58 protein-coding genes, 2 tRNA genes, 1 other RNA gene and 1 other annotated feature (1 of these 62 running past the window's edge) are annotated in these 57,671 nt (G+C 34.0%); of the genes, 48 read left to right on the forward strand and 13 right to left on the reverse strand.

Annotated features, from left to right (window positions below; translation table 11 throughout):
• The 8 genes from ABWU86_RS00025 to ABWU86_RS00060 form a co-directional block, all read left to right on the forward strand.
• Nucleotides 1-548 (forward strand): chloride channel protein (locus ABWU86_RS00025; RefSeq protein ID WP_353320807.1); only part of this gene is annotated, 548 nt, incomplete at its 5' end.
• Nucleotides 549-651: 103 nt separating this feature from the next.
• On the forward strand, nt 652-891 hold the full coding sequence (secG, locus tag ABWU86_RS00030; RefSeq protein WP_053949774.1) for a preprotein translocase subunit SecG: 240 nt from the start codon (nt 652-654) through the stop codon (nt 889-891).
• Nucleotides 892-1,043: 152 nt separating this feature from the next.
• Nucleotides 1,044-3,392 (forward strand): ribonuclease R, encoded by a 2,349-nt coding sequence (gene rnr / locus ABWU86_RS00035; protein WP_293793027.1) that lies wholly within the window; start codon nt 1,044-1,046, stop codon nt 3,390-3,392.
• Nucleotides 3,393-3,413: 21 nt separating this feature from the next.
• Nucleotides 3,414-3,887 (forward strand): SsrA-binding protein SmpB, encoded by a 474-nt coding sequence (smpB, locus tag ABWU86_RS00040; RefSeq protein WP_053949776.1) that lies wholly within the window; start codon nt 3,414-3,416, stop codon nt 3,885-3,887.
• A gap of 83 nt (nt 3,888-3,970) precedes the next feature.
• Complete coding sequence (locus tag ABWU86_RS00045) at nt 3,971-4,660, forward strand: uracil-DNA glycosylase (protein ID WP_293793025.1); 690 nt, start codon at nt 3,971-3,973, stop codon at nt 4,658-4,660.
• A gap of 11 nt (nt 4,661-4,671) precedes the next feature.
• Complete coding sequence (gene pta / locus ABWU86_RS00050) at nt 4,672-5,637, forward strand: phosphate acetyltransferase (protein ID WP_293793024.1); 966 nt, start codon at nt 4,672-4,674, stop codon at nt 5,635-5,637.
• A 15-nt stretch (nt 5,638-5,652) separates the two neighbouring features.
• Nucleotides 5,653-6,126 carry a tRNA (adenosine(37)-N6)-threonylcarbamoyltransferase complex ATPase subunit type 1 TsaE gene (gene tsaE / locus ABWU86_RS00055; RefSeq protein ID WP_293793023.1) on the forward strand — a complete coding sequence of 158 codons (474 nt, stop codon included), beginning with the start codon at nt 5,653-5,655 and terminating at the stop codon, nt 6,124-6,126.
• 1 nt (nt 6,127) lies between these two features.
• Nucleotides 6,128-6,628 (forward strand): GNAT family N-acetyltransferase, encoded by a 501-nt coding sequence (locus tag ABWU86_RS00060; protein WP_293793021.1) that lies wholly within the window; start codon nt 6,128-6,130, stop codon nt 6,626-6,628.
• Between the two features lie 16 nt (nt 6,629-6,644).
• On the opposite strand, the gene ABWU86_RS00065 is transcribed toward ABWU86_RS00060, so the two are convergent.
• A complete protein-coding gene (locus tag ABWU86_RS00065; RefSeq protein ID WP_293793020.1) occupies nt 6,645-7,181 on the reverse strand; it encodes a 3'-5' exonuclease in 537 nt (178 codons plus the stop codon).
• A 101-nt stretch (nt 7,182-7,282) separates the two neighbouring features.
• Here ABWU86_RS00065 and murB point away from each other — a divergent pair, with 101 nt between their 5' ends.
• Nucleotides 7,283-8,167 (forward strand): UDP-N-acetylmuramate dehydrogenase, encoded by an 885-nt coding sequence (gene murB, locus ABWU86_RS00070; RefSeq protein ID WP_293793019.1) that lies wholly within the window; start codon nt 7,283-7,285, stop codon nt 8,165-8,167.
• A gap of 11 nt (nt 8,168-8,178) precedes the next feature.
• Complete coding sequence (locus tag ABWU86_RS00075; RefSeq protein ID WP_353320812.1) at nt 8,179-10,143, forward strand: Na+/H+ antiporter; 1,965 nt, start codon at nt 8,179-8,181, stop codon at nt 10,141-10,143.
• Nucleotides 10,144-10,172: 29 nt separating this feature from the next.
• Here the strand turns inward: ABWU86_RS00075 and ABWU86_RS00080 are convergent, their stop codons facing one another.
• Nucleotides 10,173-10,835 carry a DUF1361 domain-containing protein gene (locus ABWU86_RS00080; protein ID WP_293793016.1) on the reverse strand — a complete coding sequence of 221 codons (663 nt, stop codon included), beginning with the start codon at nt 10,833-10,835 and terminating at the stop codon, nt 10,173-10,175.
• Nucleotides 10,836-10,991: 156 nt separating this feature from the next.
• Between ABWU86_RS00080 and cdaA the strand changes: the two genes are divergently transcribed.
• From cdaA to ABWU86_RS00130, 10 genes are all read left to right on the forward strand, one after another.
• Nucleotides 10,992-11,837, forward strand: coding sequence for a diadenylate cyclase CdaA (gene cdaA / locus ABWU86_RS00085; RefSeq protein WP_293793014.1), 846 nt, complete (start codon nt 10,992-10,994; stop codon nt 11,835-11,837).
• On the forward strand, nt 11,837-12,793 hold the full coding sequence (locus tag ABWU86_RS00090) for a CdaR family protein (protein WP_293793012.1): 957 nt from the start codon (nt 11,837-11,839) through the stop codon (nt 12,791-12,793). The genes cdaA and ABWU86_RS00090 overlap by 1 nt, the downstream gene beginning before the upstream one ends.
• Nucleotides 12,794-12,829: 36 nt before the next feature.
• Nucleotides 12,830-14,179 carry a phosphoglucosamine mutase gene (gene glmM, locus ABWU86_RS00095; RefSeq protein ID WP_293793010.1) on the forward strand — a complete coding sequence of 450 codons (1,350 nt, stop codon included), beginning with the start codon at nt 12,830-12,832 and terminating at the stop codon, nt 14,177-14,179.
• Between the two features lie 267 nt (nt 14,180-14,446).
• Nucleotides 14,447-16,270: a glutamine--fructose-6-phosphate transaminase (isomerizing) gene (glmS, locus tag ABWU86_RS00100; protein WP_293793008.1), complete on the forward strand. Its 1,824-nt coding sequence runs from the start codon at nt 14,447-14,449 to the stop codon at nt 16,268-16,270.
• Nucleotides 16,271-16,362: 92 nt separating this feature from the next.
• On the forward strand, nt 16,363-16,485 hold the full coding sequence (locus tag ABWU86_RS00105) for a hypothetical protein (protein ID WP_293793006.1): 123 nt from the start codon (nt 16,363-16,365) through the stop codon (nt 16,483-16,485).
• 27 nt (nt 16,486-16,512) lie between these two features.
• Complete coding sequence (locus ABWU86_RS00110) at nt 16,513-18,183, forward strand: glycoside hydrolase family 73 protein (protein ID WP_293793004.1); 1,671 nt, start codon at nt 16,513-16,515, stop codon at nt 18,181-18,183.
• 67 nt (nt 18,184-18,250) lie between these two features.
• Nucleotides 18,251-19,390 (forward strand): ABC transporter ATP-binding protein, encoded by a 1,140-nt coding sequence (locus ABWU86_RS00115; protein ID WP_293793003.1) that lies wholly within the window; start codon nt 18,251-18,253, stop codon nt 19,388-19,390.
• 47 nt (nt 19,391-19,437) lie between these two features.
• Entirely contained in the window at nt 19,438-19,758 is a 321-nt protein-coding gene (locus ABWU86_RS00120) for a hypothetical protein (protein ID WP_293793002.1), read from the forward strand.
• Nucleotides 19,759-20,031: 273 nt separating this feature from the next.
• Nucleotides 20,032-20,292, forward strand: a complete 261-nt coding sequence (locus ABWU86_RS00125) for a hypothetical protein (RefSeq protein ID WP_293793001.1) — start codon at nt 20,032-20,034, stop codon at nt 20,290-20,292.
• Between the two features lie 93 nt (nt 20,293-20,385).
• Nucleotides 20,386-21,570 (forward strand): aminotransferase-like domain-containing protein, encoded by a 1,185-nt coding sequence (locus ABWU86_RS00130; protein WP_293793000.1) that lies wholly within the window; start codon nt 20,386-20,388, stop codon nt 21,568-21,570.
• 39 nt (nt 21,571-21,609) lie between these two features.
• Here ABWU86_RS00130 and ABWU86_RS00135 read toward each other — a convergent pair whose 3' ends face one another.
• Nucleotides 21,610-23,646 (reverse strand): KUP/HAK/KT family potassium transporter, encoded by a 2,037-nt coding sequence (locus ABWU86_RS00135; protein ID WP_293792998.1) that lies wholly within the window; start codon nt 23,644-23,646, stop codon nt 21,610-21,612.
• A gap of 158 nt (nt 23,647-23,804) precedes the next feature.
• Here ABWU86_RS00135 and ABWU86_RS00140 point away from each other — a divergent pair, with 158 nt between their 5' ends.
• Together ABWU86_RS00140 and ABWU86_RS00145 are read left to right on the forward strand one after the other, a co-directional pair.
• Nucleotides 23,805-24,905 carry an SLC13 family permease gene (locus tag ABWU86_RS00140; RefSeq protein WP_293792997.1) on the forward strand — a complete coding sequence of 367 codons (1,101 nt, stop codon included), beginning with the start codon at nt 23,805-23,807 and terminating at the stop codon, nt 24,903-24,905.
• 75 nt (nt 24,906-24,980) lie between these two features.
• Nucleotides 24,981-25,766 (forward strand): glucose-1-dehydrogenase, encoded by a 786-nt coding sequence (locus ABWU86_RS00145; protein ID WP_293792996.1) that lies wholly within the window; start codon nt 24,981-24,983, stop codon nt 25,764-25,766.
• A gap of 42 nt (nt 25,767-25,808) precedes the next feature.
• Here ABWU86_RS00145 and ABWU86_RS00150 read toward each other — a convergent pair whose 3' ends face one another.
• Entirely contained in the window at nt 25,809-27,140 is a 1,332-nt protein-coding gene (locus ABWU86_RS00150; protein ID WP_353320820.1) for an MFS transporter, read from the reverse strand.
• Nucleotides 27,141-27,289: 149 nt separating this feature from the next.
• Here ABWU86_RS00150 and ABWU86_RS00155 point away from each other — a divergent pair, with 149 nt between their 5' ends.
• Both ABWU86_RS00155 and ABWU86_RS00160 read left to right on the forward strand, forming a co-directional pair.
• A complete protein-coding gene (locus ABWU86_RS00155) occupies nt 27,290-28,180 on the forward strand; it encodes a magnesium transporter CorA family protein (RefSeq protein ID WP_293792994.1) in 891 nt (296 codons plus the stop codon).
• A gap of 205 nt (nt 28,181-28,385) precedes the next feature.
• The gene (locus tag ABWU86_RS00160) at nt 28,386-29,255 is read left to right on the forward strand and encodes a GRP family sugar transporter (RefSeq protein WP_293792993.1); all 870 of its coding nucleotides are present in this window, start codon (nt 28,386-28,388) and stop codon (nt 29,253-29,255) included.
• A gap of 38 nt (nt 29,256-29,293) precedes the next feature.
• Here ABWU86_RS00160 and ABWU86_RS00165 read toward each other — a convergent pair whose 3' ends face one another.
• A complete protein-coding gene (locus ABWU86_RS00165) occupies nt 29,294-29,800 on the reverse strand; it encodes an HdeD family acid-resistance protein (protein WP_293792991.1) in 507 nt (168 codons plus the stop codon).
• 178 nt (nt 29,801-29,978) lie between these two features.
• Between ABWU86_RS00165 and ABWU86_RS00170 the strand changes: the two genes are divergently transcribed.
• Nucleotides 29,979-30,305, forward strand: a complete 327-nt coding sequence (locus ABWU86_RS00170; protein ID WP_293792989.1) for a hypothetical protein — start codon at nt 29,979-29,981, stop codon at nt 30,303-30,305.
• 17 nt (nt 30,306-30,322) lie between these two features.
• On the opposite strand, the gene ABWU86_RS00175 is transcribed toward ABWU86_RS00170, so the two are convergent.
• Nucleotides 30,323-30,853: an NADPH-dependent FMN reductase gene (locus ABWU86_RS00175; RefSeq protein ID WP_353320923.1), complete on the reverse strand. Its 531-nt coding sequence runs from the start codon at nt 30,851-30,853 to the stop codon at nt 30,323-30,325.
• 58 nt (nt 30,854-30,911) lie between these two features.
• Nucleotides 30,912-32,300 carry an asparagine--tRNA ligase gene (asnS, locus tag ABWU86_RS00180; protein ID WP_293792987.1) on the reverse strand — a complete coding sequence of 463 codons (1,389 nt, stop codon included), beginning with the start codon at nt 32,298-32,300 and terminating at the stop codon, nt 30,912-30,914.
• Nucleotides 32,301-32,359: 59 nt separating this feature from the next.
• Nucleotides 32,360-32,567 (reverse strand) — a binding site (T-box leader).
• Nucleotides 32,568-32,708: 141 nt separating this feature from the next.
• Between asnS and ABWU86_RS00185 the strand changes: the two genes are divergently transcribed.
• From ABWU86_RS00185 to ABWU86_RS00205, 5 genes are all read left to right on the forward strand, one after another.
• On the forward strand, nt 32,709-33,101 hold the full coding sequence (locus tag ABWU86_RS00185; RefSeq protein ID WP_293792984.1) for a tautomerase family protein: 393 nt from the start codon (nt 32,709-32,711) through the stop codon (nt 33,099-33,101).
• A gap of 8 nt (nt 33,102-33,109) precedes the next feature.
• Entirely contained in the window at nt 33,110-34,072 is a 963-nt protein-coding gene (locus tag ABWU86_RS00190) for an NAD(P)H-quinone oxidoreductase (protein WP_293792982.1), read from the forward strand.
• 80 nt (nt 34,073-34,152) lie between these two features.
• Nucleotides 34,153-34,809: a hypothetical protein gene (locus ABWU86_RS00195; protein WP_293792981.1), complete on the forward strand. Its 657-nt coding sequence runs from the start codon at nt 34,153-34,155 to the stop codon at nt 34,807-34,809.
• 170 nt (nt 34,810-34,979) lie between these two features.
• Nucleotides 34,980-36,158, forward strand: coding sequence for a GH25 family lysozyme (locus ABWU86_RS00200; RefSeq protein ID WP_353320825.1), 1,179 nt, complete (start codon nt 34,980-34,982; stop codon nt 36,156-36,158).
• A 299-nt stretch (nt 36,159-36,457) separates the two neighbouring features.
• Nucleotides 36,458-37,402, forward strand: coding sequence for a hypothetical protein (locus tag ABWU86_RS00205; RefSeq protein WP_353320827.1), 945 nt, complete (start codon nt 36,458-36,460; stop codon nt 37,400-37,402).
• A gap of 38 nt (nt 37,403-37,440) precedes the next feature.
• Here ABWU86_RS00205 and ssrA read toward each other — a convergent pair.
• Nucleotides 37,441-37,811, reverse strand: a transfer-messenger RNA (tmRNA) gene (gene ssrA, locus ABWU86_RS00210).
• A gap of 135 nt (nt 37,812-37,946) precedes the next feature.
• Between ssrA and ABWU86_RS00215 the strand changes: the two genes are divergently transcribed.
• On the forward strand, nt 37,947-38,606 hold the full coding sequence (locus ABWU86_RS00215; protein ID WP_293792975.1) for a cysteine peptidase family C39 domain-containing protein: 660 nt from the start codon (nt 37,947-37,949) through the stop codon (nt 38,604-38,606).
• A 35-nt stretch (nt 38,607-38,641) separates the two neighbouring features.
• Here the strand turns inward: ABWU86_RS00215 and ABWU86_RS00220 are convergent.
• Nucleotides 38,642-38,715, reverse strand: a tRNA-Glu gene (locus ABWU86_RS00220).
• 108 nt (nt 38,716-38,823) lie between these two features.
• On the opposite strand from ABWU86_RS00220, the gene ABWU86_RS00225 reads away from it, so the two are divergent.
• Nucleotides 38,824-38,896, forward strand: a tRNA-Gln gene (locus ABWU86_RS00225).
• A 240-nt stretch (nt 38,897-39,136) separates the two neighbouring features.
• Here the strand turns inward: ABWU86_RS00225 and ABWU86_RS00230 are convergent.
• Both ABWU86_RS00230 and ABWU86_RS00235 read right to left on the reverse strand, forming a co-directional pair.
• Nucleotides 39,137-39,688 (reverse strand): cysteine hydrolase family protein, encoded by a 552-nt coding sequence (locus ABWU86_RS00230; RefSeq protein ID WP_353320829.1) that lies wholly within the window; start codon nt 39,686-39,688, stop codon nt 39,137-39,139.
• A 99-nt stretch (nt 39,689-39,787) separates the two neighbouring features.
• A complete protein-coding gene (locus ABWU86_RS00235; RefSeq protein ID WP_293793871.1) occupies nt 39,788-40,144 on the reverse strand; it encodes a hypothetical protein in 357 nt (118 codons plus the stop codon).
• A gap of 345 nt (nt 40,145-40,489) precedes the next feature.
• Here ABWU86_RS00235 and ABWU86_RS00240 point away from each other — a divergent pair, with 345 nt between their 5' ends.
• From ABWU86_RS00240 to ABWU86_RS00250, 3 genes are read left to right on the forward strand one after another with little or no spacing between them, the layout of a single operon-like run.
• The gene (locus tag ABWU86_RS00240; RefSeq protein ID WP_293793868.1) at nt 40,490-42,223 is read left to right on the forward strand and encodes an ABC transporter ATP-binding protein; all 1,734 of its coding nucleotides are present in this window, start codon (nt 40,490-40,492) and stop codon (nt 42,221-42,223) included.
• Nucleotides 42,216-44,042, forward strand: a complete 1,827-nt coding sequence (locus tag ABWU86_RS00245) for an ABC transporter ATP-binding protein (protein ID WP_293793866.1) — start codon at nt 42,216-42,218, stop codon at nt 44,040-44,042. The genes ABWU86_RS00240 and ABWU86_RS00245 overlap by 8 nt, the downstream gene beginning before the upstream one ends.
• Nucleotides 44,043-44,059: 17 nt before the next feature.
• Nucleotides 44,060-45,070, forward strand: coding sequence for a serine hydrolase domain-containing protein (locus ABWU86_RS00250; RefSeq protein ID WP_293793862.1), 1,011 nt, complete (start codon nt 44,060-44,062; stop codon nt 45,068-45,070).
• 13 nt (nt 45,071-45,083) lie between these two features.
• Here ABWU86_RS00250 and ABWU86_RS00255 read toward each other — a convergent pair whose 3' ends face one another.
• Both ABWU86_RS00255 and ABWU86_RS00260 read right to left on the reverse strand, forming a co-directional pair.
• Nucleotides 45,084-45,794: a type 1 glutamine amidotransferase gene (locus ABWU86_RS00255; RefSeq protein ID WP_293793860.1), complete on the reverse strand. Its 711-nt coding sequence runs from the start codon at nt 45,792-45,794 to the stop codon at nt 45,084-45,086.
• Nucleotides 45,794-47,143 carry a Mur ligase family protein gene (locus ABWU86_RS00260; RefSeq protein ID WP_293793858.1) on the reverse strand — a complete coding sequence of 450 codons (1,350 nt, stop codon included), beginning with the start codon at nt 47,141-47,143 and terminating at the stop codon, nt 45,794-45,796. The genes ABWU86_RS00255 and ABWU86_RS00260 overlap by 1 nt, the downstream gene beginning before the upstream one ends.
• Nucleotides 47,144-47,313: 170 nt before the next feature.
• Here ABWU86_RS00260 and ABWU86_RS00265 point away from each other — a divergent pair, with 170 nt between their 5' ends.
• From ABWU86_RS00265 to atpD, 13 genes are all read left to right on the forward strand, one after another.
• Nucleotides 47,314-47,898: a thymidine kinase gene (locus tag ABWU86_RS00265; RefSeq protein WP_293793855.1), complete on the forward strand. Its 585-nt coding sequence runs from the start codon at nt 47,314-47,316 to the stop codon at nt 47,896-47,898.
• Nucleotides 47,899-47,909: 11 nt separating this feature from the next.
• Nucleotides 47,910-48,992 carry a peptide chain release factor 1 gene (prfA, locus tag ABWU86_RS00270; protein WP_293793852.1) on the forward strand — a complete coding sequence of 361 codons (1,083 nt, stop codon included), beginning with the start codon at nt 47,910-47,912 and terminating at the stop codon, nt 48,990-48,992.
• On the forward strand, nt 48,985-49,827 hold the full coding sequence (gene prmC, locus ABWU86_RS00275; protein ID WP_353320833.1) for a peptide chain release factor N(5)-glutamine methyltransferase: 843 nt from the start codon (nt 48,985-48,987) through the stop codon (nt 49,825-49,827). Before prfA ends, prmC begins: the two co-directional genes overlap by 8 nt.
• A gap of 17 nt (nt 49,828-49,844) precedes the next feature.
• Entirely contained in the window at nt 49,845-50,864 is a 1,020-nt protein-coding gene (locus ABWU86_RS00280) for an L-threonylcarbamoyladenylate synthase (RefSeq protein WP_353320835.1), read from the forward strand.
• 30 nt (nt 50,865-50,894) lie between these two features.
• Nucleotides 50,895-52,136: a serine hydroxymethyltransferase gene (gene glyA / locus ABWU86_RS00285; RefSeq protein WP_353320837.1), complete on the forward strand. Its 1,242-nt coding sequence runs from the start codon at nt 50,895-50,897 to the stop codon at nt 52,134-52,136.
• Nucleotides 52,137-52,150: 14 nt separating this feature from the next.
• Nucleotides 52,151-52,783, forward strand: a complete 633-nt coding sequence (gene upp, locus ABWU86_RS00290; protein WP_293793843.1) for a uracil phosphoribosyltransferase — start codon at nt 52,151-52,153, stop codon at nt 52,781-52,783.
• 267 nt (nt 52,784-53,050) lie between these two features.
• Nucleotides 53,051-53,767, forward strand: coding sequence for a F0F1 ATP synthase subunit A (atpB, locus tag ABWU86_RS00295; RefSeq protein WP_293793841.1), 717 nt, complete (start codon nt 53,051-53,053; stop codon nt 53,765-53,767).
• A gap of 37 nt (nt 53,768-53,804) precedes the next feature.
• A complete protein-coding gene (gene atpE / locus ABWU86_RS00300; protein ID WP_053949825.1) occupies nt 53,805-54,017 on the forward strand; it encodes a F0F1 ATP synthase subunit C in 213 nt (70 codons plus the stop codon).
• Between the two features lie 52 nt (nt 54,018-54,069).
• Nucleotides 54,070-54,606: a F0F1 ATP synthase subunit B gene (atpF, locus tag ABWU86_RS00305; RefSeq protein WP_293793837.1), complete on the forward strand. Its 537-nt coding sequence runs from the start codon at nt 54,070-54,072 to the stop codon at nt 54,604-54,606.
• Nucleotides 54,596-55,138, forward strand: a complete 543-nt coding sequence (gene atpH / locus ABWU86_RS00310) for an ATP synthase F1 subunit delta (RefSeq protein ID WP_293793835.1) — start codon at nt 54,596-54,598, stop codon at nt 55,136-55,138. The genes atpF and atpH overlap by 11 nt, the downstream gene beginning before the upstream one ends.
• Before the next feature lie 31 nt (nt 55,139-55,169).
• Nucleotides 55,170-56,699 carry a F0F1 ATP synthase subunit alpha gene (gene atpA / locus ABWU86_RS00315; RefSeq protein ID WP_353320840.1) on the forward strand — a complete coding sequence of 510 codons (1,530 nt, stop codon included), beginning with the start codon at nt 55,170-55,172 and terminating at the stop codon, nt 56,697-56,699.
• Nucleotides 56,700-56,720: 21 nt separating this feature from the next.
• Complete coding sequence (locus ABWU86_RS00320) at nt 56,721-57,623, forward strand: F0F1 ATP synthase subunit gamma (protein WP_053949829.1); 903 nt, start codon at nt 56,721-56,723, stop codon at nt 57,621-57,623.
• 23 nt (nt 57,624-57,646) lie between these two features.
• A protein-coding gene (gene atpD, locus ABWU86_RS00325) for a F0F1 ATP synthase subunit beta (RefSeq protein ID WP_353320842.1) crosses the window boundary here: on the forward strand, nt 57,647-57,671 show its beginning. Its footprint extends 1,388 nt past the window's final position; 25 of the gene's 1,413 nt are visible here — the first part of the coding sequence; it begins with the start codon at nt 57,647-57,649; its stop codon lies off the right edge, out of view.

The following is a 57,671-nucleotide window of genomic DNA, read 5'->3' on the forward strand; positions in this document are numbered from 1 at the left end:
CAATGTTATCATTAGGAGCACTAATAGGGGCGATTTATGCCCAAATATTGATATCATACGGAGTCTTACCACAGATTTATTTTGTTAACTTCATTATCATATCAATGAGTGGATTCTTTGCTTGTGTAGGGAAAGCACCATTTACAGCTATTTTGTTAATTACTGAAATGGTTGGATCACTACAAAACTTGATGTCATTAGCTTTTGTGACCTTAGTTGCTTATGAAGTAACTGATTTATTGGGTGGAAGTCCAATTTATAATGAAATGCTACAAAAAATGTTAAGTCCGCAAAAGTTATTAACAAGTGGAAAACTAACAAACCTATATTTCTCTATTCAAGTAGGGTCTGTAATGGATCAAGCGGCAGTAAAGGATATCAATTGGCCTGATGGTTGTATCATTAGATCAATTAAACGAAATGAACAGTATATTGTTCCGGATGGGGATACTATCTTAAAGGCTGGGGATAACATCGAGTTATCAACAAACTATGATAATCGTGGATATGTTTATTCTCATGTGGAAAAATTAACGCTGGACGATTAAAAAATCTGGTTTAATTGGCATGTTTATCATTTCTATGATAAACTAGGCTGTAAAGATAAAGTTAAAGATGAAACCTATTTACATTTAGGTAGGAGGCAACGAATTGTATAATTTCTTAATGGATATAATTTGGATTGACAGTGTATTAATTATTATTGCTGTCTTAATGCAACCAGCAAAGACTAATAATGACGCAATGTCTTCTTTAACCGGTGGTGCAGATGATTTATTCGCTAACGCTAAGCCACGTGGTTTTGAAGCATTTATGCAAAAAGTAACAGTTGTGCTATTAATTATTTTCTTTGCAGCTGCACTTGGACTAGTTTGGTTCTCTTCACACTAGTTAATTAACTCCTGTACGAATATGTTACAGGAGCTTTTTTTATGCAAAAAATAAACAATCATATGCTTATTGTAGTTATAAAAATGTTAAAATATAAATTAATAAATAACGAATTTGATTAAGGTCAAAAATATAGATTTAAGGAGTCAATTTTGGAAGATAATAGTTTAAAACAAGAAATTCATGATGTGTTAAAGAAGTTTTCCGGAAAAGAATTCTCTGTAGAACAACTCGCAGATGAATTAGGATATCACGGAGCAAACGCATTTAAATTAATCGTACAATCTCTTGCAGTATTAGAACGCGAAAAAACTGTTGTTGTCACTGAAAGCGGCAATTTCAAGTTAAACGCGCAAGGAGAAAAAATCGAAGGGACATTCCATGCTAATCCTAAGGGATTTGGATTCGTTAACTATGACGAAAACTTGGAAGATGCATTTATTGCACCTGACAATACCCTTCAAGCCATGAATGGTGATACCGTTGAAATTGAAATCGTTAAAAAGGCTGAACAAAACGCAGGCAAGGGCCCTGAAGGAAAAGTTGTTAACATCGTTGAAAGACATTACGAACAAGTTGTTGGTGAATTCTTCAAGTCTGATGATGACAATGGATACTACGGTCAAATTAAGCTTAAAGAAAAGAAATTAATGAACTACAAGTTCTACATTACTGGAGTTGGATTAAAGCCAACAGCTGGGGAAGTAATTACTGCTGAAATTACAGAATACCCAAGTCCAGATCATCCTGACTACATGGTCGGAATTGCCAAAGAAGTAATTGGTAGTGTTGATGACCCAGGAATTGATATTTTACAAATCGTGTACGCACATGAAATTCCTGCACAATTCCCAGAAGATGTTTTACAAGAAGCCGATGCAATTCCTGAAGAAATTTCTGAAGAAGAAAAAGAAGGAAGAGAAGACATTACTGATCAAACATTGGTTACTATTGATGGAGAATCATCAAAGGATTTAGATGATGCGGTTACTGTATGGAAATTACCAAATGGAAACTATCATCTAGGTGTTCACATTGCCGATGTTTCTCACTATGTAAAACCTGGTAGTCTTTTAGATGAAGAAGCATACAAACGTGGAACTTCTGTTTACCTAACAGATAGAGTTATTCCAATGTTACCAAGAAGATTATCAAACGGAATTTGTTCATTGAATGAAGGTCAACTTCGTTTATGTATGAGTTGTGACATGGAAATTAACCCTGCTGGTCAAGTTGTTAACCACAGCATTCACCCAAGTGTTATGAAGTCTAAAGCTCGTATGACTTACAAGGCCGTAAACGATATTTTAGAAGCTCATGATGAAAGCACTATGGATCGTTACAAAGACTTAGTTCCTATGTTTGAAGAAATGGGCGAATTACACAAAATCTTGTACAAACAACGTCGCCGTCGTGGTGCAATTGATTTCGATGATAATGAAGCAGAAATCATTGTTGACGAAAATGGTCACCCAATTGACATTAAGCTAAGAGTTCGTGGTACTGCCGAAAGAATGATTGAATCATTCATGTTGGCAGCTAACGAAACTGTTGCTGAACACTATTGTAAAGCACATGCACCATTTATTTATCGTGTGCATGAAACTCCAGATGGAGAAAGAGTTAAGACATTCTTCGAATTCTTAACTGCTTTTGGGGTAGAAGTTAAGGGTGATCCAGATCACTTAAAACCTAAGGTATTACAAAACGTTCTTCGTAAGGTTGCTGGTAAACCAGAAGAACCTGCGGTATCAGTTATGATGCTTAGAAGTTTAAAACAAGCTAGATATACTGATCAACCACTTGGTCACTTTGGTTTGGGAGCTGAGTTCTACACTCATTTCACTTCTCCAATTCGTAGATATCCAGATACTACTGTTCACCGTTTAATTCACCATTACGATGAAAACGGTATTAACAAGGAATCTAAAGCTAAATATGCTGGATTACTTGAAGAAATTTCAGACCATTCTTCAAAGGCAGAACGTCGATCAATCGATGCTGAACGTGATACTGACGCAATGAAGAAAGCTGAATTTATGGCTGATCACATCGGTGAAGAATTCGAAGCAACAGTTAGTTCAGTATTGAAGTTTGGTATGTTTATCGAACTTCCAAATACAGTTGAAGGTTTAGTTCATATTAGTAGAATGAAAGATGACTACTATGAATACATTGAACAATACCTAGCCCTTGTAGGTAGAAACACTCATAGAACTTACAAGATTGGACAACCAATCAAAGTTAAAGTTGTAAATGTTGATGTTGATCAAAGTGCAGTTGATTTTGATATTGTTAATCCGGAAGAAACACCAATGTCTAACATCAAGGCACCAAGTAGTTCAAATGGTGCTCATGGTAGAAACAACCGTAATGGTGGTGGTCGTCGTAACAATAATCGTCGCAATGACAACAAGAATGGTAAGTTCAATCATAACCGTTCAAGAAACAACAACCGCAACGGTAGAAATAACAAAAACAACTCTAATTCAAGACATTAATTGCTTGAGAGGTGATTGATAATGGTTAAAAAGAAATCAACTAATAAAGATGATAACTTAATGGCTCAAAACCGAAAGGCACGACATGATTATCGAATTACCCAAACTTATGAAGCTGGAATTGCTTTAACTGGGACTGAAATCAAGTCTGTCCGAGCACGCCGAGTTAATTTAAAAGATGGCTTTGCTCAAATTAGGGATGGTCAAGCTACCTTGATGAATATTCATATTAGTGAATACGAACAAGGTAATCAATTTAACCATGATCCACTAAGAAATCGAAAGTTGTTACTTCACAAACAAGAAATTAAAAGATTAGCGAAAGAAACAGATAAAAAGGGTGTAACAATTGTTCCTCTTAAGATGTACCTAAAAAAGGGTTTTGCTAAGGTTTTAATTGGTGTGGCTGAAGGTAAACATGAATACGATAAGCGTGAGACAATGAAGAAACGTGATCAAGAACGTGAAATTTCTCGTGTTTTAAAACATTACTAAAAGCGTCCTGCTATTGCAGAGACGCTTTTTTTGCAATGTTAAATTAGCCTAAATATGATAAAATTAATATTGAGGTGGTTATCGTGAAACCGTTTATTCATAATGACTGGTGGGAAGTATTACAACCAGAATTTGAAAAAGAATATTATCAAGACTTACGTAAATTTCTATTAAATGAATATGAACACGAAACAATTCATCCTAATGCGACGCAAATTTTTGAAGCATTTGAATGGACACCTTTTTCGAAGGTGAAAGTAGTGATATTAGGTCAAGATCCGTATCATGAACCCCATCAAGCACATGGATTAAGTTTTTCAGTCTTGCCATGGGTGAAGATTCCGCCTTCACTAAGAAACATTTATAAAGAATTACAATCAGATTTAGGGGTAACACCAGTTAATCATGGTTATTTAGAAAAGTGGGCGAAACAAGGTGTATTATTGTTGAACTCTGTTTTAACTGTAAGGGATGGTGTCGCATACTCACATAAATCCAAAGGTTGGGAACAATTAACAGATACAGCAATTGCTAAGTTATCTGAAAGGCCTGAACCGGTGGTGTTTATATTGTGGGGAAGAGCTGCCCGAGACAAGATTAAGTTGATTGATACAGAAACCAATATTGTAATTGAATCTGCTCACCCAAGTCCTTTATCAGCGCATCGTGGATTTTTTGGTTCGAAGCCATTTTCCAAGACTAATGAAGCGCTAAAAGCTATGGGAGAACAACCAATCGATTGGCAATTGCCAGAACATGTTAACAACCAATAGGAGGAAGTAAGATGAGTTTATTAGATGAATTAAAAGCAAAAATTAGTGGATTGGACAAACGAATTGTTTTTCCAGAAGGTGAAGATATTAGAATTATCGAAGCAGCAAGTCGTTTAGCGAATGAAGGAATTATCAAACCAGTTTTATTAGGTAATCCACAAGCAATTAAAGATAATGCGGATAACTTTGATATTTCAAAAATCGAAATTATCGACATTGAAAATTATCCACAAGCTGATTTCGAAGAAATGTTGGATGCGCTAGAAGAACGCCGTAACGGTAAAAATACTCGTGAAGATTTAGCTGGATGGTTAAAGGATCCTAACTACTTCGGTACTATGTTAGTTTACATGGATAAAGCTGATGGAATGGTTTCAGGTGCAGCTCACGCTACTGGAGACACTGTTAGACCAGCACTACAAATTATTAAGACTCAAGAAGGCATGCGCCGTATTTCAGGTTCATTCTTAATGCAAAAGGGTGATACTAGATACATTTTTGCTGACTGTGCAATTAACATTGAATTAGATGCTCAAGGTATGCTAGAAGTCGCTAAGCAAAGTGTAATTACTGCTAAACAATTTAACATTGATCCAAAGGTGGCATTCTTAAGTTTCTCAACTAAGGGATCAGCTAAAGGTGAAATGGTATCTAAAGTACAAGAAGCGGCTGAAATGGCTAAGACTGAATTGGATGTTCCATCAGATGGGGAACTTCAATTTGATGCTGCATTAGTTCCCGAAGTTGCCAACAAAAAGGCACCAGGTTCAAATGTTGCGGGTCAAGCTAACGTATTTGTCTTCCCCGAATTACAATCTGGAAATATTGGATACAAGATTGCTCAACGTTTAGGTGGATTCGAAGCATTTGGTCCATTACTACAAGGTTTAGCTAAACCAGTTTCTGACTTATCACGTGGTTGTGTTGCTGAAGATGTATACAACGTCGCAATTATTAACGCAATTCAATCTCTATAATTGGAGGTGGTTTCTTTGATTACAATTAATGTTGAATCACCAGAAGAAACTCAATCTTATGGTGAAAAGATTGCTGAATTTTTAGAACCCAAAGATGTAATCTTATTGGATGGAGACTTAGGTGCAGGTAAAACTACATTCACCAAGGGTCTCGCAAAGGGATTAGGTATCAAAAGAAACATTAAAAGCCCAACTTTTACGATTATTCGTGAATATCAAGGTGGTCGTCTACCGCTATATCATATGGATATTTATCGTTTAGATGATGGTAGTGGGGATGAATTAGGTTTAGAAGAATATTTTAACGGTGATGGTGTAAACGTGATTGAATGGTCTGAATTTATTTCTGATCAATTACCAAGCAATTACTTAAAAATCATTTTTAGAAGAGATGATGAAAAAGGCACTGATTTTAGAACGATTCAGTTTGAACCTAATGGTAGCCGTTTTGAAAAAATTGTGGATAAAGTTTGTCCACAAGGAAATTAATATGACTAATTTAGTCATTAGAAGGGCAATGCCTGAGGATGCGAAAAAATTTATTAATTTATTGGTTCAATTGAAGAAAGAATCAGACGCTTTTACAATCGATCCGAGTTTAGGAACGATGCCACTTAAAGAACAGGAAAGAGAGATCATGTTAGTCAACCAGACTAGAAGTTTTTTAATTGGTTTAGCTGAACTGGATGGAGAAGTTGTCGGGATGATTCAAGTTCAAGAAATCAATGATTCCGGAATCGGAGAAATCGGTATCGCGGTCTTAAATAAATACAGTCATAAGGGAATTGGAACGCAGTTGATGGATTTTATGATTGATTGGGCAACCTATGATAGTAATTTATCCACACTATCTTTAGTTGTTAAAAAAACAAATCAACATGCCATTAATCTTTATCAACATTCTGGATTTGAAATTACAAAGAAGAGAGTTTTAAATGCTCGCGGTGGATTTAATTCTACTTTTGAATTTAAATACACCATAAAAAAATAAGTATCCGATTGGATACTTATTTTTTTAGTCTGATATAGTTCTTAATTTGTTCATCGTCAAAATGTTCTTGTTGATAAATTAAGATGTTAGCACAAGCTAAACTATCATCTAATGCATTGTGGTGATGGTTTAGTGTGATGCCTAGATAATCACAAACAGTATTTAGTTTATGGTTAGTACATTCTGGGAAGAAGTACTTACAAGTTTTGACTGTATCTAAAGTTTGATAAATTGGTACAGTTAAATCATATCTTAGTAGACTTTTAGAAAGGACCGAATTATCAAAGGCATTATTGTGAGCAACGACCAGTTGATCTTTCGTGAAGAACTGTTTAATGACTTTCCATACTTCTGGAAAAGTAGGTGCATCAATGACGTCTTCTTCGCTAATGCCATGGATTTGAGTGTTTCGGTAGTTAAATTCTACTTCGGGATTAATTAGTGTATAAAACTCATCTACAACCTGATTATCTCTTACGACGGTTAAAGCAAGGGAACAAGCACTATCGCGTTGATAATTGGCTGTTTCAAAATCGATTGCTACAAAGTTCATTATTAGTATCCTTTCGTTGTTTCTGTTACGATTATAACATGGTATAAGTATGGGCTCTCGTGGTAAAATTATATTATCAGATAAATTATGAATTAAGGGAAATGACAAATATGGAAAAAATAAAAATCTTAAAAAACGAATCACTATCTAAATATACATTCACAAAAACTGGTGGTCCTGCTGATTTAATTGCATTTCCAAAGGATATTAAAGAAGTTCAATCACTATTAATAATGGCAAAAGAACAACAATTACCCATCACTGTATTAGGTAATGCTAGTAACCTAATTATAAAAGACGGGGGAATTCGTGGTTTAGTAATTATTTTAACCGATATGAATAAAATTATTTCAAAAGGTGAATATGTAATTGCCCAAGCGGGAGCTCGTTATATTGATACTACAATTGTTGCCCAACAAAATGGATTAAGCGGCTTAGAATTTGCTGCGGGGATACCAGGAAGTGTTGGTGGGGCAGTATACATGAATGCTGGTGCTTATGGTGGCGAAACTGCAGAAGTTATCGATACTGTTACGGTATTAACATCAGAAAATGAAATTAAAATTTTTAACAATGATGAATTAGATTTTGGATATAGACACAGTTTAATCCAAGAACAAAATGACATTGTTTTAGAAGCTAGTTTTAAACTAGTTCCAGGTAATAAAAACACAATCCAAGCTAAGATGGATGAGCTAAATGAATTAAGAGCATCCAAACAACCATTGGAATTGCCATCATGTGGGAGCGTATTTAAACGCCCAGAAGGATATTTCGCTGGTAAGTTAATTCACGATGCTGGATTACAAGGATATCAATCTGGGGGAGCACAGGTATCAACTAAACATGCAGGATTCATTGTCAATGTAGATCATGCTACTGCAACAGACTACTTGAATGTAATTAAACATGTTCAAGAAACAGTCTATAAGCAACATCAAGTTCATTTGGAAACAGAAGTGAGAATTATAGGACAAGATAAATAGGGGGATTATTAATGCAGCTCATTGAAATTATTCTAATATTAACGGGATTACTACTACTATCAACAGCGGTCAATCACTATGTTAAGGCAATTCCAGTTAGCTTAATTCAAGTTGCTTTTGGGATTGGGTTAGCATTAATTGGTAACTTTAGTATCAATTTAAGTACAGATTGGTTTTTACTTTTATTCATTGCGCCATTATTGTTCAATGACGGAAGACGCTTTCCGAAGGGAGAACTTTGGGAATTAAGATGGCCAATCTTCGCAAATGCGATTATTTTGGTGTTTATCACAATGACTTTAGGTGGAATTTTAATCTATAAACTAATTCCATCAATGCCACTGCCAGTTGCCTTTTCATTAGCTGCAATTTTATCACCAACAGATCCAATCGCTGTTGAATCAATTGCTAAAAAGGTGCGATTACCTAAAAACATTTTGCATTTGGTTAATGGTGAAAGTCTAATTAATGACGCTAGTGGATTGATTGGTTTCAAATATGCGGTAGCAGCTACCGTATATGGAGCATTTTCAATTAAAAACGCAGTTACTGACTTTTTCTATATTAGTATAATTGGTGCAATCATTGGGGTTGTAACGATGTTAGTAATTTCGTTAGTGAGAAAATGGTTGTACAAAAACGGTTTAACTAATGTGGTATTTAACGTTGTTTTACAAGTGTTATCACCATTTGTAATTTACTTATTGGCGGAAGATTATTTCCATTCCTCAGGAGTTATTGCAGTTGTTACTGCGGGAATTGTTTACCATGTGTACAACGATTCTACATTGGCTTCATCAGCCGAATTACAACTAATTAGTGAGCAATCATGGAACTTAATCGTTTACCTACTAAATGGAATCGTGTTCTTAATTCTAGGAATTGAATTACCATTTGCGATGGAAGCTGTTATTAATGAAATTAAGTTCAACACTTTCCAATCAATTGCATACGCTGTTGTGACTTGGTTAATAATTTTAATTATTAGAATTGTTTGGATTTTATTATATGAAATTTGTCATAACTTAATTACGACCAAAAAAGTTGGTCCCGTGGATGTTAGAACTGCTAACATCGTTGGTTTCTCAGGTGTTAGAGGTGCGATTACAATGGCTGGGATTTTATCAATACCATTGATTACAGCTCAGAATGAGGCCTTTCCAGACCGTGAATTAGTGCTATTCATCGCATCAATTGTGATTGTGCTAAGTCTTTTAGCAGCCGTAGTTGTCTTACCAATTTTGGCTAAGAACGACCATGTGGTTGAATATAATAATGATAACCATTGGAATGAAGAAAAAGCGCGCATTTATGTTTTAAATTACGTAATCGATGAGATCAAAAAGATGGACCATACCGATAAGCATATTGGTAACATCTTGATTGACCAATGCGAATTGATGATCAAACAATTATCATCAATTAAGCCTGATGAAGTTGAAAAAAGTATTCGTGCACTAGCAGTCGGATATGAACATCAAGCTGTTAGAAAGTTAGTTGCACAAGGCATCTTAACTAAAAAAGAAGCGAATGCTGTTAACTATCAAATTAACCATCGTGAATTAAAAACACTTGTTGCGTTTAACCAATACAACATTCGTTTAGAAATCATCTCAGCTATTCAAACTACTAAACTATGGCTATTTAGACAACGTTCTGACAAAGAACAAAAATTAAAAATACAAAAAGCATTAATCTTAGTTAACGAATATACCGTCAAAATGTTAAAACAATTAGGTAATTCAGAAGTAGTTAATGCAATTGTTGACGAATACACTAACTTTGATATGGCACTTAGAACCAGATCATTAGACTACGATAAATACTATCGAATTGCGAAAGAACGTGAATTGGAAGCACAAAGAAAAGCGATTCACGAATTATTGATTAACGATAAGATTAGTATCGAATTGGCTTCTAAGTTACGTCAAGAAGTTAACTATGTTGAAAATCAAGAATTAAGTTCAGATGAATAATAAAAGAGCATCCAGTTATGGATGCTCTTTTATTTATGTTCTTCATCTTTGGCGTCTTTGATAATTAGGTACAAAATCCAATATACGAATGATTGAAGAATTGTTAAGATAACTACGAAGACTAACATCTTTGGTGTCCACATTTCGCTTAATTGTTTAATTACTAATCGTGGAGAAAGTAATAGGTAAACGGTATGGAAACGAAGGAAGCGACCGACATAGATACCAATAGAAGCAACGATGTTTAGGATTAGAATAATAAAGACTTTAAATGCTTTTGATTTAATTGAGAAGAATGCGCAACTACGGTTAACAATTTGAAATTGTCCATAAAATCCAATTAGTGAGCAGCCCAGTGCACTAATTAGTAGATAAGCATAGTTAATCCACATGGTTGTAGATAATCTTAATAAACCGTTAGGAGCGTATGGTTGAAGTAAAGTTAAATGAAATAAGTCAGTTAATAGATATGGAGCGTTGGGATAAAATACTAACCAAAGGATTAGTATTGGCCAAAAGATCCATGATTTTTCAATGTACTTATTAGTAAGCTCTAAACTTAGCTCAATTGGAATATATCCTAAAATTGTATTTAATACTAAGAATGTGAATGGTGGTTTGACCATCACCGAAAGAAAAATAATCCATAAAATAAATATTAAGCGTACTTGCCAACGAACGTTTTTAAACATACTTATGCTCCTCAAAATTATATATATTTATTTTAACGCTTAAAACTTAATTATTGAACAATTATTGCTTAAAAAATATAATCAATATTATATACCTAAAAATATGACATAATCAGTGATATAATAAATAGTATGAATTATATTGGAGGAATAGATATGGGAATAAATTGGAGCAATATATTAACACTAAGTAATCTATTAGATATCTTAGTTGTATGGTTCATAATTTATGAAGTTATTATCCTGTTGAAGGGCACTAAAGCGGTCCAATTATTCCGTGGGGTTTTAGTAATTGCGATTGTTAAGATTATTAGTGTCGTCTTTGGATTTACGACAGTATCTTACTTGACTGACCAAGTTATTAACTGGGGAGTTATTGCAATTATTGTTATTTTTCAACCTGAAATTAGACGCGGTCTAGAACACTTGGGTCGTGGATCAATAATCAAACATGCACAAAATCAAAATGTTGAAAATGAAAAGATGATTGTGGAGCTAGACAAAGCGATTCAATATATGTCTAAACGAAGAATTGGTGCTTTAATGACCATTCAAATGGATACTGGATTGGAAGATTACATCGAAACAGGAATTAAGCTAGACGCTGATGTTACTGGTGAACTATTGATAAATACATTTATTCCAAATACACCATTGCATGATGGTGCCGTTATTATTAGTAATAACCGTGTAGCAGTTGCCGCTGCATACTTACCATTATCACAAAGTAATTTGATTCCAAAAGAATTAGGAACAAGGCATCGCGCTGCCGTTGGGATTTCAGAAGTTACTGATGCATTAACCATCGTTATTTCTGAAGAAACCGGTGAAGTTTCAATTACTAAAAATAATGAGTTGCTTCGTGGTATGAATACCGATGATTACATTAAGTTCTTAAAGGATCAATTAATCACCAAGCAAGACCCAATGAATAAGACAGTTTTTACAACTATTTACAATTGGGTGGAAAAGATTAAGCAAAGTGTAAGGGGGCAAAAATAATGAAAAAGTTAAATAGCCCATGGTCATTACGACTACTTTCACTATTATTTGCAATTCTATTATTTGCGTATGTTAACCAAACTAAATTATTTGGTGCTGGCACGAGTGGTAATAATGCTGAAGAAACTCAGTTAACTTCCAACAAAACAGCTCATATTTCGGTACCGCTTCAATTAAACGTTAATAATACTAAGTATTTTGTGACAGGTTATCCGGAAAAGGTTAATGTGAAAATTACTGGTCCCACAGCACTAGTAACAACTACCGTTAACACACAAAACTTTAAGGTTTATGCTGATTTAACTAAATTAGGTGTCGGATACCATAAAGTGCGTTTATATCAAGATGGATTGAATAATGAATTAAGATATTACATTAATCCAGCATATATTTATGTTAATATTCAACCACGTAAGACAGTGGAATTCCCTGTTACAGCACAATACACATCTTCAAACATCGCTGATGGATATTATGCTGGTAAGCCTGTATTAGGAACTGATAAAGTAAAAATAACAGGTGCGCAAAACGAAATTGCGAAGATTAAAAATGTGGTTGCTCAATTGAGTATTCCCCAAGACACAAAGAAAACAATCAGTTCTTCAGCTGTTTTAGAAGCTCTTGATAGAAAAGGTAGAATTGTTAATGTTATAGTAACACCATCAACTACCTCTGTTAATTTGCCAATAAGCAGTGGAAACAATAAGAACGTTCCAATTAAATTTAAGGCAGAAAATGGTTCTTCAAAACAAAGTTTCTCATTTTCTTCTGACACAGATACGGTTAAAGTTTTTGGAACTAAAAAACAACTAAAAGCAATTAAGCATGTGACTGCTTATGTTGATGTCTCTGGAATTACATCTAAAAAGGTAGTCACGGTAGCATTGGATAAAAATTTAAATGAGGTCAGCGGTTTTGATCCTGATAATATTAAGGTTACCGTCAAACCCGAATAGATTGATGAAATCTAAGGATGAAATGGAGATTAAATTATGAAATATTTTGGAACCGATGGAGTAAGAGGAATAGCTAATAAAGATTTAAGCCCAGAACTTGCTTTCAAATGTGGTAGAGCTGGGGGATACATTTTAACTAAGCACAGCCAATCAGAAGGTCAACCACAAGTACTAGTTGCTAGAGATACTAGAATTTCTGGTCAAATGCTTGAAAATGCTTTAATCGCAGGATTGTTATCTGTTGGGATTGAAGTTTTACAATTGGGAGTAGTTACTACTCCAGGTGTAGCTTACCTTGTAAGAACTCAAGGCGCATCTGCTGGTGTAATGATTACTGCTTCACATAATCCAGCTGAATACAATGGAATTAAATTCTTTGGTTCAGATGGTTATAAGCTATCTGACGAACTTGAAGAAGAAATCGAAGAAATTTTAGAACAATCAGAAGATGATTTACCAAGACCATCATCAGATGGATTAGGAACTGTTGATGATTATTCAGAAGGTAGTCAAAAATACATTCGTTTCTTAGAACAAACTGTTCCTGATGATTTATCAGGAATGAAGATTTGTGTTGATTCAGCAAACGGTGCAACTAGTAATTTAGTTTCTAGATTATATGCTGATTTGGGAATCGATTTTGAAACCATGGCAACAATGCCTAACGGTGTAAATATTAATGATCAAGTTGGTTCTACTCACCCAGAACAACTACAAAAGATGGTTGTTGAAAATGAAGCTGAAATTGGTTTAGCTTTTGATGGTGACGGTGACCGTTGTTTAGCGGTAGATGAAAATGGTGAACTAGTTGATGGTGATAAAATCATGTACATTTGTGGAAAATACATGTCAGATCACGGTCGACTAAAACAAGACACTGTAGTAACTACTGTTATGAGTAACTTAGGAATGTACAAAGCGATGGAAGCTAATGGAATGCACAACGTGCAAACCAAGGTAGGAGATCGCTATGTGGTTGAAGAAATGAATAAATCTGGTTATAACCTTGGTGGTGAACAATCAGGTCACATCGTCTTCTTAGACTTTAATACTACTGGTGATGGATTATTGACCAGTTTACAATTGCTTCATGTTATGAAAGATACTGGTAAGAAGTTATCCGAATTAGCAGCGGAAGTAACTAAGTACCCACAACAATTAATTAACGTTAAAGTTAGCGATAAAGACGCTGCACAAGAAGACGCAGATGTTTTAAATGTTATTGCTGAAGTTGAAAAAGAAATGAATGGCGACGGAAGAGTGCTAGTTAGACCTAGTGGAACTGAACCATTACTTAGAGTAATGGCTGAAGCACCAACTCAAGAGTTAGTTGATGGCTACACAAAACGTATTGCAGATGTCGTTTCAGATAAATTCGGGATTTAACAAAAAAAGACCATTTAGGTCTTTTTTTTATGCTTTTAGCTCATTTAAATTGTCCATACCAATTATTAATTTTTTCTAAAGATAGATACTGCATAATGCTTTATAATATTGATATATTGGTATAAAATACAGTTATTGATAAACTATACCAATTTGATATTTATCAATTGACAACTGGACATAAAACTTGTACTCTAGAATATGTCAAAAAAATGATAATAAAATGAAAAATAAAATAACTTAATTAAATTCGAAAGGAAAATTAATATGTGTGGAATTGTTGGGGTAACAGGAAACAAAAAAGCTGTTGATATTTTAGTTAACGGTTTACAAAAGCTAGAATATCGTGGTTACGATTCAGCTGGACTTTATGTGAATGACGAAGGAAATAAAGACTATCTTGTTAAGAGAACAGGTGCTATTAGCAACCTAAGAGATGCTGTTAGTGACATGGACATCAATGGAAGTGCTGGAATTGCTCATACTAGATGGGCAACTCATGGTGGAGTAACTGTTGAAAATGCACATCCTCACTTCTCACAAGACAACCGTTTCTATCTTGTTCACAATGGAGTTATCGAAAACTACCGTGAATTAAAGGAAGAATATCTAAGTGATGTAGAATTCACATCACAAACTGATACAGAAGTAGTTGTTCAATTAGTTGATTACTTTGCAGTTAAAGAAAATCTAGATGCTAAGCATGCATTCAAGAAAGCATTATCACTACTTAAGGGTGCTTCATACGCTTTCCAATTAATGGATCGTGAAGAACCAGACACTATTTATGTAGCAAAGAATAAGAGTCCTCTATTGATTGGTTTAGGAGAAGACTGCAACGTTGTATGTTCTGATTCTCTAGCTATGCTAAACATTACTCATGACTTCTTAGAACTTGATGATGGTGACTTCGTTACTGTTAAACCTGATTCAGTTGTTATCGAAGACAAGAATGGGGATGTTGTAAATGACAGAAAACCATTCCATGTAGATATTGACGCCAGTGATACTGACAAGGGAACTTACCCATACTACATGCTAAAGGAAATCGATGAACAACCAAATGTAATGAGAAAACTTTCTGCTGAATACCTAAACGAAGATGGTACTCCAGTAGTTCAAGAAGACTTATTAGATGCAATGAAGCAATCAGATCGTCTATACATTATCGCTGCTGGTACTAGTTACCATGCAGGACTAGTTGGTAAGGAATTATTCGAAAAACTTGCTGAAGTTCCTACTGAAGTTCACGTTTCTTCTGAATTTGCTTACAACATGCCATTATTATCAAAGAATCCATTCTTCATTTTCTTAAGTCAAAGTGGAGAAACTGCAGATAGTCGTGAAGTATTAGTTAACCTAAATCACTTGAACTACAAGAGTTTAACAATTACTAACGTTGCTAACTCAACATTATCACGTGAATCTAACTACACATTGCTACTACATGCGGGTCCTGAAATTTCAGTGGCTTCTACTAAAGCTTACACAGCTCAAATTACTGTTGAAGCTATTTTAGCTAAGGCTTTAGGTGAATCTGAAGGTATCGCTAAGGCGAAGGACTTTAACTTAAAACAACAATTAGGTTTTGTTGCAACTGGTATGCAATCAATTGTTGATGAAAAAGAAACAATTAACGAAATTTCAAAGAAATATTTTGCTGACGCTAACCGTGCATTCTACATTGGTAGAGGTATCGATTACTTCGTTTCACTAGAATCATCACTAAAATTAAAAGAAATTTCATACATTTTAGCTGAAGGATTCGCTTCTGGAGAATTGAAACACGGTACTATTGCTTTGATTGAAGAAGACACTCCTGTTGTTGGAATTATTACTCAATCAAATACTGCTGGATTAACTAGAAGTAACCTAGAAGAAACAATGGCACGTGGAGCTAAGGCTATTACTATCGCTACCGAATCACTATCAAAAGAAAACGATGACATTGTGGTTCCAGATGTAGATGAACTATTAACTCCACTACTAAGTGTTATTCCTGCACAACTACTTGCATATTACACTAGTTTAAACAAGGGTCTTGATGTTGATCATCCAAGAAACCTTGCTAAGAGTGTTACAGTTCAATAATAAAAAAAGATGCTTTTACAGCATCTTTTTTGTTTGGAGTTTATTAATTTAACTATGAACATGTTATAATTGCTAATTGGGAGTGTTTTTTTATGAAATATACTAAGAAAACAAAAGATAATTCAAAAAAACAAGCTAAAGCTGATAAAACTTTTGATAAGTTTAAAGAACAGCATAATCGTTTAAACGCTAACAAGCGTGGAATTAAACGATAATAGAGTAAAAATGGAGAGATATTAATTATGAGAAAGAAACTAATGACCAAGTCAATACTTTATGCGCTGACAGCGGGATTGGTTCTATCAACTGGACATATTTATAAAGCGTATGCGGATGGAAGCTCCGTTGTTCCATTGATTAATAGCGGAAGCAATGTTAGCTCACAAGCTGCAAGTAACAACAGCAGCAATAGCAATAATAATACTTCCGTCGCACAAGCAAGTAGTATTTTAAATAATACTAATATCTTGGGAAATCAACTAACATATGATAATTTCATTTCAACGATTTCACCAATTGCTCAACAAATTGCCAATAGTAATAATTTATATCCATCATTAATGGTTGCTCAAGCAGCATTAGAAAGTGGATATGGACAAAGCACTTTAACACAACAATCAAATAACTTATTTGGAATTAAATCTACTAACGGTCAAGGTTACAATACGACTACAGGGGAATATGGTTCCAATGGATACTATGTTACTAACTCTACTTTTGCTTCATATCCAACATTAATGGATAGTTTGCAAGGATATGCAACATTTTTAATTCAAAATAGTAGATATGCCAATGTATTTAGATCACAAGCAACAGATGGAATTCAAGCTGCCAAAAACATTCAAGCTGATGGTTACGCAACTGACCCAGCTTATGCTACTAAATTGATTAATGTAATTAATCAATATAATCTATTGTCACTTGATGGTAATGGTACAGGTACTACAACAAATACAAATACTACTAACAACACCACTAATAATACTGCTAATAAAAAGCCAGCGGCGAAAGTGTTAGCCACTGCTAATTATACTGGTGGAAATACTAACGAAACGGTTCAATTGTCATCTAACTTTAATAAGTACAAACTATATACTCATGTCAAAGATACTAGAAAGAAGAATACAACTGCAGCATGGGAAAATAGTGCAGCAGCTGGATCTACAGTTTATGTCGATTGTTTAGCGGTTCGTACTTATAAAGGGGCAGCAACAACTTGGTACCGTATTAGTTTTAGCAAGAACGGTACTAAATATTGGGTATACTCATCAGCGCTTAATTTCCCATTAGTTAATTACTCAAATGATAGCAACAAAGTTAAGATTAAGGGTGACTACCGTCAATTATACAGTAACGTATTTGGTACACCTCAATTATCAAAACGAGTTTCAAAAACTACGGGAATGAAGGGGATGGAATACTCCATTCAAGAAGTTGCCACTTCAACTGTAAATGGAACCACTAATACTTGGTACCAAATTTCAGTTGGTCAACTTGGTAATGTTTGGATTAATCAAGTTGACGTTACTTATGTATCAGCTACTCAAAAGAATACAGATACTACTAAAAAAGATACCAGCAAGACAACTAATAAAAAAACCGTAAAGAAAACCACAACAAAGACTGCCGCCAAAAAGACAGCTGTTAAAAAAATAAATAAGCCAGCGCAATACTTTAAATATTCAGGATACGGATACTTAAATCATTATGGAAAGTATGATTTAAATAATCACATTCCAGGTTCATATAAGAATGTTAAAAAGATCAGTTGGTCTCAAGTAAAGGTTCCAAAGGACTTTAAAGTTGAAATTAACTGCAAGGGAATTAGAACTAAGTACAACACAACTTGGTACAGAATTGTGCTAAACAACAAGAGTTACTGGATTTCTGGAAAAGCACTACTATTTTATTAATTTGATATAATTAGTAGTTAGTTTTATAATGATTAAATCGAAATAAATTAATTAGGAAGTATTAAAAATGTCTGAAGATTACAAGATTAAGGTACAAAACGTAACCAAAGAATACGATTTGTTTAAGACACAAACCGATAAACTAAAATCATTTTTCTCAATTAAGACTGATGTTCCTCATTTCTGGTCTTTAATGGGTGTTTCATTTGAAGTTAAATCAGGAGAAGCTTTAGGGCTAATTGGTGTTAATGGTTCAGGTAAATCTACCATTTCTAACATCATTTCAGGAATCATTCCTCAAACTACTGGTTGGGTTGATGTTAAAGGGGATACATCAATCGTCGCAATTAGTGCAGGTTTAAGAAAGAACCTTACTGGTCGTGAAAACATTCGTTTGAAATCATTAATGCAAGGATTAACTAATGAACAAATTGATGACTTAATGGATGATATCGTTTCATTCGCTGATATTGGTGATTTCGTAGATCAACCAGTTAAGAGCTATTCAAGTGGTATGAAGTCACGTTTAGGTTTCTCAATTGCGGTTCACATTAATCCTGATATTTTAATTATTGATGAAGCATTGTCTGTTGGGGATGATACTTTCTATCAAAAGTGTGTAGATAAGATTGCTGATTTTAAAGCACAAGGTAAGACTATTATTTTCGTTTCTCATTCATTAAAACAAATTGAATTCTTATGTGACCGTGTTGCATGGATCAATTATGGTAAGTTAAAAATGATTGGTGAAACTCAAGAAGTAACTACTAAGTATCGTGAATTTATTGAATGGTTTAAGAAGCTTTCAAAGAAAGATAAAGCTAAATTTGAAGCTGAACAAAAACAAATTCAAAAAGACTTCGATATTGATGAATATCAAAGACAAGTTACTGATGAAGAACGTGTTGAACATCCAGAAGATAAGCATGTTTCAGCAACTGTGAAGAAACGTTTTTACGGTTCAGTTATTAGTGAAAAGATGCCAAAGACTGCAGTTCTATTCACATGGTTAGTAACTATTGCTACTTTATTCTTCTCATTAGTGAATGTTTCTGGTCATCCATTACATCACATTATTGATCAACCATCATCAATTGTAAAACCAACTAAGAAGCTAGTTTTACCTAAGGGTGTTGAAAAAGATAATGCTAAGAAGAAGACAGTTAAAAAACATAAGAAAACTGAAATTAAATCAGTGATTAGATAAAAAAATCCGCGTAGTCGGATTTTTTTTGCGAAGGGAGATTAAATTAGATGGCAACAGAATATAAGAGTCATGAAACCTTAGATTTAATTGAACAAATAACCCGTTTGGACGGAACTAAGTATATGGAAATTAGTAATATGGTTCAAAACGGGAGAGCGGAATTAGCAGCCGAAAGAGGATTTATTAAAGAAGTCCGTATTCTTCAGTTGAACATTCCACACTCTGAACATGTGATTAAGTATGAAGCTTATATTAATCAAACTTATACAATGCCTGATGAAAGCATGGATCACTTTGAAGAATGGGAAAGAACTGAAGATATTGAAAAAGAGTTTCAATTGATTTTGAAAGAAAACCACATTGGATAATAAAAAAAGGACGTCATCGGTAGGTTGATGACGTCCTTTTGTAATATGTGTCCACATCGTTTGTTGCGAAAAAATAATAGCAAAATAACAAGCAACATTTAGTGGGATGACTTGAATATGTATCTCATATTATAAAGGATGAGATAGTCGATGACAATATAAATCTGGCAAAAAGATTAAAAAAATAAATGCTTTAATATGTTATTATTATAACGATTTGAAAGTGCTTATAGCTGATTTACGAAACCAAAAAATTAGGGAGTTTTTAATATTATGAAACCAATTGTTAAAGAATTATTATTAAATATCGCAATCTATATTTTTCCATTTATTTTTATTTTGAGTGGACTTAGTGGGAATTTAGTGATGATGAAAGTCGGTTTCTTTTTAACCGCATTTATTGCAGCTTTAATGACGATTATTTATGTATTATACATATTTACCCATAGAAAAAAAGAAAGGGCCTTATATCGTCAAATTTTGCTTTTGATTCATTTAGTGATGTTAATCGGAAGTATTTTGTTCTTAATTTAATAAAATAGATTATTGTAAAATGAATTAATTAGGTCTATATTAGTCTTAAATTATTTATAAGTTAAAAAATAATACAGAAGGAGGGAATTGATTATGAATTTTAAATTCTCGAAAAGAGTACCAAACCTAGATGATGATGTGGTTGGTGAAATCTTAAAAGTCGCAGGTGACCCAGAGATTATTTCATTCGCTGGTGGATTGCCGGCACCAGAATTGTTTCCAGTAGAAGCGATGCATGAAGCAGCCGATAAAGTTTTTAATAAATACGGTAAAGATGCATTACAATATACCGCTTCAATTGGAAATGCTAAATTAAGAGAATCAATTGCTCATCGAATGCAAACTAACAAGTTTGTACATACTACCATCGAAAATATTTGTATTACTACTGGATCTGAACAATCTATTGATTTAGTAGCTAAAATGATGGTAAACGAGGGCGACGTCATCTTAGTGGAAAAGCCCACATACTTATGTGCTTTAGACGTATTTAAAAGTTACGGAGCTAAAGTAGTTGGCATTGATATGGATGAAGATGGGATGTTAATGGATGCGTTAGAAGCTAAGCTAACAGAATATCAAGAAGCTAAATTAATTTATACAATTCCCAACTTCCAAAATCCTACTGGTCGTACTATGACCGCAGACAGACGCCAAAAAATGGTTGAAATTGCCGAAAAACATAACGTTATTATCTTAGAAGATGATCCATATGGAGAAATCAGATATTCTGGTGAAGTTGTTCCACCAATTAAGCATTATGATAATAATGGAACAGTAGTTTATATGAATACATTTTCTAAGATTTTAGCTCCTGGTCTAAGACTAGGCTGGATTGTTGCTGATAAATATTTTATTGATGCTTTTGTTGTTATGAAGCAATCTGCTGATTTACATTCAGACAATCTATCTCAATACATTGTCGCTCAATACATGGAAGACAATGATTTAGATAAGCACATTCAATCCATTTCAGACGAATACAAAAAGCGTGCCACAATGATGTTAAATGAAATTGATGCACAATTCCCTGAAGGGGTTAAACATAGTAATCCAGAAGGTGGGATGTTCATCTGGGTTGAAGTACCAGGAAACGTTAACACAATGGATTTATTCTATAACTGCGTAAAGCATAACGTTGCCTTTGTTCCAGGTGAACCTTTTTATCCAGATGAAGTGATTCCAGGGACCTTTAGAATGAACTTCTCAAATATGAAAGATGATCAAATTCATGAAGGAGTTCGTCGAATGGCAGTTGCTATTAACGAAATGATGTAATAAAAAAACACTTATCAATTTTGATAAGTGTTTTTATTTTTATAGATTATGTCTGGAATGAATTGAGTGATAAATCTTTCTTTGAACTAAATATTGATCATGTTGCATTGTAATAAATAGTGGGGAAGATTCTTCAATTACATTACTAAATTCCAGTCCATACCATGAGATAGGGGAGGCTGTAATGTTTTGTAAGAAGATACGTCCAGAAATAAGTTGTCTATCAAAGGCGTTAATTTCTGAGTTTAATGCTAAATCAGAAGGACGTTCATTGATAATTACGAACTTAAAGTCTCCAACGTTACCACGTTTTCCAGTTGAACTATATGTTTGCTTTTGTGGATCAATAACACCTTGTTTGATTAGGTAGTTAACAATTTGATGTAGGTAAATACTTACACTTTGTTGCTTTCTAAATCCAAGGTAAAGTTGAACATCTACAATGTTCTTAGTTTCGATAAGGTCAACAGTGTAGTTACTTTCGTATGGGTTACTTGTTTCATTAACAGTAACGAACCAGTAAACTTTAGCACGTTTTGGTTCCTTATCTAAAATAGAATACATTGTACTACGTTTGATTTGATAATCATTCTTAATCTTAGTCATGTAAACCAAGTTAGAAGTGTATAGCGGAATTGATTCATCTTCACTTAATTGTGTTAATTGATCACGATATTCAAGAAGAGAAACATATTCGCTTTCACGTTCATAATGGTCACGACGTTTGTTACCGAAGTACCATAGAATCATGATGATTAAGATTACACCCATGATGATTAGGGTAACGAATCCACCATGAACAAATTTAACAATACTTGCGATGAAGAATGTAAATTCAATTACTGCAAAGAATGCAGCAATTAAAAATGCCCATAGGCGTCTCATTTTACCTGATAGGTATTCAAATAATAGAACAGTAGTCATCAACATAGTAACCGTGATAGCCAAACCATAAGCTGATTCCATTCTTTCTGAACTACCAAATGCCCAAACAACGATGAAAGTAACGATACATAAGAACCAGTTAACAGTTGAAATGTAAATTTGGCTTCTAACATTGCTTGGATGTCTAACAATCATTCTAGGTAAGAACTTCAAACCAATAGCTTCATCAACTAATGTAAATGAACCAGTAATCAACGCTTGAGATGCAATGATAGCAGCTAAAGCAGCAATTACAATTGCGAATCCACGTAGTGATTCTGGAAGCATTTCATAGAATGGGTTCAAACTTGATAGATGAGCAAATTGTGGGTTATGTGCATTGTTAATAACCCAAGCACCTTGACCTAAGTAATTCATTACTAAAGAGAAGTAAACGAATGGCCAAGTACCGTATATGTTTTTCTTACCAACGTGTCCCATATCTGAATAAAGTGCCTCAGCACCGGTTGTAGCAAGGAAAACACTACCTAAAATGAATAATCCCACTTTATTAACGGGACTAAATAGAATTTCAATCGCGTAAATTGGGTTAAATGCACTTAAGATAATAGGGTATTTTAATAAATTAACAATCCCCATAATTGCCAGGAAGGAAAACCAGATTAACATAACTGGTCCAAATGAATTCCCAATAATTCCAGTTCCAAATCGTTGAATTAAGAATAATACCAATAATACTAATGATGTAATGATTAGAACAGTTTCTTGAGAGTTACTGAATGAGATAGGACCAAAATGTTGTCCTTTCAAGCCTTCCAAAGCAGAAGTTACTGAAACGGCAGGAGTTAGAGTCCCATCAGCTAATAGTGCGGCACCACCAATTAAGGCAGGCCATACTAACCATTTGGCCTTTTTTCTAACTAATGCGAATAAGGCGAAAATTCCACCTTCACCGTTGTTATCAGCACGCATGGTAATTAATACGTATTTGATTGTGGTAATCACCATAAGAGTCCATATGATTAATGAAATGGATCCAATTATATAAAAAGGTTTAATGTCAGACATTTTTCCGGCATTACCAATAATGGAATTCATTACATATAGTGGTGATGTACCAATATCACCATAGACAATTCCTAAAGTGATTAGCATTCCCATAAAGGAAATCTTATCAAATTTAGCTTTCATGACTAAATCCTCCAAAAATAATTATGTAAAAATTCACACATTAATAAAGTACAATTTACCACTATTTTAAGCTAGTTTAAAGAAAAAAATGAAAAAGGTTCTATTAAATGTTAAATTTAATGGTATAAAAATTCTAAGAAAAGGGGTCGTTTACCAATATGATAACTACTTTATTTAAAAATATAGCTAAAGATAATGTCGTTAAAATCGTTTTAACAATCTTTATTATATTGATGTTTTTCAAGCAACCAGATTTTCATGATATTGATGTGAATACAATTTTAATCTTATTCAATTTAATGTTAATTATTGAAATCGTAAAAGAAACTAACATATTGAATTATTTTAGTGCCTTGATTATAAATCATGTTTCCAATTCGCGCCAAATAAATGCATGGTTAGTAATATTATCTTTTTTTGGTTCCATGATAGTTACTAATGACGTCGCAATAATTACATTGGTGCCATTATACATATTGATTGCCAAACAGTATCAATTAAATATTGCTTATCCAGTATCGTTGATAACGATTGCTGCAAACATGGGTAGTGCAGTTACGCCGATAGGGAATCCTCAAAATGTTTTTTTAGTTGAAAATTTTCAGGTTGGTTTCATCGATTTTATGGCACAATCACTGCAGATTTTATTCGTTGGGATTGTTATCATGATAATTCTAGTGAATCTAAATCATAAAAAAGAGATTGGATTACAATCTATTCCAATCCCCACCATAAAAAGAATGGATTTAGTATGGGTGATCGGGTTATTTACGATAGTTTTATTGTCTCAATTTAATATTATTAATATCTTAATTCCATTAATATTAGTGATATGGAAATCCACTAAATTAAATCCAAAAATGCTTGTTAAAATTGATTATTCATTATTAATTACGTTTGTTTTCTTCTTTTTAATTGTTGGAATGATAAGTAAGATGCCAATTGTATCTGAATATATTGATCATTTTATTAAAACACCGCAAAGCACATTTTTAACATCAATCGGAATTAGTCAAATTATCAGCAATGTTCCTTGTGCAGTCTTAATTGCTAAATTTTCCGGTCATTTTAGTGCGATATATTGGGGAGTGTCGATTGGTGGGTTAGGGACGTTAGTTGCTTCTCTCGCCAATTTATTAGCGTTTAAACAAATTGCTAATTATGCAAGGGATGAAAGACTTAACTTTATCAAAATTTTTACCGGACTAAATATCGGTTTATTAATAATCTTAATAATTATAAAGATTATCTTAATATAATAGAAATTCACTAAACTTTCTCATTTTTTGTGTAATAATTATGTTATTCACTTAAATTCGAAGGGAATGATTGATATGTACACAGATTTAAATGGCAAAGTAGCAGTCGTTACTGGTGCTTCCAAGGGGATTGGAAAGGCAATTGCTTTACGTTTAGCGCAAGAACACATGAAATTAGTTTTCAACTATCATTCTGATCAAAACGGTGCGCAAGTAGCCGTTGATCAAATTAAGCAAAATGGTGGAGATGCAGTAGCCGTTCAAGCTGATGTTTCGAAAGAAGAAGATGTAAATAAGTTAGTTAAGACTGCCGAAGAAGAATTTGGTGGATTAGACTTATTTATTAATAATGCGGGGATGGAAAAAGAAGTTCCTACACATAAGTTAGAATTAAAAGATTGGCAACGAGTAATTGATGTTAACTTAACTGGTACTTTCTTAGGTACCAAAGCAGCATTAAATTACTTCTTAGATCACAATCAAGCAGGAAACATTATTAACATGTCTTCTGTTCATCAAACAATTTCTTGGCCTCATTTTGCTGATTATTCAGCATCAAAGGGTGGAAGTAAGTTATTTACTGAAACGGTTGCTAAAGAATATGCTCCTAATAACATTAGAGTTAATTCCATCGCACCTGGTGCAATTAACACACCAATTAATGCGAAGAAATTTGCTGATCCAAAAGCTTATGCTGACACAGCTGAATTAGTACCAATGAACAGAATTGGGAAACCAGAAGAAGTTGCAGCAGCCGCAGCGTGGTTAGCTTCTAGTGAATCATCATACGTAACTGGTGAAACAATTTACGTTGATGGTGGAATGAAACTTTATCCAGAGTTTAAAAAAGGCCGCGGATAAATAAAAAAGATGGCATCAATATAGATACCATCTTTTTACTTTTTATAAAGCGCTACTACCAAAGTTTTTTGGTTGAATAGCCACTTCAATAATTGGATATAACATTAAGATTCCTAGAAAGGCAAATCCAATTTCATATGATTGGTTTTCTGGGAAGAAACTTGATAATGCAGAAACGACAACTGTTATAAGAGAAACACCTAACCCTTGGGCCATTGTTTGTAAAACGGAACTAAGTGTATTGGCTGAATTTCTTTCTTCAATTGGGATTTCTGAGAATGTGACCGCGTTATAGCAAGTCAAAGCTAAGGAACGTCCACATCCTGAAATAAACGCTAATCCGGAAATGATGACACCGAATGTTGTTGGGCGAATCATTGCTAAAGCGGCTGTACTAATTGCGACTGTGAATAATGCAATTAATAATGAAGCTTTATACTTAATGCTGCGAATTATAACGTTCGTAAAAGGCTTAATACCAATGTTTCCAATGAAAACGAAAATCACGTAATATCCGGCTACCAAAGCTGACCAGTGAAAAACAGTTTGTAGATACACGGTTAGTAGGTAGGGAAGTGCCCCTACTGATAGCCATAGGAAGGTTCCACCAGTTTGATAAATTCTAAAAGAACTAACCTTTAGGGCTTTAATATCAAATAATGGAGTCTTTACATGTGAAAGATGGTAGCCGACCACTAGGATCATGAATAAACCAAGCAACACTAATAAACCGGCAATAGGCCAGAAATTACGACCATATGTGGCAATTTCTGCACCTATTAAAATGAATCCAGATGAGATTGCGATTTCTAGAAAACCGATAAAATCAAATTTATCTTTGCTTTTCTTCAAATCTTTTTCGACTAACTTGATTCCGATTAGAATAGCTAATAAACCAATTGGAACGTTAATTAGGAAAATCCATTGCCAAGTTAGATATTTAACGAAAAATCCACCAATAATTGGTGCAATCGCTGGAGCAATAAGCGCTGGCCAAACTAGGTAGTTTGCCATTCGTAATAGTTGGTTTGAAGGAGTTCTTTCCAACATAATTAAGCGGGCGGTTGGAGTCATTAATGATCCAGCAAACCCTTGCACGAAACGACTAATTAAAAGGACAGCAAAACTAGGAGCTAAAGCGTCACCTAATGAGCTTAATACAAATAATAAAGTCGCGATTAACCAAGCGTTTTTCTTACCAATGCGTTTAGCAATCCATCCACTTAGTGGAATAAAAATTGCCATGGTGATAAAGTAAATGCTGACAGTTAATGAAAGAGAAGAAGTCGGCACGTTTAGGCTTCTTCCGATATAAGGAAGTGCGGTAGTTACAATGGTTGCATCTAAAAATTGCATGAATAAACTGGATGCCATTAATAGAGCAACTTTAATATAATTGCTAATAATAAATCATGTCCTTTCAAAAGATGTCATAAAAAAGTATATCATAATAATTGAAAAGGCCATGAATATCATAAAGAAGGAAACTAAAACGATTAATTAATAAGAAAGGGGCAATTGATTTGATTAAAATACATCAATTAACTGATTCCAAATGGGTGGAAATGGTTGATGCAAATACCAAAGAGGTTGTTGATACAATCGACGAATATAAATTACCTAATATCCTAAAAGGGTACATGTTGGATGCTCATGAACATTCACGTTTTGAATATAATACGGTTAAGAAGTACTCCGTTATGATCATGCGTGCGTTGATTTCTGGACAAGATGAAAACGTACAAACCGCACCGGTTATTATTGCTTTCACTAATGATTTAATTATTACTAAGAGTGATTCCAGATACCGCATCAAACAAGAAACCAGATGTAATAAGTTTGATATGATTTTCAATATGCTTCAAAGAATTAATAAGCCATATATGAACAAGTTGGATCAAATTAACGAATCTGTTGAAAACTTACAAAATAGTCGTAATAAAAGTCGCGTTAACAATCGTCATCTAAATGAAATTGCGATTTTAAAGAACGACCTTGTATACTTAAAAACAGCTACAGCCGCTAACATAATGGCGATTAATCAACTACAAAAATCTAGTGATAACTTTGAAATTCCAATTTCATTTAACCATCGCCAGGATCAACACATTGATGATGTTGCTGTTGAATACGATGAAAGCAAGTACATGTTTGATGTGCTAGATGAAATTGTTAGTCAAATTGAAGATACATACAGTAACATTATTAATAACAACTTGAATGATGTCATGAAAGTTTTGACTGTTTGGTCATTGATTTTAGCAATTCCACCAATTATTAGTGGGTTCTACGGTATGAACGTTGGGGTATTACCATTTGCCAATAGTAGTTGGTCATGGTTCTTTACATTGGTAATTACAGTCGCAATTATTTACTGGATGCTATACTACTTGAAAAAACATCATGATTTGTAAAAATGGTACGACTTTTAGTCGTGCTTTTTTACTATTTGTTATAAATTATTAAGAATTAGTTAATTATTGAAGAAATTAAATGTAAGCGCTTTACTATAAAATGACATGATTGTATAATAATCATTGTTAGTTGGGGATAGCCCCAATTATTAATCGATAAAAAATGACAATAAAATCATAATAAGTGTAAAAAGGAAGTGTTAAGATGGACATCTTAATCGGAATATTACCTGCACTACTTTGGGGTGTAGGTCCTCTAATTGCTACCAAGTTTGGTGGTAAACCAATCGAACAACTATTAGGAACTGGGTACGGACAACTAATTGTCGGAATTGTAATCTACATATTTACTAGACCAGCAATTTCATTCAACGAATTCCTATGGCCATTCTTAGGAGGGGTTGCATGGGCAGTTGCTCAATACATGCAATTCAGTTCATTTACTAAGATGAACGTATCATCAGCAATGCCAATTTCAACTGGACTACAATTAATTGAAATTCCACTTTGCGGTGTTATCTTCTTCGGAGAATGGGGTAGCCCATTAGCTAAATTAATTGGATTCTTAAGTATCGCACTTCTAATCCTTGGAACTACTTGTACCAGCTATGTTGATAAAAAAGTGGTTAGAAAGAAGATGGATTACAAAGCCGGAATTCCATTGTTAGTAATTGGTTCATTCGGATACACAGCATGTTCTGTATTCCCAAGAATCACTAACGCTTCTGGTTTAGTTGGTTTATTACCACAAACATTCGGAATGATGTTAGGTGCATTGATTGTTGCCTTCGTTCTAAATGGATCAGAAACATTTGGTTACTTGAAGTCAAAAGTAACTATGAAGAGTGGAATCATCGGAATTCTTGGTGGATTAGGTACATTAGCTTACCTAACATCATTAAAACTAAATGGTGTTGCTAATGCTTTCCCATTAACTCAAATGAACGTGGTTGTTTCAACTATCGGTGGTTTGATTATTCTAAAAGAACACAAGAATAAGAAAGAAATTACATTTACAGTAGTTGGTCTATTAATGATTGTTATCTCAGCAATCTTAATTGGACATCTTGAATAATAAAAAAGACCTGCCAAATTGGCAGGTCTTTTTTGATGTTAGATTGAATGAACAATTCGTAAAATTCCATTCACTAAGAAGAATAATCCAACTAGGAGTGCGACTGATATAGCTGAAGCAACAGGGGAAGCAAGAAGTAAAATTCCTACCACAATTCCGACAACTGCAAAAGTTATATCCATAACATACCATCCATGGCTAATATCCTTGATGTATTTGGCTAGTGATAATGCTGTTAAAGAATCTAAAATAAACATGATTGCAAAGAAAATAGCAATGTATAAAATTCCGAATGCAGCATTGAAAAGCATTAAAATACCGATAAGGATATCTATGATACTATTAAAAATGATCCAAGTTTTAGATTCAAAAATATCAGATAAGTGGGTGATTTTGAAAATACCAGTAATAATTGAAAAGACAGCCACAATTATTACGATAGTGCTAAATGTAATATCAGGACGATTTAGCGTTATAATTCCAACAATCACACCTAGAATACCTACGATGAATGAAAAAGGATCAAATTGATTTAGTTTATTCATTATTTTCACCTCTTTTAGTATTGATAATTTCATTATAGTTCACTGAAATCATGTTAAGTGTATTCGACAGGCATTCTTAAGATAATCTTAACGTTTATGAAAGATGATGGGCTGATTTATTTTAAATCAGTTAATGAATATGTATAATTAATTTAGATTAATTATAGAGGGATGTTTAATGAATCAACTTATTACCGTACTGGAAAGACATAAAAATTTAATTAAAGTGAAGTGTAGAGGCGAATTCGGTTACTTTTTTCCCACTACTAATTTAGTTAACAAAGAAGCCAAGGTCGAATCATTTGTAGACGCTGAGCAATTGTTAAAAGAATTTTTACATCGAGAAAATGATGAGTTAATAATGGTTCCTCGTTTCTTTGACTTTGAAAAAAACATCTTCACAATTCAAGGTATCTCTAAATCTGACATCCAAAAGGGATTGGATGGAGATTTAGGCACCTTTGATATTGACCCTGATGGCAACATAAAAAAGCAAGCTGAATAATTCAGCTTGCTTTTTTGTTAAATAATTGATTCAAGTTCTGTTTTAAGTAATGCGATTTTATATTTTTGTCTATCCAGTTGTCCACTAATAAGTTGATGATCATCGGTGAAAATATCAGCATTGATGTTAATCAATGGATTGGTGGATAGTTTAGCCATCTTTAAACCGACTGCAACTAGGTCAAGCGCGATTTGAGCTTGTAGTCCACCATGACTACCATATGAGATAAATGAAACTTTCTTATCACGCCATTCACTGGCTAGATAATCAATAGCATTCTTAAGAACGGCAGGATATCCCCAGTTATATTGTGGATAAAGGAAAATAACGGCATCCAAAGATTTGATTTTTTGCGACCATTCCTTAGAATGATCTTTTTGATATTGTTGTTTAGCAGGTATTTCTGTCTCGTCTAAAAAGGGCAGATTGATTTGGCTTAAATCTAGTACTTCAGTTTCATAATCTGATGAATCTAAATTGTTATGTACCCAATTGCCTATTTCGGGACAGATACGACTAGGGAGATTACTGCCTAAAATAAGGCCAATTTTTTCATGTTTAAATTCTCCTTAGTAAAAAAAGCATTCATTACGAATGCTTTTTTGATTAAAACTTAGCGCTACCTGGTTCACGTGGGAATGGGATAACATCTCTGATGTTTTCCATTCCAGTTACGTACATAACTAAACGTTCGAAACCAATTCCGAAACCGGAATGTTTGATTTCACCATATTTTCTAAGATCTTGGTACCAGTCATATTCTTCTGGATTTAGGTTAAATTCTTTAATCTTGTCGTTTAAGACATCATATCTTTCTTCACGTTCACTACCACCAACGATTTCACCAATACCTGGTACTAAACAGTCGGCTGCAGCAACAGTCTTACCATCGTCATTATCACGCATGTAGAATGCTTTGATATCACGTGGGTAGTCAGTTAAGAAAGTAGGGCGTTTGTATACTTCTTCACACAAGTATCTTTCATGTTCAGATTGTAAATCAATTCCCCATTCAACAGGTACTTTAAATTCAGTATCTGCATCTTGTAGAATCTTAACGGCATCAGTATAAGTAACACGAGCAAAGTCTTCGCTAGCAGTTTTCTTTAGTTTTTCAATTAAACCAGGTTTAACGTTTTCATCTAAGAAAGCTAGTTCGTCTTGAGCATGTTCTAATACGTAGTTGATAACGTATTTTAGAAGACCTTCAGCAACATCCATCATACCTGGAAGACGAGTGTATGCCATATCAGGTTCAATCATCCAGAATTCTGAAGCATGACGAGGAGTATGTGAGTTTTCAGCTCTAAAAGTAGGACCGAAAGTATATACGTTCTTGAATGCCATTGTAAATGCTTCTTCAGGAAGTTGACCACTAACTGTTAGGTTAGTTTCAGTCTTGAAGAAATCTTTTGAGTTATCAACATTACCTTGATCATCTTTAGGTAGGTTGTTCATGTCCATTGTAGTAACTCTGAACATTTCACCGGCACCTTCAGTATCACTACTTGTGATGATTGGAGTGTTTACGTAAACAAAATCTTGGTGTTGTAGATATTCATGAACGGCAAATGAAGCTAGTGAACGAATTCTAAATACTGAGTAGAAAGTATTAGTACGTGGACGTAAATGTGCAATAGTACGTAAGAATTCATAAGTTTGTTTTTTCTTTTGTAGAGGGTAATCTAAATCTGATTTACCAACTAGTTCAACTTTGTCACCATGGACTTCAAATGGTTGTGGAGCATCTGGAGTTTTAACAAATGCACCTTCAACAATGATAGTAGAAGCAATTGGTAATTTGCTAATTGTTTCGAAGTTTTCGTTACTCTTTTTAACGATTACTTGAGCACTCTTGAAGCAAGAACCATCGTTTAATTCAATAAAACTAATGTTTTTTGAACCGCGAATGGTTTTGATTGAACCTTCAAGAGCAACGACAGTGTTATCTTCAATGTCTTTAGTGTATAAATCTTTAACACTAAGTTGTTGCATAAAAATTCACGCCTTTCCATATTATAAATACGAGATAAATAAAAAAACTCCCATCCTAAACATAGGACGGAAGTTCCGCGGTACCACCTAAAGTGCCTTTAATAGGCCACTCAAATCAAATAACGCTTTGAACGCGTTTATTCCTACTGAAGATTCAGAATAAAAACAAATAGGTGTTATTCATTAATATTAGTGCTGTTAAGCTTTCACTGTCCTTAACTCGCTAAAAGGTAATACTAATTACTTATCCGTATTTACAGTTTCATATTAACTATTTAACACTTAAATATTACCACTATTTAAGTGTTAAATACAATATAAAGTTATCAATTAACGTAAAAGCAATTTGTTTGATTTTGCAACTGTACTAGTGGATAATTAGCACATTAGTCTAAAGGAGTGAAGATAATGCCATTAATGAGAATTGATGTAATTAAAGGACACGATAAAGAGTACTTAAAACAATTAATGCAAGTTTCTTACGAAGTAATGTTAGCTTGTTTCGGTGCACCAGAAGGTGATCGTTACCAAATTTTGACCCAACATGAAGATTTTGAAATGAATATTTTAGATACTGGTTTGGGAATTGAAAGAACTAATGATGTGGTTGTTTTCAGTTTAACTACTAGACCACGTACCGAAGAACAAAAATTAAAGTTCTACCATGATTTAGCTGAAAAACTGGAACAAACGATTGGATTGAAAAAATCAGATTTAATGATTAATTTGACTACCAATACTGATACTGATTGGAGCTTTGGTAATGGAATCGCTCAATTTATCGACGGTCCATTAAAGTAGGTGCCAAGATGAAAGCAGTAACAATAGCGAGCGTAAAAAATGAAAACTCATTGGTAGATGTGCAAACACCAAAACTATTAGATGGCCAAGTATTAATAAAAATTCATGCCGTTGGTGTTAACCATGTTGATTTATTATGGGCGGATCAAAAAGTGAAGTCTGACGATACAATTCCAGGATTAGAAGTTGCTGGAGAAATTGTCGAAAGCAAATCTACTGACTACCATAAAGGACAACGTGTAATGACACTTTTGGATAATGGTGGATATGCTGAGTATGTCGCAGTTAACCAAGAAAGAATTATGTTAGTTCCTGATAAGATTGAATATGATGTAGCTGCCACGATTCCAGAAAGTTATTTAACCGCTTATCAAACACTATTTACCATTGGTAATTTAAAAGACAATCAATCTGTATTAATTCACGCTGGAGCTAGTGGAGTTGGTACCGCAGCAATTCAACTGGTTAAAAAGTTAACCAATGCCCAAGTAATTACAACTTCTAGTAGTAAGAAAACCGGAATCTGTTTGAATTATGGTGCTGATGTAGCCATTGACTACATTAGTCAAGATTTCGTTGAAGAAGTCCAAAAGGCAACCGATAATCGTGGGGTGGATTTAATCATTGATTTCATTGGTGCCAGCTATTATCAACAAAACATTGCTTCTCTAGCGTTTGAAGGAAAACTAGTACTAGTTGGTAACTTAGGTGGAAGCGTTGTTGAAAGCATGAACATCATGGATATCATTGGTAAACGAGTTAGCGTAGAGGGAACATTATTATCAACACGTTCCAATCAATATAAGGCTGACTTAATTTCATCATTTAGCAAAGATGTATTACCACTATTAAATGATAATCAAATTGATTTAAAAGTTGGCAATCATTTTAAGTTAAGTGAATCTAGAGATGCTTTAGCATGTATGAGAAATAAAGAAAATATTGGTAAAATCATTTTATCTGTTGATTAAAGTCGTTGAAAAACGGCTTTTTTATTTACTAATTATTTGGAATTAGTTATTCTATTAATAATTCTTCTGGGAGCGTAAAGATGGCAAAGAAACTATGTAAATTCAATTTTTTATCTAAGTATGTAAAAGAGAGTGCAGATCGACATGCATTATTTTCAGTTGGAAATACAATTGAAAGTTTTGTTATATCCATTATTAAAATCGTATTAGCAATAATTATTTCATCAACATGGGTATTAGTGTTTGGTATTTATTATGGAATCATGTTTATTACGAGGGTTATTTTCTTACACGTATACACTAAGGAAAGATTACATAAATATACTGAAAAACAAGATTTGAGATATTTATTAAGGGGTGCCATAACTTATATTGTTTTAGGAATCTCATTTGTATTGATTTGCCTGTATTTATATCTCAATATAGATCCACAGGTATACGCTAAAAACGTAATGTTAGCAATTGCCACACTTGGTTTCATTAAAATCATTTCATCAATTATTGGATTAACTAAGTCGAGAAAATTATATAGTCCGGCAATTACATTTATTAAGTCTTTAAATGTAATCGATGGTTTAATGGCCATTATAGTTACGCAATATGCGATTTTATCAACTGAAAATTCACATAATGCTTCTGAATCAACTGGACTGTTTGGAATGGGACTTGGATCAATAATAATTTTAATCGGATTAATTTTAATCATATATGTTCATACACAAAATAAGGACTCCTAAATCTGGAATCCTTATTTTATTTTATACTGTCAAGTCTCAAATTGTTACAAATTATGCCCTTTTTTTTAATATTTTGTAAAGAAATTGGGAAAAATTGTAATTTGTGTATATTATTCTTGCAACATTAACATTGTACAATGTACTTAATCATAGTGTTAAAGGATGAGAATATGTTAAGACTTAAATATGTATTAATGATTGTTGGAGTTACATTGGTAGGAATGTTCTGTATGTCATTTGGTTCTATGCAAAGCCATGCAGCACAAAATAATGTATACGATTTATCAGAGTGGCAAGGTAAATTTACTGATGATCAAGTAAAAAAATTAAAGGACGAAGTACCATTTGTTATTTTAAGAGTTCAGTTTGGTAGTGCTTATTACGACAAGACTTTTGATAACAATGTCGCTTTAATGAAGAAGTATAATGTTCCATATGGAGTATATTCATTTAGTCAGTATACTGATCCAAACGATGCTGCTGATGAAGCTAAGGCATTATATAATAGAGCACCTGATGCTAAGTTCTATGTTAATGACTATGAACAACAAACCGTAAAATCTGGTGGAACTAACGAATCAACATTAGCTTGGATTAATGCACTTAGACCGTTAGTTGGAAATAGAAAGATTCTGTTCTATTCATACCAAAGCTTTATGTTAACGCATGCAGCACAAGCAATTAGTGCCTATGATGGTTATTGGCTGGCTGCATATCAAACAAATGAGCCACAAAGAGAACACGTCTTATGGCAATATACTGACCATTACTATTCACCAGCACTAGGTCAATATGTTGACTCCAGTTTACTAACAGTTAAAAATAGTGACTGGTTCATTGGTAATACGACTCCAAAGTCTAATGCTAAATATGAAAAGATAAATGGAATTTTCACAGTTAGATCAAGAGCTACTGATAACTTTTATAACCATGTAGTTGGTGATAATAAGTATGCAAGCAAATTAAAAGTAAGTAATGAAGTTGCTAATTATAAAGGAAAAACTATTTCATACAATATGAAGGCGACTGTTAATAATGAAACTTATTATCGTACTTACTTTGATGGCCATCTTTTGGGATGGATTAACGTAAAGGCGTTAGGTCCTCATATCACATACTCAAGGGTTAATATGACTAAACAAATTAAAGCTAAAAATTACTATAATTTCTACAATCATGTTGTAGATAGCCACTTTACTAATACTCATAAACTAGTAAATGGCAGTAAGTATGCTGGTAAGAGAGTTCACATAACTGGAAGAGCCATAAAGGATGGTTGGCATAGTTATTATTACAAGTGTTATTACGAAGGCAAATTTATTGGATGGATTTATCAACGAGCATTTTAAAAAGCATTGTCCTAAGACGATGCTTTTTTATTTTTTATATTAATTTCAATCAAAAAAGGGCATAAATCATTACGCTTTATGCCCTTTTTATTAAAAATGTTGTATAAAAGTTATTAAGAAAATCTTAAGATTACCTCTAAAAATAAGATATTTTACATTAAGTGTATAAAAATAAACTATTTTATTAATAAAAAATTAACTAGCTTATATCTTTCTTAATCTTTTAAGACATTATATAATCTTTTGTATTGCATAAGAAAAACGAAAATAGTATGAGTTTAATGAGAGGATAGAATATTTTGAATATACCCATACCAAGTAAAAAGATAGTTGTAACCATGATTGGAACTTTAATGGTTGGTACTTCATTATTGACACAAGGGTATCAAGTAAATGCTGCTAAGAAATCAATTAGCACAGAACAAGTTAAAGTAAAAGGTAATAAGAAGGTTTATAAAAATGATCAAGCTAATTCTGTCAAAGCGAGATCAGCAAAAGATTATTTTGGCGGTAAAGAACTTTATGCGAAAGCAGAATCAACTGTTAAGAAGAAAGGTAAGACCCAAAAATTTAAGTTAGTCGAAAGTAAAGACAAGACTAAAAAGGGTTGGATGTACACAGGCGATATTATTTCTGTTCATCAAAATAATGCAGCTCCAGCAGCTGCGAAGTCAACTTCATTAAATACAATAATAGACAATGATGATATCGGGGAACAAACCGATAATACTGATGGTAATGTTACGAAGATGTCTGACTCGCAAATCATAGCTAGTGTAAGAAGTCAGTTCGTACAATTTGTTAAGTCAAGTCGTTCTAATACCAAAAATGGTAGTTGGTTAAGAAGTGCAGGTTTAGATAAAGTGGCTCAAGAAAGAGCAAACTATGTAAATCCTGCCTTAGGGGATGCATCTCACTATACAACAGCTAATGGAAAACGCCATAAGCAATTAGCCGCAATATTAGATGGTCAATCTATGGGAATTGTTGGAAACCAAAATAACATTTATGAATCAAATGGATATGCGAATTTAGATAATCGGATTTCTAATGTTAGCAAGTACGTTGGATATTTTAAAGAAATGATTACTAATGATGCGGACTCTGGATACGGTCATATGGATCAATTGCTAGGTAATGAAGGCTATGGGTTAAGACACTACGGGATTGGAATTCGCGTTATTAGAATGAATCGTAGCGTACAAATTAATATTGTTATACTTTCTGCTGATAGTAAATATTAAAAAAGGATTGTAATCGTTGATTACAATCCTTTTTTATTCAATGGAGGCGGCGGGAGTCGAACCCGCGTCCGAGCATATCGCCATTCGAACATCTACGCTCATAGGGATACTATTTAAACTTCACTAATCAGAGCACCGTATTCCGGGGTTAACGTGATTAGCTAACCTGATTAATCTCTTTTGCTTAACTTCAGGTGTGAGCAAGCAACGTAAGCCTATTATTATATAAAACCCAAGTTAGCCCCTAGGCAAAGCTAGTTGGATTGTCGTAGACTGCTTATTAGGCAGCTAAAGCGACGTTGTTTGAATTATTGTTTGCAGTTATAATTTAAAAACTGGACGGTTGAGCAGACGCCGCTGCGAACGCAATCCGAATTCGAACTATACCCGTCGAATCCATAACGCCCCCAAAAGATACATATCAATGTTACCATATTTAAGAAGGTAGTAAAATAATTATATCAGATAAAAGACTTATTTTAATGTGTTTAGTACATATTTATTGGTATAATATAATACAAACCTAAAAATTGAGGGTGAACAAATGAAAAGCAATGCCATTGCTAGTGAAAGAGTGCCATCTTTTTACGTTCGTTTGAAACATCGTCGCGTAGAAAAATGGTATATTTCTAACATGCAAGATGCTAAGTCTAAAAGACAATCTTTTCGTCATGAAGACGAACTAACTAAATTTGAAATTGATCAAATCGGCTTTTTTCAAAATCATCTTTGGTTTCATTTTGAAAATGAAGTTACTAACGGTTGGATTCCCAATAAATTCATTCGTAAAAACTATCGAGTGTTGAGTTTAACACAAATTGAATTTAGCGAAGTGAACTCTAATGAGGCTAATGCCTTATCAACGTTAGTTCATTTTTCAAAACCGGATTATCCAGTCTTTGAAAAAATTGATTCAACAGTTGATAATTTAACAGATAAAGAATATAAAACAGTATTAGTAAATAGTGTTGGTTCATACAAGAACATTACTAAAAAGTCATTCCGTCGCTTAAGAAGTCAGATTAGTCGAAATCGACCGGTTTTAATCTGGGGTAGACGTGATAGTCAATGTTTGGTCTTATTTGGATTTAATCATAAAATATTCTTTTACTATGATCCAGAAGACGGACTAAAGAAGGTTATTACCATTAAAGAGTTAACAAAGTTATGGAAAAAAAGTGGCTATAAAGCCATTAGTTACTAAAAAAGACAGCCAAATAATGGTTGTCTTTTTAATTATCACCCGCACGGGGATCGAACCCGTAACTCCGCCTTGAGAGGGCGACGTCTTAAACCAGTTTGACCAGCGGGCAATAAAACTTACACTTTCAATATTACTATCCAATATTATTGATGTCAACGCACCTGACATGTTGACATTAACGAAATCTTTGTATTAATATTGAATACGTGATGTTCATTGGGCATTCGCCAAATTGGTAAGGCAGAGGACTCTGAATCCTTAATTTACTGGTTCGAGTCCAGTATGCCCAATAAGCTGATATTCATAAGCGGGTATTAGTTGTCATAACGCTGTCATGTTGGGGATGATGGCGTTTTTTTAGTATCCAAGTTTATTCGTTAAAAGTCATTAACATATGGGCAAAGGACATTTACTAAACACTTTAGAAATGTTGATATCACAATCATTTTATAACTAGCGAAAAAAATAAATGACAGTTATCATGGAATAATTTATTGAAAAATAAAAAGAGATGCCAATGCATCTCTTTTTTATTTAATGGTAATGCCCATGCTATTTTTGAAGTGGCTCAATGCGAAGTCGTGACCAGCTTGTGATAGACCTGCAACACCTTGTTCGTGGACGATAATATTATAATTTAAGTTATATGCAGAAACAGCGGTGTGTAATACACAGATTTCGGTACATACACCCACTAAATGAATAGTATCGATCTTTCGTTCTCTTAGATATAAATCTAAATCAGTTCCAGCAAAAGAACTGTATCTAGTTTTATCGAACATGTATACATTTTTTTCATTCGCATGCTGGTTATACCAATCATTTAGTGATCCGTAAAATTCTCGCCCCCAAGTATCTTTTAGGTTATGTGGTGGGAATAATTTAGTTTCTGGGTGATATGGATTGTTTTCTTCGTGTAAATCGGTTGGTAATATTACTTCGTTACCGGATGATCTAAATTGTTCTGCTAAATCCACAATATAATCTACTAAAACTTGTCCAGGTTTTCCAACAGTTAAGTTACCATTGTCGTCTACAAAATCGTTAGTGTAGTCAATGATAAGAAGGGCTTCTTTAGGCATAATAATTATCTCCTTAATTATATTACTACTATTATATATGATAATTATAGAAATGCCATTAAATATTATATAAATTATAAGTTTGCTTTAATTGAACTTTTATCTTTCGAAATAGCTTAAATTGATACCGTTTAGAAAAATAACGATTGAGTTCAATATCATTAAATCGATATTAATTTCTTTAGTAATAAAGAACATAAATAGACTGTAAACGAAAATAAAACATAAAATGGATATTTTTATCGGTCTGATAATTGTAGTGAAATTAATGATGATTTGAGAGATTAGTAATAAACAAAAGATATTGAATATTAAAGCAACAGTGGTTTCATTAATCGAACTGATATCTGAAATCATGTGGTTGGAACTTAAATGGATCATACTGACAAAGAAGTATAAAGCTGCCAATAGACCTTCTGATATTGAAATTACAATGTTAAAGATAATTTTTTTCATAATTTATGCTCCTAAGAAATCAAAAATTCACGGAATAAATTATACATCATGTATAAAAAATGGTCAATCCATTCCTTTTGATAGCATAAAACAAATGTTATGGTAAACTTTATTTAATTATGTTTTTTTTGATAGGGATAAAAAGGTTACTTATAGATAATTTTAAAAAAATGGATGGGTTAATTAACGTTGTTTTAACCTTGCTAACAATGGATTTTAATTTTTAATGGAAGGGAGTGAAATTGAGTAATGTAATCACTTTCAAAAATGATTTTGGAAGTATATAATTACTCTTTGATTTCAAAAAATTCGGAAAAAATAAAATAGTTCGGAGTGAATACTTAAATGATTAGACTAGCTAAAAAATATTTAGTTTGGTGGGCAGTGGTAGCAGCTGTTCTTTTTATGGTTGCTCAAGTGTCTTCAGACTTATATTTACCAACCGTTACATCTAATATCATTGATAAAGGTGTCGCACAAAATAATGTCAGTTACATATGGTCACAAGGTTTTAAAATGCTGGCAGTTGCATTCGTTGGGGTAATTTCCGCTGGTGGAAATATCTTCTTTGCAGCCACCCAATCTCAAAAGATGGGTAAAAAGATTAGATCTGCTTTATACAGAAAAATTATTTACTTAGCGGATCAAGATTTAGATAAATTTGGGGATGCTTCATTAATTACTAGAAATACTAATGATGTTGTCCAAATCCAAAACGTTATGATTCAAGTATTAAGAATGATGGTAATGGCTCCAATCATGTTAGTAGGGGCTATGATTCTTGCATTTGTTAAGAGTCCACATTTAACTGTTGTCTTCTTATGTTCTCTACTTGTATTAGCTGTATCTGTATCAATCGTAATGATGTTTGCAGGACCTTTGTTTAGAAAATTACAAGGTCAAACAGATAAGTTAAACCTAGTCTTTAGAGAAGGGTTAACTGGTGTTCGAGTTATTAGAGCATTCAATCGTGATAGCTATGAACAAAATCGTTTTGATAAATACAACAATAAATATGCTAAAACAGGAACTAAGGTATTTATGATTACTTCATTAATGTTCCCATTAATGACATTCATCCTTAGTGGAACCAATGTTGGAATCGTTTGGTTTGGTGCCAAAATGATTTCTCATAACACTTTAGCTGTTGGTAACTTAGTTGCATTCATGACTTATGCAACTCAAATCTTAATTAGTTTTATGATGTTATCAATGCTTTTTGTTTTCATTCCAAGAGCACAAGCTTCTGCTGCTCGTATTAATGAAGTTTTAGATGTGAAAGATTCAATCGTTGATGGTGAAAATGTTGTTGAACCTAAGAGCAGTGATGCTTCAATCGAATTTGATCACGTTGACTTCAAGTATGGTGATACTGATAAATTATCATTATCAGATATCAATTTTAAGGCGAAGTCTGGACAAACAGTTGCCATTATCGGAGAAACTGGTTCTGGTAAATCAAGTTTAGTTAATTTGATTCCACGTCTTTATGATGTTACAAATGGTGAAATTAAGATTAACGGAACATCTGTAAAAGATATGACCCAAAAGGATCTTCACAAGCTAATTTCCATTACTCAACAAAAGGCGGTTCTATTTACAGGAACTGTTCGTGAAAACATGTTGTATGGTAATGAAAATGCTACCGATGATGAAATTTGGCATGCATTAAGCATTGCTCGTGCTGATGACTTTGTTAAAGAAGAAGGCGGATTAGATTCACGTGTTGAACAAAACGGTGATAACTTCTCTGGTGGTCAAAAGCAACGTTTAGCAATCGCTAGAACTATTTTGAAGAATGCTGACATTTATGTATTCGATGATTCATTCTCAGCATTAGACTTCAAGACTGATGCGTTATTACGTCAAGCTCTTAACAATGATGAAAAAATTCAAAAGGCCATCACAGTTATTGTGGCACAAAGAATTTCCACTGTTGCTGATGCTGACTTAATCTTAGTATTGAGCAATGGTAAGGTGGTTGGTTCAGGTAACCACAAGGAATTATCAGAAAACAACCCTTATTACCGTGCTATCTTAGCATCACAAATCAAGGAAGGGGATGACCAAAATGCATAATCACAGTCGTGGTAAAAAAGAAAAACCAGAAAACTTCTGGTCAGCAACTTGGCGTTTAGTTAAATACGTTAAGCCATGGTTGTTGGGAATTATTATTACCTTAATCATGTCGGTCGCTGCGGTTATTCTCCAAATTGTTACTCCTAAGGTTTTAGGGGAAGCAACAACTGAAATTTATAAAGGTGTTACCAAAGCTTTTGTAATGAAGAAAATGGGACTACATGTCTCAACATTACCAATTGATTTTAGTGCAGTTGGTCATATCTTAATTATTGTCGCTGCTTTATATATTGTGGCTGCATTATTCAATGTTGGGCAACAATTTATCATGACTTACATTTCACAAAAAGTTGTCTACCAATTAAGAAAAGATTTAAAAGCAAAACTACAAAGATTACCAATTTCATATTACGACACTCATTCAAATGGGGATATTATGTCTAGAATGATTAACGATATGGATAACATCTCTACAATGCTTCAAACGAACTTAACTCAATTTATTACTAGTGTGCTATTGTTCTTTGGTGTTTTATATATGATGTTAACAATTAGTTTCTCACTAACATTAGTCGCTTTATGTACATTGCCATTAATTGGAATTATTGTTGGTGTGATCGCACCTAAATCACAAAAGTTCTTTAGTAAGCAACAAAGTCATTTAGGGGAAGTTAACAGTCAAGTTGAAGAAAACTTTGCTGGACACACAATCATTAAGACTTTTAACCGTGAAGAAGAAGCAATTAAAAAGTTTGAAGAACAAAACGATAAATACTACAGCTTTGCATGGAAGGCTCAATTTGTTTCAAGTTTTATGTTCCCATTAATGAACTTCGTTAAAAACTTGAACTATGTTTTTGTTGCCGTTTTTGGTGGGATTAAAGTTGCGGCTGGAACTGTTACATTAGGTAATGTTCAAGCGTTTTTACAATATGTAAACATGTTTAACCAACCAATTACCAACCTTGCTAACTTAACTAATACCATTCAATCAACCATTGCTTCTGCTGAAAGAATTTTTAAAATTCTAGATGAACCAGAAATGGTGGATGAAAAAGTAGATATTGCACCAATCGAAACTACTGACAAGATTAAGTTTGAAAATGTTAACTTTAGATACTTACCAGATAATCCACTAATTAAGGACTTCAATTTGGATGTTGAAAAGGGAACAACAGTAGCGATTGTTGGACCTACAGGGGCTGGTAAAACCACTATTATTAACTTGTTAGAAAGATTCTATGATATTGATTCAGGATCAATTAAATTAGATGGTGTGGATACTCGTCAAATGAGTAGAAGTGATTTGCGTTCTCACATTGCAATGGTGCTACAAGATAGTTGGCTATTTACTGGAACTATTTTTGACAACATTAAGTATGGAAATGCAGATGCTACTGATGAAGATGTATACCGTGCTGCTAAAGAAGCACAAGCAGATGAATTCATTGAAAAACTACCTGATGGATATAACACGGTTCTAAATGAATCAGCATCCAACGTATCACAAGGTCAACGTCAATTGATTACAATTGCGCGTGCGTTCTTAGCTAACCCAGACATTTTAATTTTAGATGAAGCAACTAGTTCTGTTGATACAAGAACTGAATCGTTAATTCAAGATGCAATGGATAATCTAATTAAGGGTAGAACTAGTTTCGTGGTTGCCCACAGATTATCAACAGTCCAAAATGCCGAAAAGATTATTGTTATGAATCATGGACAAATTAAAGAAACCGGAAATCATCAATCATTGATGGCTGAAAATGGTTTCTATGCTGATTTATATAACTCTCAATTTATTGGTAACAACCTATAAGATAGAAGGTTAATAACATGCAATATTCTGAGACTATCCAATCTATTGAACAATTAGTGAAAGATCAAGTTGTTCCAGGTGTTAACTATGCTTTTATAGATGAAGGTAGTGTTCAACGTTTCTTAATTGGTAATCGTCAATTATTACCGGTTAAGAAACCTTTAGCTGATGGTCATCTAATATATGATATGGCCTCATTAACTAAAGTCGTTGGAACTACAATGGTAATTCTGAAATTGGCTGAACTGGGCAAATTGAGTTTAGATGATTCAATTTCAAAGTATTTGCCAAAATGGAAATTTAGTGAAGTTACCATCAGAAATTTAATTTGCCATACATCTGGCATCGAAGGGTATATTCCTAATCGTGACAAACTCAATCATGATGAATTGATAGACGCCTTACTAGGGCTTCATGTCGGATTAGGTTTGAACAAAGAGATGCATTATGCAGATGTTAACTTCATTTTTTTAGGCTTAATTGCAAAACAGATTACAGGCGAATCGATTCATCAATTGATTACTGAATATGTTTTACAGCCACTGAAGATGGATAACAGTTCATTTCATCCTAACCCTGCGGATTGTGTTCCGACTGTTTATGATGAACGTCATGGCTTATTGCAGGGAACTGTTCATGATCCTAAAGCGCAGGTTTTAGGGGATGACTGTGGGTCAGCTGGATTATTCAGTAATATGGATGATTTGATTAAATTCGTTCAGTCAATTTTAAATCCGGCTGAAAACCCAGTACTTTCAGAAGAGACACTGGCTGGTTTTTATAAAGACCAAACCGGTTACGATTTAGGTCGAACATACGGTTTTGAAAGATTAGATTATGAGGGGATGCACTATATTTGGCAATCTGGTTTTACAGGAACCTTTATTGTGATAATCCCAGAAAAGAAAAGGGCAATGATTTTTCTATCTAATCGAGTTCATCCGGTTTCTCCTAATGAAGAATTCATTGAAAGAAGAGCACCGTTAATTGAAACTTATTTAAAAGCAAATAAAAAAGACGAATCGTAAGATTCGTCTTTTTTTAATATGATTCTGAAACATCAATTTGTTCTTGTGCAGAAAAGTCATCATTTGGATATCTACGTTTTAATGCTTTGATTAAAATGTGTTTAGCAATGATGTTATTTCTTGCAAGGATAGGACCATGGAAGTAAGTGCAGTATACGTTCTTAAAGATTGCACCTTCAGCGTTATCAGCACCATTGTTACCATAACCTTGTTCAACGTCACCTAAAGGACGTTCACCATTACCAGTGTAGGTAACACCTTGATGATTTTCAAAACCGTGGTAAACTTCGCCAGTTTCTTTATTTTTAATTTTAATATCACCGATGAAACGGTTATCGTGTTGTTGTTCTGTGTAGTGATCTAATACACCAATTCCTGGAATTTTATTTCCTTCGGCATCGATATAGTACTTACCTAGTAATTGGTAACCACCACAAATGGCAAGTAAGCAACCATCAGAATCAATGAATTTTTTAATTTCATCCTTCTTAGTTTGGAAGTCTTTTGAAACAATACTTTGTTCAAAATCTTGACCTCCACCAAAAACGGCGATGTCATAGTCATCAGATTTAAAATCTTCGTCTAGACTAACAACCTGTGATTCAACGTTGATGCCCATTTTTTTACCGTAATATTTTAATACTAAGATATTTCCTAAATCACCGTAAGTATTCATTAAATCACCATATAAATGGGCGATGTGTAATGTATATTCTTTGGTCATTATTCCATACCTCCCTTAATGTAACCTTTTTCAGCAAAGTCTTTTCTTAATTGAAGCATTGCAGTATAAGTTGCTAAAATATAAACCTTTTTAGTTGGTAGTGAAGGGATTTCTTCAACTACTTTTTCTAAATCTGGTTGAACTTCATGAATGTCTTCATCGACTCCAGCAACTTTAAATCTAAAGGTGATATCTTTGTATCTTTCACCACCAGTGATGAATTTTTTAATTGGCATTTGAGTGAAACGTTCAAATTCACCGTCCCAAATCCAACTAGTATCAATTCCATCAGCGTAGTTGGCATTTAACAAGCAGATTAATGAAAAATTATCTTGTTCCTTAGAGATAGTATCAATCACTTGGTTCAAACCAACGGGATTTTTAACCAACACAAGGGTAGTTTCCTTACCATCAATGTCGATTAATTCTTGTCTACCAAAGACACGTTCGTTTGCAGTAAATGCTTGGGCGATGTCTTTTGGATCAACATCTAATAATCTTCCAACAGAGTATGCAGCAAGGGCGTTGTAGATGTTGTAAACACCACCAATACCAATAGTTAGGTTTTGACCATCAACAGTGAAGTCTGATGAGTTGGGTGTTAAGTTATCTAGTTTAGTTAATTCGTGTGATAACTCAGGGCGCTTGAATCCACAATGTTCACAGAAGTAGTTACCTAAGTTGGCATAACTAATGTAGTGATAGTGCAAAATATTTTGACAAACTGGACATAAAACACCGTCAGTATTTGGTTCAGCTTTGAAGTTATCGCCATCTTCGTGATTTTTAAATCCGTAAAAAATCTTTGGATTTGGTAAATCAACTGAATTAAAGATAGGCGCATCACCATTTGCAATGATAGTTGCGTTAGGAGCTAACTTTACACCATCGATAATTTTTTTGTAAGTAGTGTAAATTTCGCCATAACGATCCATTTGATCACGAAAAATATTGGTGAATACAAAAGCAATTGGTTGAATATGTTTTGTAAGCTTAATAACGTTTGCTTCATCGACTTCTAGCACTGCTAGTGGTCGGTTACTTTTAGGATTTTTAGCTTTTAAGAATGTAGTAACCAATCCTTGTTCCATATTAGAACCAGAAGGATTAGTAACCACGTTTTGGTATTTTTGTTTTAGGACTTGAACAGTTAGTGCTGTGGTAAGGGTTTTACCGTTAGTACCAGTTACAACAATAATGTCGTAGTTTTGACCTAAATGTTTTAAGATTGCAGGATCGATTGCAGTGGTAATTTTACCAGGAAGTGAACTTCCACCATTCAGAAATGTGTGTAAGAACCAGTATGATGATTTACCCGCAAAAGTCGCAAATTCGCTTCTTATAGACATACTTGTACTCCTTAATTAATTAATACACAAAATTTTATCATACTTTCCTATTATAGAACGAATAATTGAATTATTTTAGTAAAATCATTCAAATTAGTCGCAACTATCGAAATTAATTGATAAATCGGCTATAATAATAAATGAGAAAAATAGAGAAAGCGAGTTTTATCATGGCACAGCTATATTATCGTTACGGGGCAATGAACAGTGGTAAGTCAATCGAAATTATTAAGGTTGCGCATAATTACGAGGAACAAGGTAAATCAGTTATCCTTATGACTAGTGCGCTAGATACTAGAGAGGAACGCGGAACTGTTGCTTCTAGAGTCGGCCTAAGTAGAAATGCACATGTTATTGAAGCAGATTCTAACTGTTTTGAAATGGTTAAATCAATTGACCCAGATGCTAGTTGTATCTTAATTGATGAAGCTCAATTTTTAAGTAAGCAACATGTCTTACAATTAGCGAAAATTGTGGATGAATTATCAATTCCTGTAATTGCTTTTGGTTTAAAGAACGATTTCCAAAACAATTTATTCGAAGGATCACAAGCATTATTGTTGTATGCTGATAAAATCGAAGAAATGAAGACAATTTGTTGGTTCTGTGGACGTAAAGCGATTATGAACTTACGTTTTCATGATAGTAAGCCAGTATACGAGGGCGAACAAATTCAAGTTGGAGGAAACGAATCATACTATCCAGTATGTAGAAAGCATTACTTCAATCCACCAATGGAACAAATGGGAAAGTGAGGAATTATTAGATGGATGAAATATTTGAAAAGCTACAATCTGTAGTTGATCGCTATGACGAACTAAATGAATTAATTAGTGACCCAGAAGTTATTGCTGACACTAAGCGATTCATGGAATTGTCAAAAGAAGAAGGTAGCTTACGTGAAGTTGTTGCTACCTATAATAAGTATAAAGATGTTGTTTCTCAATTAGAAGACGACAAAGCGATGCTAGCTGAAAAGTTAGATGATGACATGAATGAAATGGTTAAAGCTGAAATTAGTGAACTAGAACCACAAAAGGGTGAACTAGAAGAAGAAATTAAAATTATGCTTCTACCTAAAGACCCTAACGATGACAAAAACATCATCATGGAAATTCATGGTGCTGCTGGTGGGGATGAAGGTAGTCTATTTGCTGCTGACCTTTACAACATGTACATTAGATATGCTGAAAGCCAAGGCTGGAAAACTTCAATTATCGATGAAAGTGATACTGAAGTTGGTGGATTTAAAGAAATCGCCATTATGATTCAAGGGGACAACGTTTACTCAAAACTTAAATTTGAAAACGGTGCTCACCGTGTGCAAAGAGTTCCTTCAACTGAATCAGCTGGTAGAATTCATACTTCAACTGCGACTGTTGGGGTTATGCCTGAAGCAGAAGATGTTGATTTAGAAATTGATCCAAAAGATATTAAGACTGATGTTTACCGTGCTTCTGGTGCTGGTGGACAACACGTTAACAAGACTTCATCAGCCGTTAGAATGACTCATTTACCTACTGGAATTGTGGTTGCGATGCAAGATGAACGTTCACAACAACAAAACCGTGCTAAGGCAATGCAAGTTTTGAAGTCACGTGTTTATGATTACTACCAACAACAAGAAGTAGATAAATACGATGCTGAAAGAAAATCAGCAGTTGGTAGTGGTGATCGTTCAGAAAGAATTAGAACCTACAACTATCCACAAAACCGTGTTACTGATCATAGAATTGGTTTAACTCTTAACAAGTTGGATAAAGTTATGACTGGTGACTTAGAAGATATCATTGATGCTTTAATCTTATCTGATCAAACTGCTAAGTTGGAGCAATTAAAGAATGACTAATATGACTTACTTTGAAGCCCAGAAAAGGGCTTCTTTTCTTATCAAGGAAAAAAATTTAGATGAAGAAGTCGCCAGATTGTTCTTAATGGAAATGTTTGGATTTGATAATACACATTTGTTATTACATTATCGTGATGAAATGAGTTCACAAGACGCTGATAGATATTTTGAATGGGTTAATCAGTATCTAGATGGTAATCCAGCTCAATATATTATTGGATCAACTGAGTTTTATGGTAATAGTTTTAAAGTTGATTCCAGAGTATTAATCCCACGTCCCGAAACTGAAGAGCTTGTTGAGTGGGTATTAAATGAATTTCAAGAAAGTCCAAAATTGAAAGTATTAGATTTAGGAACCGGAAGTGGTGCCATCGCCATTTCTTTGAGTAAAGAACATCCAGATTGGGATATCACTGCCTCCGATATTTCAAAAGATGCCTTAGAAGTTGCTAAGTATAATAATGAAGAAAATGGAACCAAAGTAGCGTTTTTGACGAGTGATCTGTTCGACTCTATTCACGAAGATTTTGATGTAATAATAAGCAATCCTCCCTATATTTCCGAAGATGAAATCGACTATATGGATGATAGTGTATTAAAACACGAACCAAAGCAGGCTTTATTTGCAAAAAATAATGGCTTATTTATGTATCAATCTATCGCAAATTATATTAAAATGAAGAAGGATACTACTCACGGAACTTTATATCTGGAAATCGGATTTAAACAAACTGAGGCAGTTACCAGGATTTTCACAGAATCATTACCTGATTGCCAAGTAACTAGCAGATGTGACTTTTTCGGTAATCCGCGAATGATACGAGTTAAATATTAAGGAGGGAAGTAAAATATATGGATACACACATTTACACTGCAAACGATTTGGATGCAGCGGCAAAAGATATAGTGGAAGGAAAGCTAGTTTCTTTTCCAACAGAAACTGTATATGGATTAGGGGCTGATGCAACTAATGAAGATGCGGTTAAGAAAGTATATGCTGCAAAGGGTAGACCAAGCGATAATCCACTAATTGTTCATGTTGATAGTGAAGAAATGGTAGAGGAGTATGCAATGCCATTATCTGATGAAGCTAAAAATTTGATCAAAACTTTTTGGCCAGGACCATTAACAATTATCTTTAATTTAAAAGATAACGTTTTATCTAAAACGGTAACTGGTGGATTAGACACAGCAGCATTTAGAAATCCTAATAATGATTTAACATTATCGTTGATTAAAAAAGCAGGGGTACCAATTGTGGGACCATCAGCGAATACATCTGGAAAACCAAGTCCAACTATTGCGATGCATGTTTACCATGATTTAAAAGGTAAAATTGCTGGAATTTTGGATGATGGTGAATGCCAATTTGGGGTAGAATCAACAGTTTTAGATATGTCAACTGACCAACCAGCTATTTTAAGACCTGGAGCTATTTCAACTGAACAAATTCAAGAAGTAATTCACAAACCAGTTTTAGATGAAAGAGTTCATGTTGCTGATGCTCAGGTTCCAAAAGCGCCTGGGATGAAATATAAGCATTACGCACCATCTGCGCAAGTTTATATTGTTGATAGTCCTAAAGACTTTGAAGAAGCTGCAAAGTGGGCTGCTGAACAAGATGATAAAGTTGGTGTCATGGCAACAGATGCTGTTTTAAACAATTTACACCTTAGTAATAATGTTGAATCATTCTCATTAGGTTCAGATGTTTTATCAGCCAGTCATTCATTATTTGCTGGCCTAAGACATTTTGATAATGAATCCGATGTTAAATCGATTCTAGCGCAAGGTTTTTCAAATGATGGCATAGGTGAAGCCTACATGAATCGTTTGAACAAATCTGCAGGACAAAAGCATTTTAATAAATAGTTACGTAAATATTGAGGGGGCACTTCTATCATGAAATACGATTACCAAACTGAAGACAAAGAATTATGGGATGTAATTAAAAATGAACAAGCTCGTCAAGAAAACACAATTGAACTAATTGCTTCTGAAAACATTGCGTCAAACGCTGTGATGGCAGCGCAAGGTTCTGTATTAACTAACAAATATGCAGAAGGATATCCAGGTAAAAGATACTACGGTGGATGTGAATTCGTAGATAAGTCTGAAACATTAGCTATTGAACGCGCTAAAAAGCTTTTTGGTGCAGAATATGTTAATGTTCAACCACATTCAGGTTCACAAGCTAATCAAGCCGTTTACTCTGCTTTTTTAAAACCTGGCGATAAAATATTAGGAATGGATTTAAACGCCGGAGGACATTTAACACACGGTGCGAAAGTTAACTTTTCTGGTAAGATTTATCAATCATTCTCATATGGGTTAGATCCAAAAACAGAACGTTTAAACTATGAACAGATCCTGGAAATTGCTAAGGAAGTGCAACCACAAATCATCGTTGCTGGAGCTTCAGCTTACAGTAGATTTATTGATTGGAATAAATTTAGAGAAATTGCGGATGAAGTAGGGGCATACTTAATGGTAGATATGGCACATATCGCCGGACTAGTTGCTACTGGTTTACATCCTAGTCCAATCGGAATCGCCGATGTCGTAACTACAACCACTCATAAGACCCTAAGAGGTCCACGTGGTGGAATGATTTTGTCACAAGAAAAATTTGCTAAGAAGATTAATTCAGCAATGTTCCCTGGATCACAAGGTGGTCCATTAGAGCATGTTATTGCAGGTAAGGCTGCTTGTTTCTTTGAAGACTTACAACCAGCATTCAAAGAATATTGCCAACAATTGGTTAAAAACGCCGCAGCAATGGCTGATGAATTCAATAAGAGTGAAACCATTAAAGTTGTTTCAGACGGAACTGATAACCATTTAATGGTTTTAGACCTAACTGATACAGAATTAAATGGAAAAGAAACTCAAATTCTGTTAGACTCTCTTAAGATAACAACCAACAAAGAAGCTATTCCGGATGAAAAGCTTAGTCCATTTGTTACTAGTGGATTGAGATTGGGAACTCCAGCAATTACTTCTAGAGGCTTTGATGAAAATGATTCACGTAAAGTTGCAAAAATGATAACACGTGCAATCGAAAATCACAGTGATGAAAGTGTACTTTCGGAAATTAAAAAAGAAGTTGCTGAATTAACCCAAAAACATCCAATTTTTAATTAAAAAGGAGAAACACCATGGGAAAATTTCAAGTAATGAATCATCCATTGATTCAACACAAATTAACAATTATCAGAAATGAAAATTGTGGAACTAGAGAATTTCGTGAAGTCGTTAATGAAATTGCTTCACTTTTAGCGTTTGAAGTTTCTAGAGAAATGCCTTTAGAAGATGTAGATGTTAAAACACCTCAAGGAATTGCGCATGCAAAACAACTTTCAGGTAAGAAAGTTGCAGTTGTTCCTATTTTAAGAGCTGGTATTGGGATGGTTGATGGAATCCTAGATTTAATCCCTGCAGCTAAGGTGGGACACATAGGAATGTATCGTGATGAAGAAACCCTTCAACCTCATGAATACTTTGTGAAATTACCTAGTGATATTGACAAACGTCAAATTTTCGTAGTTGATCCAATGCTAGCTACTGGTGGTTCTGCCATCATGGCGATTGATGCATTGATTAAGCGCGGTGTTGACGAAAGTAACATCAAATTTGTGTGCTTGGTAGCTGCTCCAGAAGGAGTGAAAGCTCTTCAAGAAGCCCATGGTGACGTTGATATCTATGCTGCCGCATTAGATGAAAAATTAGAAAATGGTTATATTACACCTGGTCTAGGTGATGCTGGTGACCGTTTATTTGGAACTAAATAATAGAAAAAGCCATCATTTTTGATGGCTTTTTTATTTATGTATAACTTTCTTCTAAATTGCTAAGATACATTTTTTTGATTTTGTAAAGCACAAATTTTAAAAAATTAATTTTTCCTCTATTTCGCCCTTTTTATTTTGAAATAAACTTTGATTGGTGGTAATATTTGTATGTATTTTGTAAGAGAAATACATCATCTTAAAAGTAAAAACTGTCATTATATTACATAATGGTTAGTATACTTAGGTTGCGAAAAGGGGTGATAATCTGTGAATGATCCAATATCTACTTTTAAGCTATTCGGATTGACTTTTAATATTGGGAATATGGTAGCTGTTACGGTAGCAGCCGTGTTTACTTTCTTATTAGTCTTTATCTGTTCTAGAAGACTACAATTGATTCCAAGCGGAAAGCAAAATTTCCTAGAAGCAATCGTAGACTTTACTAATGGAATAGTTAAAGGATCGATCTCAGGATCTGAGGCTAACGCCTTTGGCCTTTACGCATTTGTACTATTTCTATTCATCTTTATCTCTAATCAAATGGGACTATTATTCCAAGTTGATTACAGTGGGGTGACTTACGTAAAGAGTCCAACCGCCGATCCTATCGTGGCATTGACATTGGCTGCAATTTCATTGTCATTAGCTCACTTCTTAGGAGTCTCAAAACTAGGATTTAAAGGTTACTTCGTAGGAAGTTATTTCAAGCCTTTTAAGTTATTGTTCCCGTTAAATGTTTTTGAAGAGTTAGCTAATTTCTTAACTCTTGGATTACGTTTATACGGTAACATTTTCGCAGGTGAATTGCTTCTAGGAATGGTTACGAAACTTGCATTCTCAATGGGAGCTGTAAGTCTTATTCCAAGTGTTTTCGTAGCGATGATTTGGGATGCGTTCTCTATCTTTATCGGTAGTGTTCAAGCATTCGTTTTCGTTACATTAACATTCGTATACATTTCTCAAAAGCTCGAACCTGAGGAATAATTTTCATTATTTTTTATTTATTTAAGGAGGATTTACCATGGGTGTAATCGCTGCAGGTATCGCTATGTGTGGTTCCGCTATCGGTGCAGGTATCGGTAACGGTATTGTTGTTTCAAAATTTCTAGAAGGAATGGCTAGACAACCAGAAATGACTGGTGCATTAAGAACTAACATGTTTATCGGTGTTGGTTTGGTTGAAGCTATGCCAATTATTTCACTTGTTCTTTCACTTGTTTACATGAACAAGTAATAATTAAAAGGTAAAATAATTCTTCTATTCTCAATTAAGGAGGTGTCAATAGATGCTTTCACATTCATTAATTCCAACAGTCGCTACGACTGATGGCGGTGGATTGTACTTCGGTAATATGATTTTTACAGCCGTTGTATTCATTATTTTGATGCTTCTAATCATGCATTTCGCATGGAAACCATTATCAGAAATGATGGAAAAACGTGCTAACAAAATCGCCGATGACATCAATTCAGCAGAAAAGTCTCGTAAGGAAGCTGAAGACTTAGCTAAACAACGTGAAGACGCTTTATCTAAGTCAAGAGAAGATGCTAACGGCATTATTAACAATGCTAAGCAATCAGCTCAAGTCCAAGGAGAACAAATTATTTCTTCTGCTAGAAACGATGCCCAAAGTATTAAGGCTTCTGCTCAAAAAGATATTGAACAAGAACGTCAAGATGCTTTAGCAAACACTAAAAATGATGTGGCCAATTTATCTATTGAGATTGCTTCTAAGATCATTCAAAAAGAATTAAAAGCTGACGATCAAAAGGCATTGATTGATTCTTATATTGAAGGGTTGGGGAAGCAAGATGCTAGATAAAATCACATTTGCAAAACGTTATTCAAAAGCACTTTACGAAGTGTTGGAAGAACAAAACGAAGTTGAAACTGGTTTAAAAGAATTATTATCAATCAAACAAGTTTTTGTTGATAATCCTTCATTAGAACAAGCTTTAACTGACGTAAGCTTTCCAGAAGACAAAAAAGAAAGTTTAATCAAACCTTTGATTGACGATTCTGATGTCGACTATGTAAAGAACCTATTAAAAGTTTTATTAGGTTCAAACAAAATGGATGAACTAACTTTAATTGTAGAAGAATTTGAACAATCTTATAACGAAAAGAATAAAATTGTTCATGCTGATGCAGTCTCTGTAGTTCCTCTAACTGACGAACAAAAAGACAACCTTGCAAGTGCTTTTAAAGCACGTGTAGGGGCAAACGAAGTTATCTTAGATAACAAAGTTGATCAAAGTATAATCGGTGGTGTAATTCTAAAATCATCGAACGTTATTTTTGATGGAAGTGTTAAGACTAAAATTAACAACATTAAAAAACTTCTATTGAGTTAATAACAATATCTATCAAAGAGGTGAAACTTATATGAGCATTAATGCTGAAGAAATCAGTGCTCTAATCAAGCAACAACTTGCTGGCTTTAAGGATGAACTTGCTGTTGAAGAAACAGGAGTTGTAACCTACGTTGGTGATGGTGTTGCTCGTGCTCATGGTTTAGATAACGCGTTGTCTGGTGAGTTACTTGAATTCGAAAACGGAATCTATGGTATGGCTCAAAACCTTGAAAGTAACGATGTAGGTATTGTTGTTTTAGGTGACTGTACACATATTCGTGAAGGTGCAACTATTAAACGTACCGGTAAAATCATGGAAGTTCCTGTTGGAGAAGACATGGTGGGTAGAACCATCAACTCTTTAGGACAACCAATTGATGGTAAGGGTGATATCAAGACTGAAAACACTCGTCCTATCGAAAAGAAAGCTCCAGGTATCATGGACAGACAAAGTGTCTCTGAACCATTACAAACTGGTATTAAGTCAATCGATGCGTTAGTTCCAATTGGTCGTGGCCAACGTGAATTAATCATCGGTGATAGAAAAACAGGTAAGACTTCAATCGCTGTTGATACAATCTTGAACCAAAAGGATCAAGATATGATTTGTATCTACGTAGCTATTGGACAAAAAGATTCAACTGTTCGTTCACAAGTGGCAACACTAGAAAAATTTGGTGCAATGGATTACACAATCGTATTGTCAGCCGGTCCTTCTGAACCAGCTCCACTACTATACATTGCTCCTTATGCTGGTGCTGCAATTGGTGAATACTTTATGAACCAAGGTAAGCATGTGTTAATCGTTTATGATGATTTAACAAAACAAGCTAATGCTTACCGTGAACTATCACTTATTCTTCGTAGACCTCCTGGTCGTGAAGCATATCCTGGTGATATCTTCTATACCCACTCACGTTTACTAGAACGTGCTGCTAAGTTATCTGACAAGTTAGGTGGCGGTTCAATGACTGCTCTACCAATTGTTGAAACTCAAGCAGGGGATGTTTCGGCTTATATTCCAACCAACGTTATTTCAATTACTGATGGTCAAATCTTCTTGAACTCAGACATGTTCTATTCAGGAACTCGTCCAGCCATTGATGCTGGTACATCAGTTTCTCGTGTTGGTGGGGATGCTCAAATCAAAGCGATGAAACAAGTAGCAGGTACTTTGAGACTTGACTTGGCTTCATATCATGAACTACAAGCCTTTGCTCAATTCGGTTCAGATTTAGATGATGCTACACAAGCTAAATTGAACCGTGGTGCTCGTACTGAAGAAGTTCTAAAACAACCTCTTCATGCTCCACTACCTGTCGAAAAACAAGTACTTATTCTATTTAGTTTGACTCACGGATTCTTAGACAAAGTTGCTGTTGACGATATCCAACGTTACCAAACTGAATTATTCAACTTCTTCGATGCTTCACACCGTGACATATTAGACCACATTATTAGTACTGGTAAGTTACCTGATGGTGATGACTTAGCAAATGCAGTTGATGAATTTACTAAATCATTTGTACCAAGTAAGCAAGAAGAAACTCAAAATAACTAGCTTGAAGGATGGTGAGAACTAATGGCTGAATCTATTAATGATGTTAAACATCGTATTGCATCAACCAGAAATACACGTCAAATTACTACTGCGATGCAAATGGTTTCAACTGCAAAGTTGAATCGTATTCAAAAGCATACCAGTAATTATGAGGAATATGTTTCTCGTGTTAAGGCTGTTGTAATGCATTTAGCTCAGTCTCATTTGTTAGACAAAATTAATTCCTCAAGTAATGCATCTGACCATAAATCAGGTAAGACTGCATACCTAGTTATTACATCTGATCGTGGAATGGTAGGAAGTTACAATAGTAATGTAATTAGAGAAACTAATAACTTTATTGAAGCTCATACACCTAATCCTGACGATTACATGATTTTAGCAGTGGGTGGAAACGGTGCTGATTTTTATAAGAATCGTAATGTAAACGTTGCTTATGAATATCGTGGTGTTTCTGATATTCCTACTTTTGCTGAAGTTAGAGAAATCGTTACAACTGCAAACTCAATGTTTGAAGATGGTGTCTTCGATAGACTATATGTTTGTTACACACACTTTGTTAACAGAATTTCTTCAACTTTTAGAGCTGAAAAAATGCTGCCAATGGATAGCGAAGCGTTTGAAGAAGATTCAAGTAAAGATATCCAAGCCCATGAAATTAATGCGGAATACGATATCGAACCTGATGAATCTGCAGTATTGAAGGTTGTATTACCTCAATACGCACAAAGTTTAGTATTTGGAGCAATTCTTGATGCTAAAACTTCAGAACATTCTTCAAGTTCAACTGCAATGCAATCTGCTTCAGACAACGCATCAGATCTTATTTCTAGATTAGAATTACAATACAATCGTGCTAGACAAGCTGCTATTACTACCGAAATTACAGAAATTGTCGGTGGTCAAGAAGCTCTAAAGCACTAATATGACGGGAGGAATTAACGAAAATGAGTACTGGTAAGATTATTCAAG

Source organism: Apilactobacillus pseudapinorum (assembly GCF_040369555.1).
Taxonomy (GTDB): domain Bacteria; phylum Bacillota; class Bacilli; order Lactobacillales; family Lactobacillaceae; genus Apilactobacillus.

Coding starts and splice junctions, on each gene's coding strand:
- ABWU86_RS00250 (WP_293793862.1), top strand. CDS start 44,060: ATGCAATATTCTGAGACTATCCAATCTATTGAACAATTAGTGAAAGAT.
- glyA (WP_353320837.1), top strand. CDS start 50,895: ATGAAATACGATTACCAAACTGAAGACAAAGAATTATGGGATGTAATT.
- ABWU86_RS00165 (WP_293792991.1), bottom strand. CDS start 29,800: ATGAATAAACTAAATCAATTTGATCCTTTTTCATTCATCGTAGGTATT.
- ABWU86_RS00075 (WP_353320812.1), top strand. CDS start 8,179: ATGCAGCTCATTGAAATTATTCTAATATTAACGGGATTACTACTACTA.
- ABWU86_RS00140 (WP_293792997.1), top strand. CDS start 23,805: ATGATAACTACTTTATTTAAAAATATAGCTAAAGATAATGTCGTTAAA.
- ABWU86_RS00215 (WP_293792975.1), top strand. CDS start 37,947: ATGAAAAGCAATGCCATTGCTAGTGAAAGAGTGCCATCTTTTTACGTT.
- ABWU86_RS00110 (WP_293793004.1), top strand. CDS start 16,513: ATGAGAAAGAAACTAATGACCAAGTCAATACTTTATGCGCTGACAGCG.
- ABWU86_RS00255 (WP_293793860.1), bottom strand. CDS start 45,794: ATGACCAAAGAATATACATTACACATCGCCCATTTATATGGTGATTTA.
- atpF (WP_293793837.1), top strand. CDS start 54,070: ATGCTTTCACATTCATTAATTCCAACAGTCGCTACGACTGATGGCGGT.
- ABWU86_RS00065 (WP_293793020.1), bottom strand. CDS start 7,181: ATGAACTTTGTAGCAATCGATTTTGAAACAGCCAATTATCAACGCGAT.
- ABWU86_RS00145 (WP_293792996.1), top strand. CDS start 24,981: ATGTACACAGATTTAAATGGCAAAGTAGCAGTCGTTACTGGTGCTTCC.
- glmS (WP_293793008.1), top strand. CDS start 14,447: ATGTGTGGAATTGTTGGGGTAACAGGAAACAAAAAAGCTGTTGATATT.
- prfA (WP_293793852.1), top strand. CDS start 47,910: ATGGATGAAATATTTGAAAAGCTACAATCTGTAGTTGATCGCTATGAC.
- ABWU86_RS00135 (WP_293792998.1), bottom strand. CDS start 23,646: ATGAAAGCTAAATTTGATAAGATTTCCTTTATGGGAATGCTAATCACT.
- ABWU86_RS00130 (WP_293793000.1), top strand. CDS start 20,386: ATGAATTTTAAATTCTCGAAAAGAGTACCAAACCTAGATGATGATGTG.
- ABWU86_RS00150 (WP_353320820.1), bottom strand. CDS start 27,140: ATGGCATCCAGTTTATTCATGCAATTTTTAGATGCAACCATTGTAACT.
- ABWU86_RS00185 (WP_293792984.1), top strand. CDS start 32,709: ATGCCATTAATGAGAATTGATGTAATTAAAGGACACGATAAAGAGTAC.
- ABWU86_RS00260 (WP_293793858.1), bottom strand. CDS start 47,143: ATGTCTATAAGAAGCGAATTTGCGACTTTTGCGGGTAAATCATCATAC.
- ABWU86_RS00230 (WP_353320829.1), bottom strand. CDS start 39,688: ATGCCTAAAGAAGCCCTTCTTATCATTGACTACACTAACGATTTTGTA.
- ABWU86_RS00200 (WP_353320825.1), top strand. CDS start 34,980: ATGTTAAGACTTAAATATGTATTAATGATTGTTGGAGTTACATTGGTA.
- prmC (WP_353320833.1), top strand. CDS start 48,985: ATGACTAATATGACTTACTTTGAAGCCCAGAAAAGGGCTTCTTTTCTT.
- murB (WP_293793019.1), top strand. CDS start 7,283: ATGACAAATATGGAAAAAATAAAAATCTTAAAAAACGAATCACTATCT.
- atpE (WP_053949825.1), top strand. CDS start 53,805: ATGGGTGTAATCGCTGCAGGTATCGCTATGTGTGGTTCCGCTATCGGT.
- ABWU86_RS00240 (WP_293793868.1), top strand. CDS start 40,490: ATGATTAGACTAGCTAAAAAATATTTAGTTTGGTGGGCAGTGGTAGCA.
- atpH (WP_293793835.1), top strand. CDS start 54,596: ATGCTAGATAAAATCACATTTGCAAAACGTTATTCAAAAGCACTTTAC.
- glmM (WP_293793010.1), top strand. CDS start 12,830: ATGAAATATTTTGGAACCGATGGAGTAAGAGGAATAGCTAATAAAGAT.
- ABWU86_RS00170 (WP_293792989.1), top strand. CDS start 29,979: ATGAATCAACTTATTACCGTACTGGAAAGACATAAAAATTTAATTAAA.
- ABWU86_RS00265 (WP_293793855.1), top strand. CDS start 47,314: ATGGCACAGCTATATTATCGTTACGGGGCAATGAACAGTGGTAAGTCA.
- ABWU86_RS00125 (WP_293793001.1), top strand. CDS start 20,032: ATGAAACCAATTGTTAAAGAATTATTATTAAATATCGCAATCTATATT.
- ABWU86_RS00160 (WP_293792993.1), top strand. CDS start 28,386: ATGGACATCTTAATCGGAATATTACCTGCACTACTTTGGGGTGTAGGT.
- ABWU86_RS00080 (WP_293793016.1), bottom strand. CDS start 10,835: ATGTTTAAAAACGTTCGTTGGCAAGTACGCTTAATATTTATTTTATGG.
- cdaA (WP_293793014.1), top strand. CDS start 10,992: ATGGGAATAAATTGGAGCAATATATTAACACTAAGTAATCTATTAGAT.
- ABWU86_RS00120 (WP_293793002.1), top strand. CDS start 19,438: ATGGCAACAGAATATAAGAGTCATGAAACCTTAGATTTAATTGAACAA.
- ABWU86_RS00090 (WP_293793012.1), top strand. CDS start 11,837: ATGAAAAAGTTAAATAGCCCATGGTCATTACGACTACTTTCACTATTA.
- ABWU86_RS00190 (WP_293792982.1), top strand. CDS start 33,110: ATGAAAGCAGTAACAATAGCGAGCGTAAAAAATGAAAACTCATTGGTA.
- ABWU86_RS00320 (WP_053949829.1), top strand. CDS start 56,721: ATGGCTGAATCTATTAATGATGTTAAACATCGTATTGCATCAACCAGA.
- ABWU86_RS00060 (WP_293793021.1), top strand. CDS start 6,128: ATGACTAATTTAGTCATTAGAAGGGCAATGCCTGAGGATGCGAAAAAA.
- ABWU86_RS00235 (WP_293793871.1), bottom strand. CDS start 40,144: ATGAAAAAAATTATCTTTAACATTGTAATTTCAATATCAGAAGGTCTA.
- ABWU86_RS00115 (WP_293793003.1), top strand. CDS start 18,251: ATGTCTGAAGATTACAAGATTAAGGTACAAAACGTAACCAAAGAATAC.
- atpA (WP_353320840.1), top strand. CDS start 55,170: ATGAGCATTAATGCTGAAGAAATCAGTGCTCTAATCAAGCAACAACTT.
- ABWU86_RS00105 (WP_293793006.1), top strand. CDS start 16,363: ATGAAATATACTAAGAAAACAAAAGATAATTCAAAAAAACAAGCTAAA.
- ABWU86_RS00280 (WP_353320835.1), top strand. CDS start 49,845: ATGGATACACACATTTACACTGCAAACGATTTGGATGCAGCGGCAAAA.
- smpB (WP_053949776.1), top strand. CDS start 3,414: ATGGTTAAAAAGAAATCAACTAATAAAGATGATAACTTAATGGCTCAA.
- ABWU86_RS00245 (WP_293793866.1), top strand. CDS start 42,216: ATGCATAATCACAGTCGTGGTAAAAAAGAAAAACCAGAAAACTTCTGG.
- asnS (WP_293792987.1), bottom strand. CDS start 32,300: ATGCAACAACTTAGTGTTAAAGATTTATACACTAAAGACATTGAAGAT.
- upp (WP_293793843.1), top strand. CDS start 52,151: ATGGGAAAATTTCAAGTAATGAATCATCCATTGATTCAACACAAATTA.
- ABWU86_RS00195 (WP_293792981.1), top strand. CDS start 34,153: ATGGCAAAGAAACTATGTAAATTCAATTTTTTATCTAAGTATGTAAAA.
- pta (WP_293793024.1), top strand. CDS start 4,672: ATGAGTTTATTAGATGAATTAAAAGCAAAAATTAGTGGATTGGACAAA.